Source organism: Roseateles sp. P5_E4, assembly GCF_054049255.1.
The window spans coordinates 902868-960538 of the sequence record NZ_JBFUMS010000002.1 but is presented as its reverse complement, the minus strand read 5'-3'; the positions used below and the strand labels follow the sequence as shown (position 1 = coordinate 960538).

Sequence of the window (57671 nt, the reverse complement as noted above, 5' to 3'; positions counted from 1 at the left end):
TGTTGGACGCCGTTCATGCGCCCACCCCTTCACCAGCCAGCGCTGCTGCGTGCGTGTCGATGAGGACATCCAGCCAGTCGTCCAGGGGATCAAACAGCCAGCCCAGCGCCGTCGCGCGACCGGTGTCCAGCGCGTGAAGCGCGGCGTAGTCGAAGGGGCTCGCACCGGCACCGGCTTTCGGCGTCGTCAGGGCTTCACGCCCCAATCTTGTGGCGATACGCGCATGCAGTTGTGGCGCCGTCAGCGTGCCGCGGCTCGCGACGTTGAGCGGGCCGAGAAAGTCCTGGCGGCCAGCCCAGACCAACAGCGCCACCACGCCAGGCACATCGATGAAGGAGGTCGCGCCCGGCACCGCCGCATGCGGCAGCGGTTCGCCACGGAGGACCCGCTCGACATAGCCGCGCAGCCGGCCGGTGAAATCCTCCGCGCCGCCCAGCACGTGGGCCAGCCGAAGCGTCGCGACCGGCAGCTCCCGAGCCCCCAGCAGCTGGACCTCGGCGCGACGCTTGCCGTCGCCATAGGCCGTCGGCGGCCTGTCCACGGACCGCGCCAGGTCGAGATCCTCCTCTCGATAGGCGCGCGCCAACTGGCCATGCCGCGCGTCATAGACCTCGAGCGTCGACGTCATCAGGTAGCGGCCGACCTTGCCGGTGAACAGGCGTGCGGCGAGTGCGGCTTCATCCGGGCCGTAGCACATCTGGTCGTAGACGACGTCAAAGCGCGCATCGCTGAATGCAGCCTGCATCGCCGTCGCGTCGCCACGGTCCACCGCGACGCGGCGCACGCGCACGCCGAAGGGATCGGGCGTGCGGCCTCGCGTCGCGATCGTCACGCGGTTGCCAGCAGCGAGCAGTGCCTCAACAAGAGGAATGCCGAAAAATCGGGTTCCGCCGATGACCAGGATTTCTTGGCTCATGACTCGTCCGTGGAGTGATGGCCAGCAGTCTTCCCTTGCGGGGCGAGAAGCGAAACCGAGATTTGGCTATCCTGAGGATCAGGAAAACTTGCCCTCGCTCCATGCCCAAGCCTTTTGCCAGCCTGTCCGGCCTGCTCGACTTCGAAGCGGCCGCCCGCCACGATGGCTTTCGCGCGGCGGCAGCCGAGCTGCACAAGACGCCGGCAGCGTTGAGCCAGCAGATCAAGCTGTTGGAGCAGTCCCTGGGCCTGGCCCTGTTCGTGCGCCACCCGCGCCATGTCGCCATCACGCCGGCCGGGCGCGCGCTGGCCGCGAGCGTCACGCGCATGGTGGACGAACTGCGCGAGCAGGTGCTGGCGCTGCGCGAGACGCAGGACCCGCACACCGTGCGTGTATCCAGCACGCATTCGCTGACGATGAAGTTCCTGGTTCCGCGGCTGCATGCGTTCACCGCGACCCATCCGGCGGTCGACGTGCGCGTGCAGGCCAGCGACCAGCTCGCCGACCTCGACGGTGGGGGCTGCGACATCGCGCTGCGCTACCAGGCTCTCGACAAGATGGGGGAGCCGCCGCTGTATGCCGAGCAGCAGGTCGTCGTCTACAGCCCTGCCCTCACGCCCAAGCCCGCGCCACTGGCCGAGCTGCTGCGCCAGCCGCTGCTGCACGAGGAAGGGGGGCTGCAGGCCTGGCAGCGCCTGCTGTCGCGCGAGGGGCTGGCCGCGCGGCGGCATCTCGACTTCTCACGCAGCTACAGCCATGGCGGGCTGCTGGTGCAGGCTGCGGTGGCCGGGCTGGGCGTGGGCATTGTGCCGTTCGCGCTTGCGGCCGAGGACCTGGCCCAGGGCCGCCTGGTGCTCGCCAACTGCGCGCCGCTGGCTTCGGCCTATGGCTACCGGTTGCTGCGTGGTGCGGCCCGCGTCGGCGCGCCGGCCGTCGACGCGTTCGAGGCCTGGATTCGCGCCGAGTTCGGGCGACTTACTCCAGCAAGGCCCGCGCGAACTCGCGCGCGCTGAAGGTTTCCAGGTCTTCCAGCTTCTCGCCCACACCGATGAAGTAAACCGGCACCGGCCGCTCGCGAGCAATGGCCGCCAGCACGCCGCCCTTGGCGGTGCCGTCGAGCTTGGTGACGATGAGCCCGGTCAGGCCCAGCGTTTCGTCAAAGGCCTTGACCTGGTTCAGCGCGTTCTGGCCGGTGTTGCCGTCCACCACCAGCAGCACCTCATGAGGCGCACCTTCCTGGGCCTTGTTGATGACGCGCTTGATCTTCTTCAGCTCTTCCATCAGGTGGAGCTGCGTCGGCAGGCGGCCGGCGGTGTCGGCGATGACGACATCGGCACCACGAGCGCGTCCGGCATTGACGGCGTCGAAGGACACGGCAGCGGGGTCGCCGCCCTCCTGGCTGACGATCTCGACCTTGGCGCGGTCGGCCCACACACCCAACTGCTCGCGCGCCGCGGCGCGGAAGGTGTCGGCAGCCGCCAGCAGCACCTTCTGGTCGGCTTCGGCAAGATGGCGGGTCAGCTTGCCGATGCTGGTCGTCTTGCCGGCGCCATTGACGCCCACGACCATCATGACAGTGGGCGTGTGACGGCCGACTTCCAGGCCCCTTTCCAGCGGCGACAGCAACTCGGTGAGCGCGTCGATCAGCAGACCACGCACGGCCTGCGGGTCGCTGGCCCGGGCGTCCTTCACGCGACGCTTCAGGTCATCGAGCAGGAACTGCGTGGCCTTGACGCCGGCATCGGCCATCAACAGGGCTTCTTCCAGTTCCTCGTAAAGCTGGTCGTCGATCTGGGTGCCGGTGAAGACGCCGGCGATGCTGCCGCCCGTCTTGCGCAGGCCGGCACGCAGCCGCTCCATCCAGCTCTGGCGCGGCGCAGCGGCGGGTTCGGGCGCCCTCGGCGGCAGGGCGACGGGCAGCGCGGGAGCCGGCGCGGCGGGAACGGGTGCTTGGGGCGCGGCGACCGGTGGTGCAACTGGCTCGGGAGCGGCGGGCGGAGGTGGCGGGCTGGCGGGCTTGGTGACCCAGCCCTCGGGCAGCAGGGTGGGCGCCTCGTCGGGCACCGGCGCCGGCGCCGTCTTCTTGAAGAAACTGAACATGGGGGCATTCTCGCCGGCCCAGACGAAGGCCCCTTTCTCGCACGCGCTTGATTTTTTGGCGGCGGCGAACCGGGTGACACTGAATCAGGCTCCCCGCACTCCCGGTCCGCTATGCACGCTGCCTTGCCGTTTGCTCCGTCGCCCCGCTCCGCCAGCTGGTGGGCCGCGCTGTTGCTGTGCGGGGCGATCCAGGCGCAGGACCTGCCTGGTCAGTTGCCACCGACGGCCGTCAGCCCAGCGGCGCTGACAACAGCGCCCGTCGCCAAGAGCGAGCGCACCTTCCTGATGTCGGCCTTCATGGCCACCTCGCAGAACAAGCTCAGCCTGTTCTCGTCCACCGACGGCGCCACCTTCACCTCGCTGGGCTCGGAGGTCTACCAACCGCCCAAGGATCTGCTGCGCGACCCGTCCATCATCCGCGCAGCGGACGGGCAGTACTACGTCGCCTACACGACGAACTGGAACGGCTCAACCTTCGGCATCGCCAAGTCGGTGGATCTGAAAAGCTGGACGCATGTGGCCGACGTGCCCGTGAAGCTGCCGGGTGTGTCCAACGTCTGGGCGCCTGAATGGTTCCGCGACAACGATGGCAGCTTCAAGCTCGTCGTGAGCCTGTCCAAGGGCGGCACCCAGGGGCCGTTCGCCGCCTATTTCGTGAAGGCGCTGGACGCCGGCTTCACGAAGTTCTCCGACCCGGTGCCCATGCAGGGGTTGGAGAAGAACTACATCGACACCTTCGTCATCCAGCATGAAGGCCGCTACGTCGCCTTCACGAAGAACGAGACGACCAAGTTCATCGAACTGGCCACGGCCCCGTCGCTGGACGGCCCGTGGACGATTCAGAAAACCGGCGACTGGGCCGGCTGGGGTGGCCCGTCGGAAGGCCAGGCACTGGTACCCATCAAGGGCGGCTGGCGCATCTACTTCGACGACTACACGACCAAGCGGTACTGGTATTCCGATAGCTTCGACGGCCTGCAGACCTGGACGGCCAAGAAGGAGCTGGGCGGCGTGTCGGGCACCGTGCGCCACTTCACGGTCATCTCCGAAGAGACCGCGCAACTGGAGCGTGCAACGGCACCCAAGGCCAAGCCCAAGGCCATCGCCTGGGACCGCCACTCGCTCATCATCGACGGCCATCGCGAAATGATCTTCGCGGGCGAATTCCACCCCTTTCGCCTGCCCTCGCCCAGCCTGTGGCACGACGTACTGCAGAAGATGAAGGCGTCGGGCCTCAACGCCGTGTCGCTCTACTTCAGCTGGGGCTATCACTCGGCCAAGCCGGGCCACTACGACTTCACCGGCGTGCGCAACATCGAGCGCGCCATCCAGATGGCCGAGGAGGAAGGCCTCTACGTCATCGCCCGCATGGGGCCTTATGTGAACGCCGAGCTGACGGCCGGCGGCTTCCCGGGTTGGCTGCTGCGCCAGCGCGCCGAGGCCCGCACCGACGCGGCCGAGTACCAGGCCGCAGCGGATGAATGGATGACGCAGATCAACGCCATCCTGGCCCGCCACCAGATCACCAACGGCGGCGGCACCGTCATCGCCTATCAGTTGGAAAACGAGCTGTTCGCGGTGAACCCCAAGAACATCCGCCACATGCAGCACCTGGCGGACAAGGCGCGCGCCGACGGCATCACCGTGCCGCTGTTCCACAACGCCGCCTCACGGCTGCCGGACTGGACGCCCAAGAACTCGACCGCGCCGTTCGCCAACCCCGGCCCGACCGACCTCTACGCTTTTGACGGCTATCCCGGCGGCGTCTGCGGTGTGGACGCCCAACCCGGCACGCCGGCACCGGCGCCGGACTGGGGCATCTACGGCAAGAACTTCCCCAAGGTCGGCTCGCTGGCCTCCCCCAACACGCCGGGCTTCGTCGCCGAGATCGGCGCAGGCTGGTTCGACTACTGGGGCAGCAACGGCACTTACGAATGCACGGCCCAGCGCCAGGGACCGGGCTACCAGCGCGTGTTCTACGGTAGCAGCCTCATCAACGCGCTGACCATCCATTCCATCTACATGGCCTATGGTGGCACCAGCTGGGGCTGGCAGCCGGGGCCCATCGTCTACACGAGCTACGACTACGGCTCGCCCATCAGCGAGGCCCGCGTCATGCGCGACAAGGCGCTGGTGCTCAAGCAGATGGGCGGCTTCGTGCAGGCGGCCACGCCCGTGCTGGCGCAGATGGACAAGGGCGAGCCTCTTGATTCGGGCAATGCCAAGGTCAGGCTTTATCACAACGTCAATCAGGCGCTGGGCAGCCATGTGCTGCTGGCTCAGCACAACGCGCTGACAGGAACTGAGGCGTTCAGCTTCAAGCTGCAAACGCGTGACGGCAGCTACCAGGTGCCGCAGGCCGGCAAGCTGACGCTGACCGGCCAGGACGCCAAGATGCTGCTGGCCAGCTACGCACTGGAACACCAACACCTGGTCTACAGCACGAGCGAGCTGCAGGCGCAGTTGCAGCAAGGCGCCCGTGATGTGGCGCTGTTCTACGGCCGCAACGGCGACGACGGCGAGGCCGTGCTGCGCTATGCCGCCAGGCCGACCGTGAAGCTGCTGCGCGGCCAGGCCCAGGTGAACTGGGATGCCAAGCGCGGCGACCTGCGGCTGAACTACCAGCACACCGGCCTCATCGAAGTGCTGATCAGCGGCGCCGGGCGTGCCCCCTTGCTGCTGCTGATCGCTGACGAAAAGACGGGCCAGGAGTTCTGGCGCCTGCAAGCCGGTGGTCAGAGCGTACTGGTGCGCAGCCCGGGCCTCGTTCGCACGGCGGCGGTCGACGGCAAGAAGCTGCAACTCCGCGGCGATACGACACAGCCGAGCGCGCTGCGCGCTTGGGTGCCGGACGGCATCAACGCGCTGACGTTCAACGGCCAAGCCGTAGCGACCGCAGCGCAGGACTTCAGCCTCGCCGCCCGCACCGCCCTGCCCGGCCCTGACGCCGTCAAGCTGCCCGACCTGACGCAGCTCACCTGGACGCGCCGCTTCGACTCCCTCGAAGCCGCCCCCGGCTTCGACGACAGTGCCTGGCGCAAGACCGACACCAGCGGGTCGGCCGCCAACGTGTACACCGCGCCCGACAAGGGCCAGCCCGTGCTGGCCATGAGCGACTACGGCTTCCACCATGGCGACGTCTGGTACCGCGGCCGCTTCGCAACGAGCGACACCAAGCCGCTGCAGCTGGAACTCTTCTTCGGCGGCGGTGGCGCCGGCATGATCCAGGTCTGGCTGGACGGCAAGTTCATCGGCCAGCAGGAGCACGACACCGGCCGCCCCTTCCCCGAGACGACCGACACCTTCCGCCACCTGCTGAAAGACCTGCCGCCGGGCGACCACGTGCTGGCCGTCGTCGTGCGCAACAACTCGCACAACTGGGACCTGTTCGCCGACGACGTGCACAAGGAAGCGCGTGGCCTGATCTCCATGTCCCTCACGCCCAAGGGCGGCCAGCGTTTTGCAACGCCCATCGCCTGGAAGATCCAGGGCAACAAGGGCGGCGAGGACATTGCCGACCTCGTGCGCGGTCCGATGAACAGCGGTGGCCTGCACGGCGAGCGCATGGGCTGGCATCTGCCCGTTGACCCGACCAAGCCCCAGCCCGGCTGGGAGGCCACGACCGTGAGCGCCGCGCCGCCAGCGCCGGGCAGCTACTGGCTGCGCACCAACTTCAAGCTGGACCTGCCGGCCGGCCACGATGTGCAGCTCGGGCTGGCCTTTGGCGACACGACCAAGCCACGTTCCGAGGTCGAGAACCGCGCGCTGATCTTCGTCAACGGCTGGAATATGGGCCAGTTCATCGCCCACATCGGCCCGCAGCGCGTTTTCGTGCTGCCGCCCGGCATCCTGAACCCGAACGGCGAGAACACGCTGACGTTGGCCGTCACGACCGATGGCCAGCCGGCCAACGCACTGGAGGCCGTGCGCCTGGTGCAGCTGGCCGTCGCCCGCGGCGGCGTACCGTTGGAGCCGGTGCCCCAACCGCGCAACCTGCAGCGTTGAATACATACCGAGACATGACCATGCCAAATCAAGTCCTCAAACCCGTCGATTCCTCGCGCATCCACCCGCTGCTGGCTCATCACACGGTCGGCCTCGGCGCGGACCGCGACGACATTCGCGGCGCCATCGATCGCCTGATCCACAACCTGGTCAACATCGAGGACAAGGACGGCAAGTTCCTGCTGCGCCTGGACGACGGCCGCGTGCTGGACACCAAGGGCTGGAACGGCTTCGAATGGACGCACGGCGTGGGCCTGTACGGTGTCTACAAGGTCTGGGAGCTGACCGGCGACCCCAAGGCCTGGAGCATCATGACGAGCTGGTTCGAGGCGCGGTTTGCGGAAGGCATGCCCAGCCGCAACATCAACACGGTGGCGCCCTTCCTGACGCTGGCCTACCTGTTCGACCGCACCGGCGAGCGTCGCTTCCTGCCCTACATCGATCGCTGGGCCGAGTGGGTCTACAACGAGCTGCCGCGCACCGAGGAAGGCGGCTTCCAGCACATCGTCTACAACAGCGTCAACAACCAGCAGATGTGGGACGACACGCTGATGATGTCGGTGTTGCCGCTGGCCAAGTTCGGCTTGCTGCTGAACCGGCCGCATTACATCGAGGAGGCCAAGCGCCAGTTCCTCGTCCACATCAAATACCTGGCCGACCGCAAGACGGGGCTGTGGTTCCACGGCTGGACCTTCGAGGGGCGGCACAACTTTGCGAATGCGCTGTGGGCGCGTGGCAATTCGTGGGTCACGATCGTCATCCCAGAGTTCATCGAGCTGTTGAACCTGCCCGAGGGCGACGCCTTCCGCCAGTTCCTGATCACGACGCTCGAAGCGCAGGTCAAGGCCCTGGCCCAGTTCCAGTCACCATCGGGCCTGTGGCCCACGCTGCTGGACGACCCGACGTCCTACGACGAAGCCGCCGCGTCGGCCGGCTTCGCCTACGGCATCCTGAAGGCGGTCCGCAAGGGCTACATCTCCAAGGACTACGAGGCCTTCGGCGTGAAGGCGGCGCTGGCGGTGCGGTCGAAGATCAACGATGCGGGCGAGCTGACTCAGGTGAGCTTCGGCACGCCGGTGTTCAACACGTTGCAGGAATACAAGGACATCCCGCTGACGTCGATGCCGTTTGGGCAGGCGATGGCTTTGTTGGCGATGGGTGAGTTGTTGGTTCGCTTCATCTGATTCGATTGCTATGCGCTGCTTTGGGTTTATGGCTAGGCCCAGCCGGGGGTTCGTCCCGGCGGCCGACCTACTTTTTGCGCCGCCAAAAAGTAGGCAAAAAGCTCTCCCCTGCGAAACCGCCCCTGCGGGGTCCCCTGCGATGCTCGAAGCCCGAGGCTCGCGCAGAACTCACTTCGCTACGCTGCGTTCAGACAACTGCGCTAAGTCAGTTGTCGAAGCGTGCTTCGCACGCGCCTCGGGCTTCTGCGCTTCTCGGCGGTTTAGAAGGGGAGGCTCCGAACAGCCCCAACAGCCAAACCCGAAATCCGGGTGGTGGATGTATTTCTGTCTGCCCCCTTTTAGCCCCGCCGAGGAACGGAAGACCCGAAGCCCGTTCGCGCAGCGAACCTCAAGAACTGACTCGCGACGCCTGTTTGAGCAGAGCGTAGCGACGCGAGTTCGGCGCGGGGCTTCGGGGCTGAGTACCGCAGGGGACCCGCAGCGAAGCGTAGGGCGGGGCGGTCAGGGGGGAGCTCTTTGGTTACTTTCTGGCGGCCCAGAAAGTGACTCGCCTGCGGGGGCGAAATCCCCGCACCACTCGCAGCAGAAAACAAGAGCAGCTGAGACAAGCGCTCAAAGAGCACAGACATGACAACCCGAAACCTCCACCCAGCCGCCAAAGAACCCACCTGGATCAACTACTGGGGTTGGGGCAGCGGCGACATGCTGGGCGCCGGCGCCCAGGCCGTCATCACCGGCTGGCTGTTCTATTTCTTCACCACCTTCTGCGGCCTCAGCGCCGTCGACGCGGGACTGATCCTCGGCCTCCCGAGACTGCTCGAAGCCATCACCTGCCCCCTCATCGGCTACGTCTCCGACAACCTGCGCCACACCTGGGTGGGCCGCAAGATCGGCCGGCGCAAGCTCTTCCTGCTGGTCACCATCCCGCTGCTGCCCAGCTTCGCGCTGATCTTCCGCACCGGGCACACGTTCACCTACTACCTGCTTGCCTTCATCTTCTTCGAGCTGCTGTACACGATGTTTCTCATCCCCTGGGAAACGCTGGCGGCCGAGATGACCAAGGACTACAAGCGCAAGGCCAAGTTCGCCGGCGCCCGCATGATCGTCGCGCAGAGCTCGGCCATCCTGGCCTCCTACCTGCCCACGCTGCTGATCAGCCAGTTCGGCGGCAAGGACTCGCCCGACACCTTCTTCTGGATGGCAGCCATCTTTGGCTGCATCTTCTCGGTCGTCGTGACGATCGTCGTGTTGACGACGTGGGAGCGCCCCTACGGCACGCGCGAGCAGGCGGTCATGTCGCAGACCTATGGCGGCGTGACGCTGAAGGCCGCACTGGCCCTGCCGGTCAAGATGTTCGGCGACCTGTTCTCGACGCTGAAGATCCGCGCCTTCCGCCAGCACCTGTCCATCTACCTGGGCGGCTACCTGTCGCAGGACATCTTCAACACCGCCTTCCCCATCTTCGTGGCGACGGTGCTGATGGGCGCGACCCTCGTCATCTCGCAGCTGATGACGGTCATGTACGTGGCCCAGCTCATCTCGGTGATGGTGGCCATCCAGATCGTCATCCGCACCGGGCCCGTGCTGGCCTACCGCCTCGCTATCTCGCTGTTCGGCGCGGCGCTGTTGCTGTACCTGGGATTTTTCCTGGCCCGGCCAGAGGGTTTCGATGCCGGCTTCAAGGCGCTGGGCACCAACCTCTTCACCGCGCTGAACCCGGCAAGCGGCAGCCTCAGCCTGGTGTTCTGGATCTTCGTGCCGATCGTGCTGGCCGGCCTGGGCCGCGGCACGCTGAACTTCGTGCCCTGGTCGGTCTACAACTACCTGCCCGACATCGACGAGGCCGTCACCGGCCAACGCCGCGAGGGCATCTTTGCCGGCGTGATGACGTTGGTGCGCAAGATGGCCCAGAGCGCGGCCATCATCGCCAGCGGCTGGATCATCGACCTGGGCGGATATATCTCGCCCAAGAGCCGCCCCGGCGAGGTCATCGTGCAAAGCCCCGAGGCCATCCAGACCATCACCGCGCTGATGGTCGGCGGGCCGCTGCTGATGATGGTATTCGGCCTGATCGCCTCCTGGTCCTTCCGCCTCAACGCCAGCACGCATGCCGTCCTCGTCAACGAGGTCGAGCGCCTGCGCAGCGGTGCGACCGAAGCCGAGACCGATGACAGCCGCCGCATCGTCGAAGACCTGACCGGCTGGCCTTACGACCGCCTGTGGGGCCGCGGCAGCGGCCACGCCGCCGACTCCTCGCTGCAACCTCTGCAAGCCCGCCCATGACCGACTTCAGCCGCCGCAACTTCTTCAAGACCGCGTCCCTGCCTCTGGGTCTGACCGGCTTGGCCACCACCGCCGGTGCTGCATCGGCGCCCGCACCGACCGTCGCCACGTCGGACGACCTGCTCGGCTTGCGCTGGCTGGATGGCACCGCCCCCGCGCTGGCGCTCGGCGCCACGTTGGGTCTGCCCTGGCCGCGCGGCCAGCACAGGAAGGATCAGGCCTTCCACGCGCTGGACGCGCAGGGCAAGCCACTGGCCTTGCAGACCTGGCCGCTGGCCTGGTGGCCCGATGGCTCGCTGAAGTGGACGGCGCATGCGCTGCCAGCCGGCGTCGATGCCGGTGCCCAGCCCAGCATCCGCCCGGGCAAGGGTGCTGCCGCCGCAGGTGCCACCGTGAAGGTGCGCGAGGAGGCTGACTTCATCGAGGTCGACAACGGCGTCATCCGCTGCAGGCTGCCACGCCAGGGCGCCAAGCTCATCCAGGGCATCGAGCGCGACGGCCGCGAGGTGCTGGGTTCCTGCACCCTCATCGCCCAGACCGACGACAAGCCCGATGCCGAGCAGGGCGCCGTCACGCAGACCGCCTTCCAGAGCCGCATCGCAAAACTGACCGTCGAGCAGACCGGCCCGGTGCGCGCCGTCATCAAGGTCGACGGCCAACACCGCAGCGCCGCCGGCCGCGAATGGCTGCCCTTCTCGGTGCGCTTCTATTTCTACGCCGGCGCCGAATCGCTGCGCGTCATGCACACCTTCGTCTTCGATGGCGACGATCAGAAGGACTTCCTGCGCGGTATCGGCCTGCGCTTCGACGTGCCGCTGCGCGACGCCCTCTACGACCGTCATGTGCGCTTTGCCGGCGAATCCGGTGGCCTGTGGGCCGAGGGCGTGCGCAACCTGACCGGCCTGCGCCGCGACCCGGGTGCGGCCGTGCGCGAGGCCCAGCTCGCCGGCCGCGCCACGCCGCCGGTGGCGCAATGGGGCACGCAGGTGCGTCAGCTGCAACATCGCATCCCCGCCTGGGGCGACTACTCCTTAAGCCAGCTCAGTGCCGATGGCTTCCAGATCAAGAAGCGCACCAAGGCCGGCCATGGCTGGATCCCGGCCGCCTTTGGCAAGCGGGCGCCGGGCAGCGGCTATATCGGCGGCGCCACCGGCGGCGTGGCCTTCGGCCTGCGCGACTTCTGGCAGCGCCACCCGACGCAGCTGGACATCCGCAATGCCCACACCGACGCCGCGCAGGTGACGCTGTGGATGCACTCGCCCGAGGCGCCGGCCATGGACCTGCGCTTCTATCACGATGGCTTGGGGCAGGAGACCCACGAGCAGGAGCTCGAAGGCCTGGAGATGACCTACGAGGACTACGAGAAGGGCTTCGGCACGCCGGTGGGCATCGCGCGCAGCAGCGAGATCACGCTGTGGGCGCTGGCCGCCACGCCGACCCGCGAGCGCCTGGTGCAGATGGCCGCCGCAGTGCAGGCACCGCCGCAGCTCGCCGCATCACCGCAGCGTTATCTGGCGGCCGGCGTCTTCGGCAAGCTGTGGAGCCTGCCCGACCGCAGCACGCCCACGCGGCAGAAGATCGAGGACAAGCTCGACTTCCTGTTCGGCTTCTATGCCAAGGAGGTCGAGCAGCGCCATTGGTACGGTTTCTGGGACTACGGCGACATCCGCCACACCTACGACAGTGATCGCCACGAGTGGCGCTACGACGTCGGCGGCTTTGCCTGGGACAACTCCGAGCTCTCGCCTGACCTGTGGCTCTGGTACGCCTGGCTGCGCAGCGGCCGCGCCGATATCTTTCGCTTTGCCGAGGCCATGGTGCGCCACACCAGCGAGGTCGACATCTATCACGCCGGCCGCTTCCAGGGCCTGGGCACGCGGCACAACGTGCAGCACTGGGGCTGCAGCGCCAAGCAGGCGCGCATCTCGACGGCGGCCTACCGCCGCTTCTACTACTACCTGACGGCCGACGAACGCATCGGCGACGTCATGCGCGAGGTGCTCAGCGCCGACAGCAACATGGATGAGGTCGACCCCGTGCGCAAGATCGCCGGCCGCGTGGACAAGGGCCCCTGGCCGGCGCGCATCGGCTTTGGCACGGATTGGGGATCGGTCGTCGCGAATGTGCTGACCGAGTGGGAGCGCACCGGCGACGTGCGCTGGCGCAACAAGCTGCTGCGCGGAATGAAGGGCATCGCGGCCATGCCGCACGGCTTTTTCACCGGCAGTGGCGGCTATGAGCCCACGGGGCCGAACGAAGGCGCCTTCCACAACGTCAGCGGCGACAAGCTCAGCGCCAGCCACCTGAGCGCCGTCTTTGGTGCTGTGGAGATGATGGCCGAACTGGTGGAGCTGATCGATGAGCCCGAGTTCAAGCAGGCCTGGCTGCAGTATTGCGAGCTCTACAACGCGCCGCGCGACCAGCAGGTCAAGGCGCTGGGCGCACCGCACGGCGGCGGCACTGTGCTGAGCGTGGGGCATTCGCGCCTGTCCGCCTATGCGGCAAAACAGAAGCAGGACAAGGCGCTGGCCCAGCGCGCCTGGCGCGAGTTCCTGGCCGACGATCCGCGCGGCCACAAGACGCTGAAGACCACGCGCATCGCCGGCCCGCTGGCGCTGAACCCCGTGGACGAGGCGCCCTGGATCAGCACCAATGACGCCGCGCAGTGGGGACTGGCCGCCATCCAGAACCTGGCCCTGATCGGCGACCAGCTCACTGACTGACATGACCACATCGATGAACACAGCCACAGAGACACAGAGGCACAGAGGAAATCTGCCCTTTCTCTCCATGCTCTTCTCTGTGTCTCTGTGCCTCAGTGGCTGTGTTTCCCAGCCACGCGCGGCCGAACCGCTCAGCTTCGACTTCACCACGACGCCCGCGCCCACCTACAGCCGTGACCGCGGCGCCGGCTTCGAGCCCGGCGCCGCGCTCAATGCCGCCGGCCAGCCGAGCTTCTTCACGGTGGACGTGYCCGCGGAAGGCAACTACCGCGTCACCGCGACGCTCGGCGCCGCCGCCGCCAGCAACACGACCATCAAAGCCGAGCTGCGTCGGCTGATGCTGGACAGCGTGGGGGTGGCTGCCGGTGCAACTGAAACGCGCAGCTTCATCGTCAACGTGCGAACGGCCCGCATCGCCGCCGTGCCGGGTGTGGAAGCAGGCGTCGTCAAGCTCAAGGAACCGCGCGAAAGCAAGGATGAGATCTGGGCCTGGGACCAGCGCCTGACGCTGGAGATCAACGGCAGCCAGCCGGCGCTGCGCAGTCTCGTCATTGAGCCCGTCAAGGTGCCCACCGTCTTCCTGCTGGGCGACTCCACGGTGGCCGACCAGGCCCGCGAGCCCTACAGCAGCTGGGGCCAGATGCTGACGGCCCTGTTCAAGCCCACCGTGGCCGTGGCCAACCATGCGCAGTCGGGAGAGACCTTCCGCGACTCGCTGGCGCGGCGGCGCATCGACAAGATCCTGTCGCAGCTGCAACCCGGCGACACGGTGCTGCTGCAGTTCGGCCACAACGACCAGAAGCAGCAGAAGGACGGCAGCGGCAACGCCCAGACCTACAAGGCCGAGCTGCGCACCCACGCCGAGCGCATCCTGGCGCGAGGCGGCGTGCCGGTCGTCGTGTCGTCGATGGAGAGGCGCAACTTCGACCCCGAGGGAAAGCTCAGGCCCAGCCTGACCGAGTACGCCGACGCGGCGCGCGCGGTCGCGCAGGACATGAAGCTGGCCTTCATCGACCTCAACGCGATGAGCCAGCAGTTCTACGCGGCCCTCGGCCCCGAGCGCTCCCAGGCCGCCCATCCGATGAACAACGGCAAGCTCGACAACACCCACCACAACAACTACGGCGCCATGCAGTTGGCGCGTTTGGTGGCCCTGGGTTTGAAGGAAGCCCGCGTGCCGGTGGCCGCACAGCTGCGCGATGATCTTGGCGTTATTGACCCCGCCAGGCCGCTGCCGCCGGAGCAGTTCCACGTTGCAGCGAGCCCGGGCTTCACCCAGCAACGCCCCCTGGGCGATTGAGCCGAATGAGAACCATCCTTGCCGCCCTGGCGCTGGCCTGCGCCGCGCTGGCCCACGCCCCAGCGACCTCGGCCGCACCGCCCAAGGCCGCTGCGGTCACCGCACAAGGCTTCTCGCCGGAACGCCTGCAGCGGCTCGACGCAGCCATCGAGGAGCAGATCGGCAAACAGCAGCTCGCCGGCGGCGTGATGGCCGTGCTGCGCGATGGCAAGCCGGTCGTCTTCAAGGCCTATGGCCAGCGCGACATCGAGAACGCCAGGCCGATGCGCACGGACACGATCTTCCGCATCGCCTCCATGACCAAGGCGCTGACGACCGTGGCGGCCATGATCCTTTACGAGGAAGGCCGCTTCCTGCTGAAGGACCCGGTGGCGCGCTACCTGCCGGCCTTCGCCAACCTGCAGGTCGCCTTGGCCCAAGGCGGCACCGAGAAGCCGCGCCGCGCGTTGACCATCCACGATCTGCTGACGCACACGGCCGGCATGAGCTACGGCAGCGGCCCGGCCCAGGCGGCCTACAGCGCTGCTGGCATGAAGGACTGGTACCTCGTCGGCAACGACGAGACGTTGGCGCAGTGGACCGACCGCTTCGCCGCGCTGCCGCTGCAGAGCCAGCCGGGTGAGCAGTTCATCTACGGCTACGCCACCGACGTGCTGGGCCGCCTCGTCGAGGTCGTTTCCGGCCAGCCGCTGGACCGCTTCATCAAGGAGCGCATCACCGACCCGCTGCGCATGCCGGATACGAGCTTCTTCCTGCCACCGGAGAAGGTTGAGCGCCTGGCCAATGTCTACGGGCTGGAAGGCGGCCAGCTCAAGCTGATGGAAACGTCTGCGAAGAGCGACTTCGTCAATGGCCCGCGCAAGCTGCTGTCGGGCGGCGCCGGCATGCTCTCCACCGCGGGCGACTACACGCGTTTCCTGCAGATGCTGCTGAACCAGGGCGAGCTGGATGGCGTGCGCATCCTCGCACCCCACACCGTGGCGCTGATGACGGCCGACCATCTCGGTTCCAAATCCGGCGGCGACGCCGATGGCTTCGGGCTGGGCTTCTGGGTCAACGTGAAACGCGGCGGCTTCAAGGAACTGGGCAGCGAAGGCGCCTTCGGTTGGGGCAGCGCCTATTTCCCGCAGTACACGGTGGACCCGAAGGAGCGCCTCGTCATCCTCTTCATGACGCAGCTGCGGCCCGCGGGAAATTCGACGCTGCATCTGCGCGTGCGCACGCTGACCTACCAGGCGCTGATGAAGTGAGTTGACGCGCTTTGACACCGTGCGCGATGTCGCAACGGTTATCGCAAACGCAGTGGTAGCGCTCCTCTGAGCGAAGCTTCGAAGACGCGAGAGCGGCGCTGTTCAAACGCTCAACGGGTTGAGTACACGCGGAGTCAGGCGCTGCCTACATTCCGCTCCGGTTTGCGGCCAAGTCCACAGACCGTGAACAACGACACGAAACCAGGAGACTCCATGAACACCACAAGCACGCGCCCGCCCTGGGTGCGCTGGCTGGCCGCAGGCCTGCTCGCCGCGGCGGCACCGGCCGCGATGGCCGCCTTCAGCATCACCACCGTCCACGACAACAACAACGCGGCGCGGCCGCAGTACGTCATCGACACCGATGGCGGCCTGGTGTTCAAGGTGCGTGGCTGGGACAGCAGCAGCACCACGGCCATCGGCGACTTGTCCAGCATGGTCTACAAGGGCGTGGAGTACGCCGACCCCGCCCGCGGCACACAGCTCAACTCCGGGGCCGACTGGCTCTACAACGGCGTAAGCGCCGTGGGCCTGAAGGTGGAGGCCGTCAGCGCCAACGGCACGGTGACGCCGGCTTCCAGCAGCAACGGCGGCGTGGTCAACGCGAGCGACTACATCCGCGTCACCCTCACCAGCACCAGCACCAAGGGCGGCGTGCTGACGCACTACTACGTGGTGAAGAAGGGCGAGTCCAACATCCACATGGGCACGCACTTCACCGAAGAGCCGGACGTACACGGCCTGGTGCGCTTCATCGCCCGCATCCCCATCGCCAAGCTGCCCAACGGCGGCCCGGTCAACGCGGCCGGCGGCCTGCGCACCTACAACGGCGAGAGCTTCTGGGCCGAGGACCTGCGCGGCACCAGCGGCGCCATCGAGGCCAGCGACGTGTTCGGCTTCCCGGCCACCGATGCGCGATACGGCCAGTCGCGCTCCAAGCACTACGCCAACCGCCGGCTGAAGGACTGGGAGTTCGTCGGCGGCTCCGGCCCTGGCGCGGGCATCTGGTTCTGGCGAGACAACAACGAAGGCGGCTCCGGCGGTCCCTTCTACCGCAGCTTGCTGCAGCAGATCACCGACACGACCAACGAGCTGACCTACATCGTCAATTACGGCGAGGCCCAGACGGAAGCCTTCCGCATGGGTGTACTGAACACCTACACGATGATCTTCAACGACGGCACGGCCCCCACGGCCCGCCCCGACACCAGCTGGTACGGCAACGTGGGCCTGCTGGGCTACGTGCCTCCGGTGGGCCGAGGCTCGGTCAGCGGCGCCGGCCTCACGGGCCGCATCGCCGGCCTGCCCTACACGGTGGGCTTCGCCAACGCGCAGGCACAGTACTGGGCCGACGCCGACCCCGTCGACGGCCACTTCACGGCCACGGGCATGCTGCCGGGCGTCTACACGATGACGGTCTACAAGGGCGAGCTGGCCGTGCAGACCGGCTCGGTGACGGTGACCGCCAATGCCACGTACGCGCTGAACCCGGTGGCCATCACGGCCGACCCCGAGGCCACGCCGGCGCTGTGGCGCATCGGCCACTGGGACGGCACGCCGCAGGAGTTCATCAACGGCGACAAGCTGACCTTCATGCACCCGTCCGACGTGCGCATGGCGTCGTGGAATGTCAGTCCCTTCGTCATCGGCCAATCCAATGCCGCAACGCAATGGCCGGCCTATCAATGGAAGGACGTCAACAACGGCCTGCAGGTGCGCTTCACGCTCAAGCGCGGCCAGAACACCGTGCCGCTGCGGCTGCGCCTCGGCACCACGGCCGACTTCGCCGGCGCCCGCCCACAGGTCACGGTCAACAGCTGGACGTCGGCCATTCCCGCCGCACCGCCCAAGGTGTCGCGCAACCTCACCGTGGGCACCTACCGCGGCTTCAACCGCACCTACAGCTTCGACATCCCCGCCGCGCAGCTGGTCGTCGGCACCAACGTGCTGACCATCAACACCGTCAGCGGCACCGCCGGTGCCGCCTTCCTGAGCCCGGCGCTGTCCTTCGATGCCATCGATCTGATTGCCGCGCAATGAACGCTCTTCCCATGAAAACCATCACCCTCCTCGCCTCTGCCTTGCTGGCAGCCCACGTCAGCGCCGCCGTCGTGCAGACCACCGGCGCCGGCAGCGCCACGCCGAGCGCAGCGCACCTGACCTCCGCTGCCGACTTCGAGGCCAACGTCAACCTCGACAGCCCCTGGTCAGAAGGCGGCCTGCTGTTCAGCCACACGGGCTTTGCCAATGACAACGGCGGCTGCGGCTATGCCGGTGGCAACTGCGTGGACCTGGGCGCCGGCGAGACCTACAGCCAGTCCTTCGCGGGCAACTACTTCGCCACCGCAGGCATGAACGCCTACCTGTCCATCCGCAGCGCGGCACGCGACCTCAACGGCATCGAGTTCGCCGTCGATTCGGGCTACGCCAGCATCTACCTGATGTGGCAGACCTGGCTGGACGGCGTGCAGACCGGCAATGGCCGCGTGTCCCTGGGCGCGGCGGGCATTGGCGGCGTACTCGGGCTGAGTGACGCCGTCGGCTTTGACGAAGTGCGGGTCTATGCCTTCGACAGCGCGACCGACACGAGCGGCTACAGCGTGCCGGCCATCGACAGCGTGCGCGCCTTCACTCTTCCCGAGCCGGGCTCGCTGGCCCTGGCCTCGCTGGCCGGGCTGGGTGTGGCCGGCATCAGGCGCCGCCGACGCGGCTGACGCCACCGCGACCCCAAGTCAAAGGGCCGGCCTCGCGGGAGGCCGGCCCTTCTTCTTCGTGGCTTGCAGATCAGTGCGCGCCGGTGCTTGTGCGCCAGGCGTCGCGGTAGGCCCGCCATCCCGGCAGGTTCAATGCGGCCACCGACGCGGCTGCCGCCTCGGGCGCGCTGCCCCAGGCGTCCAGCAGCCAGGCGCCGCAGGTCGTGCCACTGCTGTCGTCCGACACGGTCACGTCGCGGCCTTCGGCCAGGCCGGCCAGCAGCGGGCCGAACCAGCGGTTGGCCGTGAATGCGCCTTCGACGACGACACGGCCGGTGGTGCCCAGGGCGGCCAGGCAATGGTCGGCCATCAGCACGACGTAGAGCGTGGCCAGCGCGGCCTGTTCGGCGGGCGTCTGGGGTGCTGGGCCGGTGACACGGCCGGGCTGGCCCGCGAACGGCCCGCCGGTTTCGGCAAAGCAGGGCAAGGCCAGGGTGCGCTGTGCAATGAGTCGCTGCAGTTCGTCCAGACCGAAGCTGGCCGGTTGCGCACCGGCAATGGCACCGAATTCGCGCCCACCCATGAAACGGATACAGGGCACTGCGTCGCCAAAGACATCGCAGTTGGCCAGCATGTCCTGGGCCTCGACGAGAGGCCTGGTTGCCGAGCCCAGGGCCGCCGCGATGACCCAGGTGCCGGTGGACAGCACCGTGCAGGGGCCGCTCTGCTGCAGGGTCAGCAGATGGCGCAGCAGCGAGGCATTGCTGTCGTGGATGCCGCAGACGATCTCGCAGTCGCCGGGCAGGCCGATGTCCGCGGCCAGCTCGGGCCGCAGCTTGCCCAAGCGCGACCAGGCATCGCGGCGCGGCGGGAACAGCTTCTCCCAGCCCAGGCGCTCGACCAGGCTGGACCAGCGGCCCACCCGGGGACGCCACAGGTCGGTATGGCAACCCAAGGAAGTGACCTCGCTCGCAGCCACCCCGCACAGCCGCCAGGCCCAGTACTGCGGGTACATCAGCACATGCCGGGTGCGAGCGAACTCCGCGGGGAATCTCGCCTGCAGCCAGTCCAGTTGGCGGCCGAGGTTGAGGCCGGCCGGCAGCCGCGGCGAACCGCTCTCGTCGAACGGCGGCCGCAGCGTGTCATAGCGAGCGGCATCGACGGCGTCGCCCGGCACATGCTCATAGTCAGGCACCGGCAGCACCAGGCCCGCATCGTCGATCAACGCCGCTGTCGCCCCATGCGTGACCGGCACGATGGCTCGGATCTGGGCCAGCGTCGACAACTCGCGCAGTTGACCCAGCAGCCAGCCCCACAGCCTCTCGGTGTCGTGGTGCGGATAGGGCTCGTCTCGCCGCACGGTATTGGGCGTGCGCGCTTCGGCCAGCGTCTTGCCAGCCGCGTCGATGAGGGTCAGCTTGGCGTTGGTCTTGCCGATGTCGAGGACGACGGTGCCTGAAACGAGATCGCCGGCCGCAGGGCTCAAGACACCAGCCCCGCATGCCGGTGGTAGGAGCCCGACTCCAGCACGGCCGCATAGTCATGCGAGCTCAGCGCCGAAGCCTCCACCACGCGAGGGTCCACGGCTTCAGGCTCCACGGTGATGACGCGCACGCCGTAGTGCTCCAGCAGTTGCACGGCACTGTCGGACGCGCCGGTGTCGGTAATGACGGTGGACACGCGGTTCAAGCCGCACAGCACCAGGCCCGCCTTGCGCTGGAACTTGGAGCTGTCCACCAGCACGATCAGCTCCTCCGCCTGGCTGATGAGGCGCTTCTCCGCCTGGATCAGCAGCGGGTCGGCCTCCATCAGGCCCAGGATGGACAGCCCGTAGACGCCCATGAACATCTTGGCCGCGTAGTGGTGCTGGGCCACGTCGTTCTCGAACGGGCTGAGGATGACGTTCTGCTCGCGGTAAACCTTGCCGCCGGGCAGGATGATCTCGTTGTCGCTGGTGACGAGCAGGCGCTCGGCCATCAGGAAGGAGTTGGTGAGAATCTTCAGCCGCTTCTCGACGAGAAACTCCGCCATCATGAAGGTGGTGGTACCGCCATTGATGATGATGGTTTCTCCGTCATTGCACATCGAGGTGGCATAACGCGCGATGGCGCGCTTGGCGGCGGTATGTTGCTGGGCATTGTTTTGAAAAGTCTCGCTAGACAGCGTGTATGACTTTTTCTTTTGCTCCAGCCTCTGCGCCCCGCCCCGCGTACGCGTCAGCTGGTTTTTTGCGGCCAGCCAGGAAATATCCCGCCGCACCGTCGCGGCTGAGGCCGACAACCAGTCCATCAATTGCTGAACGCTGGCGTGCTCGCGTTCGTCCAGCAGTTTGAGCAGACGCTTGTGACGCTTGTGATTGATCATGGGGATCACCTTTATCGGGCGCCTGGAGAATCGGTGGCGACCGTTGTCTCGTATTTATGGCGCCCAGCCTCTGGAGGGCAGGCGTCGCTTGGCTTGGCGGCCCGGCTGAGGCCGGTTCCTTGATCGCAGCCGGTGAGCGTAGGCGCCGGCTGCAACAGCCCAATCCACTCACGCTCAGAAGCAATCAAAGCCTGGGTGAAACGCTGTTCCAAGTGCAGATTACGTCAGCTGCGTGACAAGGTCAATCAGCAAACGCTCACGGCCATGAGCGTTTCGTGAGCGGAGGTGCCGCGGCCGATGCATTCGCTCATCCTTTTGATTTACTGCGCCGGCGCCGACCGTGGCGCGCTGTTTCGGCCCACACTGCGCTCCGCTAATCCCGCGAATGGCGGGCTCCGGGTCGCAGGCTGCGCTCACGGAGATGAATGACGGACTGAATACAGGCAAGCTGATGACTGCAAATTCCCAAACTCCCGCCAAATTCTCAGATACGGCTCCCATCATCTCCAAGTGGGACGATGCCGTGGCAGCCAGGCTGAGCGAACCCGAACTGCTGCTCTACCGCTCCAATCTGCTGGGCTCCGATTTGCGCGTGACGAATTTCGGCGGCGGCAATACCTCGGCCAAGGTTCTGATGCGCGACCACCTGACCGGCGCGGATGTCGAGGTGCTGTGGGTCAAGGGCTCGGGCGGCGATTTGGGGTCCATCAAGCTGGATGGTTTCTCCACGCTCTATATGGACAAGCTGCAGGCGCTTAAGCAACGTTATCGCGGCCTGGAACATGAAGACGAGATGGTGGATTACCTGCCGCACTGCACCTTCAATCTGAATCCGCGAGCGGCGAGTATCGATACGCCTTTGCACGCCTATATCCCGAAGGCGCATGTCGACCACATGCACCCTGACGCCATCATCGCCATCGCCGCCTGTGCCGATAGCCGCCGCCTGACCGAAGTGATCTTCGGCGGCCAGCTGGGCTGGCTGCCCTGGCAGCGCCCCGGCTACGACCTGGGCCTCAAACTCGAAGCCCTGGCCACGTCGCAGCCGAACCTGAAGGGCATCATCCTGGAAGGCCACGGCCTGTTCACCTGGGGCGACACGGCCAAGAGCTGCTACGAGATCACGCTGGAGATGATCCGCCTGGCCGAGCAGTGGCTGGCCGAGAACATCAAGCAGCCGGTGTTCGGCGGCGTCAAGACCATCACCCTGCCCGCCGAAGAGCGCGCAGCCCTCGCCGCCAAGCTGATGCCCGCGCTGCGCGGCCGCATCAGCGCCAGCGAACGCAAGCTGGGCGACTTCAACGACAGCGCCGCGGTGCTGGAGTTCGTCGGCAGCAAGGACCTGGCCGCCCTGGCCGCTCTGGGCACGTCCTGCCCCGACCACTTCCTGCGCACCAAGATCCGCCCGCTGGTGCTGGACTTCGACCCGGCCAGGCCCGACGTCGACGCGCTGCTGGCCGGCCTGGACAAGGCGCTGGAAGACTACCGCGCCGACTACGTGGCCTATTACGAGCGCTGCAAGCGCGCCAACAGCCCGGCCGTGCGCGATGCCAACCCCATCATCTACCTGATCCCCGGCGTGGGCATGCTGTCCTTCGCCAAGGACAAGGCCACGGCCCGCATCGCCGGCGAGTTCTACGTCAACGCCATCAACGTGATGCGCGGTGCGAACGGCGTCGACAAATACGTCGGCCTGCCCGAGCAGGAAGCCTTTGATATCGAGTACTGGCTGCTTGAAGAAGCCAAGCTGCAGCGCATGCCCAAGCCCAAGAGCCTGGCCGGCCGCGTGGCCCTGGTGACCGGCGGCGCCGGCGGCATCGGCCAGGCGGTGGCACGCCAGCTGCTGCAGGAAGGCGCCTGCGTGATGCTGACCGACATCGACGCCGAGGCGCTGGAAGAAGCCCGCCAGAACCTGCTGAAGGCTGGCGGCAAGGACAACGTGGCCGCCGTGCGCGGTGACATCACGTCCGAGGCCGAAGTGGAAGCGCTGCTGTCAGCCACGGCGCTGCGCTTTGGCGGCCTGGACATCCTCGTTTCCAACGCCGGCATCGCCTCTGCCGCGCCGCTGGAAGACACCACGCTGGAGATCTGGAACCGCAACCAGAACATCCTCGTCACCGGCTACTTCCTGGTCAGCCGCGGTGCCTTCCGCCTGATGAAGCAGCAGAAGATCGGCGGCAGCATGGTGTTCGTGGCCAGCAAGAACGGCCTCGTCGCGTCCGCCGGCGCCTCGGCCTATTGCACGGCCAAGGCGGCCGAGATCCACCTGGCCCGCTGCGTGGCGCTGGAAGGCGCGCCCATCGGCGTGCGCGTCAACGTCGTCAACCCCGACGCCGTCATCCGCGGCTCGCGCATCTGGGACGGCAAGTGGAAGGAAGAGCGCGCCGCGTCCAACAAGATCGAGACCGACAACATCGAAGAGTTCTACCGCCAGCGCAGCATGCTCAAGCTCAGCGTGCTGCCCGAGGACATCGCCGAGGCGGTGTACTTCATGGCAAGCGACAAGTCGGGCAAGAGCACGGGTAACGTCCTCAACGTTGACGCGGGCAACGCCGCCGCATTTACTCGTTGACACGGCGGCCAGGAGACAACCATGACAACCAACATCATCGACACGGCCCAGGTCGAGCAGCACAACGCCAGCCAGCGCACCACGCTGCAGGCCGACTACGACGCGCTGGGCGGCATGCTGTCCCGCCGCGGCGTGGACATCGAGGCGCTGACGGCCACGGCCCAGACCTTCGCTGTCGCCCTGCCCAGCTGGGGCGTGGGCACCGGTGGCACGCGCTTCGCGCGCTTCCCCGGCAAGGGCGAGCCGCGTGACGTGACCGAGAAGCTGGAGGACTGCGCCGTCATCCACCAGCTGACGCGCGCCACGCCCACCGTGTCGCTGCACTTCCCCTGGGACAGGCCGAGCGACCCCAAGGCCCTGCGCCAGCAGGCCGACAGCTTGGGCCTGAGCTTTGACGCGGTGAACTCCAACACCTTCCAGGACCAGCCCGGCCAGGCCCAAAGCTACAAGTACGGCAGCCTGACCGCGCAAAGCCAGGCCGCCCGCGAGCAGGCCGTGGCGCACAACATCGACTGCATCGAGCTGGGCAAGACACTGGGCTCCAAGGGCCTGACGGTGTGGGTCGGCGACGGCGCCAACTTCCCCGGCCAGCACAACCTGCGCGGTTCGCTGGAGCGCTACCTGGACAGCGCCAAGGGCATCTACGCCGCGCTGCCGGACGACTGGCTGATGTACATCGAGCACAAGCTGTTCGAGCCAGCGTTCTACTGCACCGTCATCGCCGACTGGGGCACCAGCTTCGCGGCCGCGCAAACGCTGGGCGACAAGGCCAAGTGCCTGGTGGATCTGGGCCACCACGCGCCCAACACCAACATCGAAATGATCGTGGCGCGCCTGGCCCAGTTCGGCAAGCTCGGCGGCTTCCACTTCAACGACAGCAAGTACGGCGACGACGACCTGGACTCGGGCTCCATCGACCCCTTCCAGCTCTTCCTTGTCTTCAACGAACTGGCCGATGCGGCATCGCGCGACGGCAGCGCCTTCAAGCCCGCCTACATGCTGGACCAGTCGCACAACGTGACCGACCCCATCGAGAGCCTGATGAGCAGCGCGGTGGAAGTGCAGCGCGCCTTCGTGCAGGCCGCGCTGGTGGACCGCAAGGCGCTGGCCGGCTTCCAGGAAGCCAACGATGCGCTGCAGTCCGCACAGGCGCTGAAGAAGGCCTTCCGCACCGACGTCAGCCCCATCCTCGCCATGGCCCGCCTGCGTGCCGGCGGCGCGATCGACCCGGTCGCGGCTTACCGCGCAAGCGGCTACCGCGAGAAGGCTGCGGTCAAGCGCCCGCCCAAGGCGGGCGCTTCGGGCAGCGGCATCGTCTGAGGTGGATGCCAAGGCCTTTGGCGCGCGCGGTGACGGCCTCACGCTCGACACGCGGGCGCTGCAGGCCGCCATTGATGCCGCGGCGCTGCAGCGCACGACGCTGCGAATCCCGCCCGGCACCTACCTGACGGGTTCGCTCTTCCTGAAAAGCGGCATGACGCTGCGGCTGGATCGCGGCGCCACGCTGCTGGGCTCGCGCAACCTGGCCGACTACCCACTGCTGGCCACTCGCGTTTCAGGCATCGAGATGCGCTGGCCGGCGGCGTTGGTCAACATCTACGGCGAGCATGACGTCGGCCTTGTCGGCGAAGGCTGCATCGACGGCGATGGCCAGGTCTTCTGGGACAGCTACTGGGCCTTACGCGCGCTCTACGAGCCGCGCGGCCTGCGCTGGGCGTCGGACTACGACGCACAGCGCCCTCGCCTGATCCAGGTCTTCGAGGCGGCCCGCATCCACATTGGCGACGGCCTGCTGCTGCGCCGTTCGGGCTTCTGGACGCTGCACCTCTGCTATTCGGAGGATGTCAGCGTCGACGCCATCACCATCCGCAACAACGACGGCGACGCACGCGGCCCGTCCACCGACGGCATCGACATCGACTCCTCCCGCCGCGTCACCATCCGCCGCGCCGACATCGCCGTCAACGATGACGCCCTGGTGCTGAAGGCCGGCCGCGACGCCGACGGCCTGCGCGTCGCGCGGCCCTGCGAAGACATCAGCATCAGCGACTGCATCATCCGCGAGGGCGCCGCGGGCTTGACCTTCGGCAGCGAGACCTCGGGCGGTTTTCGGCGCATCACGGCGGGGCGCATCGAGGTCCACGCGCCGGTGCCCGTGGGCCTGCTGTTCAAGTCCGCACCCAGCCGCGGCGGCTTCATCGAGGGCGCGACGATCAGCGATCTCGTTCTGCACGAGGTACCCACCGCGCTGCGCGTGACGATGAACTGGAACCCCGCCTTCAGCTGCGCCCGCATCCCCGCCGCCGAGCGTGCCGGCGCACCCGCGCACTGGCTCAACCTGGCCACGCCGGTGCCCGCCGAGCAGGGCCGTGTGCAGGTGAACGGTGTGCGCATCGAGCGCCTCAAGGCGCGCGGCGCGGCAGTCGCCTTCGAGGTCGACGCCTATGCCGAGACGCCGCTGCGGGGCTTCCACTTCACGGGGCTGGACATCGAGGCGCAACGCGGCGGCCATGTGCTGGACGCCGTGGACTGGCGCTTTGCGGACAGCCGCATGTCGCTGGGCGAGCCCATCGCCGTCGGCGCGGGTATCGAACTCACCGGCTTGGGCAGCGCCTGCTGGAGACATGATCCCGCCCTGCGCCGCCGCGACGTGTCGGCCCTGCCGATGGCGGAGCAGGACGTTCAATAAGAAGGAGACAAGCGATGAGCGACGAGACCCTGGCCTTCAAGATGCAGCTCAAGCCCGGCGTCGTGCCGGAGTACAAGCGCCGCCACGACGAGCTCTGGCCCGACCTGGCCGCGGCCCTGCGCGAAGCCGGCATCCACGACTACTGGATCTTTCTCGACGAAGCCACGCTGTCCCTCTTTGCCGTGCTCAAGCGCAAGCCAGGCACCGCCTTCGACGCCCTGCCCCAGCAGCCCGTCATGCGCCGCTGGTGGGACTACATGGCCGACCTGATGGAGGTCGAGCCCGACAACAAGCCGCGCCAGTGGCCGCTGCAGCCCCTCTTCCACTTCAATTGAAGGCGGGTCGTCATGCGCACCTGGATCACCCTCGCCCTGGCCTGGGCCCTCGCCCTACCGACGCTCGCCGCCGACTCGCTGCGCCCATCCCTGCTGCTGACGGCCCGCGCCGCCGACCAGGATCTGTCGGGCCGCTGGACCTATTCCAAGGACCTCTACCGCACTGGTTTCACCGACATCAACGGCTGGCCCGCCAAGCCGCGCATGCAGCGCTTTCGTGACGTTGACGTGGCCGCGGCCGAGGCCAAAGGCGGCGCGGGCTTCTTCGAATACGACCTCGACCGCGCGCCGACGATGGAGCTCCCAGGCGCCTGGAACTCGGCGGTTCCCGAGCTACGCTATTTCGACGGGCTGATGTGGTTCCAGCGCCGCTTTGATGCGCCCATCCAGGCCGGCCGGCGCAGCTTCCTGCGCTTCGAGGCCGTCAACTACCGCAGCACCATCTTCCTGAACGGCCAAGAGGTCGGCAAGCATGAAGGCGGCTTCACGCCCTTTGTCGTCGAGGTTACTCAGGCCCTGCGCGAGACGGGCAACCGCCTGGTCGTCGGCGTCGATTCCAAGCACGACGCCCAGACCATTCCGGCCGAGATCACCGACTGGGATCTGTATGGCGGCATCACGCGGCCGGTCAAGCTGTTCCAGACGCCAGCCACCTTCATCGACGACGCCACGCTGCGCCTGACCGAGGCCGGCCGCATCGTCGGCAGCCTGCAGCTCAACGGCCCGCAGCCGGCCAACCAGGCCGTGAGCCTGCGCATAGGCGCGTTGAACCTCACGCTGCGGGCCCGCACAGACGCGAACGGCGAAGCCCGCTTCGACACTGCCGCGCCGGCGGGGCTCAAGCGCTGGTCGCCCGAGTCGCCGACGCTTTACGACGTCGAGTTCGAGGCCGGCGGTGACCACGTGCGCGACCGCATGGGCTTTCGGACCATCGCCGTGCGCGGCAGCGACATCCTTTTGAACGGCCAGCCCATCACGCTGCGCGGCATCTCCATCCACGAGGAGGAGATCGGCCCCAACCCGGCTCGCCGCATTGACGAAGCCGCCGCGCGCCGCCTGCTCGGCGAGGTGAAGAATGGCCTGCACGGCAACTACGTGCGCCTGTCCCACTACCCCCACAACGAGACCATGCTGCGCGTGGCCGACGAGATCGGCCTGCTGGTCTGGAGCGAGATCCCCGTCTACTGGAGCATCGACTGGGACACGCCCGCCGTGCTGGACAAGGCCCGCCGCATGCAGGCCGAGACCATCTACCGCGACCGCAACCGCGCGGCGTTGATCCTGTGGAGCATTGGCAACGAGACGCCGGTGGCCGAGAACCGCACGCGCTTCCACACCGCCCTGGCCGAGACCGTGCGCGCTCTGGACGCCAGCCGCCTTGTCAGCGCGGCCCTGCTCGTCGAGCGCAAAGGTGACACCATCCATATCGCCGACCCGCTGCTGTCGCAACTCGACGTCATCGCCGTCAACACCTATGCCGGTTGGTATGGCGACGACACGCTGGACGCAGTGCGCAAGCTGCGCTGGGATGTGCCTGCGACCAAGCCGCTGCTGTTCTCCGAGTTCGGCGCCGACGCCTTCGCGGGCTTCCGCGACCCAGCCTTGAGACCGAAGTTCTCCGAGGACTACCAGGCCGACTACTACCGCGCCACGCTGGCGATGGCCGCCAAGGTGCCCACGCTGCGTGGCCTGTCACCTTGGGTGTTGAAGGACTTCCGCTCGCCGCGCCGCGAGCACCCGGTCTACCAGAACGGCTGGAACCGCAAGGGCCTGATCTCCGAGACCGGGCAGCGCAAGCTAGCGTTTGAGGTCCTGGCCGAGCATTACAAGGCGCAGGCGAAATGAAGCGATGGCTGGCCGCTCTCGCCTTGGCAGCGGCGGCACTGTCGGCCCAAGCCGCCCGCGAAACCTACAACTTCAACCCCGGCTGGCGCTTGCATGTCGGCGACGCGCCGGGCGCCGAAAGCACGACATTCGACGACGCCAGCTGGAAGCCCGTCACCCTGCCCCGCGCCTGGAATGAAGACGACGCCTTCGCCAAGGACATCGTCGACCACAGCACCGGCATCGCCTGGTACCGCAAGCGCTTCACGCTGCCCGCCGACGTCGCCACCCGCAAGGTCTTCATCGAGTTCGAAGGCGCCCGCCAGGCCGCCGAGGTCTGGGTCAACGGCCAGCGCATCGGCCTGCATGAGAACGGCGTCACCGCCTTCGGCTTCGACCTGAGTCAGGCCGTGAAACCCGGCGACAACCTCATCGCCGTGCGCACCGACAACCGCTGGGACTACCGCGAGCAGGCGACCAACCAGCGCTATCAGTGGGCTGACCGCAACTTCAACGCCAACTACGGTGGCCTGCCCAAGAACCTGCGGCTGCACCTCACCGACAGGCTCTACCAGACGCTGCCACTGCTCTCCAACCTCGGCACGACCGGCGTCTACATCTATGCCAAGGATTTCGACCAGAAGGCGGCCCGCGCCACCATCACTGCTGAAGCCCAGGTACGCAACGAGCACGCCCGGCCGCGTCGCTTTAGCTATGAGGTGACGCTGCGCGAGCCGGGCGGCCGCGTCATCGCGACGTTCAAGGCGCCCACTCAAACCATTCCTGCCGGCACCACCACCACCGTCGGCGCCAAGGCGCCGGTGGCCGGCCTGCAGTTCTGGAGCTGGGGCCATGGCGCCCTCTACGACGTGGAGACCACGCTGAGTGTGGACGGCAAGCCGGTCGACAAGGTCGTCACGCGCACGGGCTTCCGCCAGACCGAGTTTGCCCGCGGCATGGTCAAGCTCAACGGCCGCGTCATCCAGCTCAAGGGCTATGCCCAGCGCACGAGCAACGAGTGGCCGGCCATCGGCCTGTCGGTACCACCCTGGCTCAGCGACTACAGCAACGGCCAGATGCTGGCCAGCAATGCCAACTTCGTGCGCTGGATGCACACCGCGCCGTGGAAGCAGGACGTCGAATCGCTGGACCGCGTAGGCCTGATGCAGGCCATGCCCGCGGGCGACTCCGAGGCCGACGTGACCGGCCGGCGCTGGGAGCAGCGCATGGAGGCCATGCGCGACGCCATCGTCTACTTCCGCAACAGCCCCAGCATCCTCATGTACGAGTCGGGCAACCGCGGCGTCAGCGCCGAGCACATGCGCGAGATGGCCGCGCTGCGCGATCGCTTCGACCCGAACGGTGGCCGCGCCGCTGGCAGCCGCGAGATGCTGTCCCAAGCGCTGCAGGACGTGGCCGAGTACGGCGGCGAAATGCTCTACGTCAACAAGAGCGCGCGGCGGCCGATGTGGGCCATGGAGTACTCGCGCGACGAGGGCGCCCGCAAGTTCTGGGACGAGCTCTCGCCGCCTTTTCACCGCGACGGCGACGGCCCCGAGCACAAGGGCCAGAGCGCTGCGGCCTACAACCGCAACCAGGATTCCCACGCACTGGAAGACGTGCGCCGCTGGGTGGACTTCTGGCGCGAGCGGCCGGGCACCGGCATGCGCGTGTCGTCGGGCGGCGTCAACATCATCTTCAGCGACAGCAACACCCACCACCGCGGCGCCGAGAACTATCGCCGCAGCGGCGAGGTGGATGCGATGCGCATTCCCAAGGATGGCTTCTTCGCGCACCAGGTGGTTTGGGACGGCTGGGTCGATATCGAGCAGCCGCGAGCCCATCTGCTCGGCCACTGGAACTACACGGCCGGCACGCTCAAGACGGTCATCGTCATCTCCAGCGCGCGACGCGTGCAGCTGACGCTGAATGGCAGGGCTTTCAGTGAAGGCGAGGCGAGCGAGCCCTTCATCTTCCGGTTCGATGGTGTGCACTTCGAGCCCGGAGAGCTGCGTGCGGTGGGCTTGGACAAGGACGGCAACAAGGTCTGCGAAGACGTGCGCATCACAGCCGGCGCGCCCGCTGCGCTGAAGCTGGCGGCGCGGACGCACCCGCAAGGCCTGCAGGCCGATGGCGCCGACCTGGCGCTGGTGCAGGTCGAAGTGGTGGACGCTGCCGGCCGCCGCAACCCCATCGCGCTGGACACGGTGAAGTTCACGCTGGACGGTCCTGCCGAGTGGCGTGGCGGCATTGCGCAGGGGCCGGGCAACTTCGTGCTGGCGCGCGAGTTGCCGGTGGAAGGCGGCGTCAACCGCGTGCTGGTGCGCAGCACGACGGACGCGGGCGTCATCCGGCTGCGCGCCGAGGCGCCCGGCCTGGCTCCGGCCACGCTGGAACTGCGTTCACAGCCCGTGCCCGTCATCGGCGGCTTGAGCACCCGCTTCCCTGCGGACGGCCTGGCGCCGCAATCCACACGGGGAACGACGCCGGCCACACCTTCCTTTACGGCAAGCCGCCTGGCCGTTGCCGTCGCATCTGTCGAGGCCGACAGCGGCACACCCGGCCAGGCCATTGACGACGACGAGTCGACCTCGTGGACCAGCGAGTCCGGCAAGGGTGCCATCCGCTTCAAGCTGGCCGAGCCGGCCACGCTGACCGAGATCACGCTCAAGCTCGGCGGCTGGCGCGAGCGGCGCTACCCGCTGCGCGTCAGTGTCGACGGCACTGAGGTCTGGCGCGGCCTGACCGAGCGCAGCCTGGGCTATGTGACGCTGCCGCTCAAGCCCCAGCGCGGCCAGACGGTCGGCATCGAGCTGGCCGGTGAGGCCGAAGGCGGCACCGAAACGGCGAATACCGAAGTCGCCAACCAGAAAATCGTCGACACCGGCGCCAGCCGCCTCGGCCGCGGCGTGCTGTCCATCGTCGAGGCCGAGTTCTACCGCCTGCCCTGAACCATGTCTGCTGCAAACCTCACCCGCCGCCAGCTGCTGACCACTGCACTGCTCGCCACGGCCCTGCCCGCCGGCGCCCAGCCCACATCCTGGCCCAACCCGTTGGTCGCCCAGCGCGCCGACCCGCAGATCCTGCGCCGCGGCGATTGGGTCTACCTGATGGCCACGGTGCCCGAATACGACCGGCTGGAGCTGCGCCGCGCGCGCAGCATTGCTGGCCTCGCCACTGCCGAGCCGAAAGTGATCTGGCGCCGGCACGAGCAGGGCCCGATGAGCCACCACATCTGGGCGCCCGAGCTGCACTTCATCGACAACCGCTGGTTCATCTACTTCAGCGCCGGTGAAGCGAAGGAGCCGTGGAAGATCCGCCTGTGGGTACTCGAGAACGCGTCGCCCGACCCCATGCAGGGCGACTGGACCGAGCGCGGGCAGATCAGGACGCAGTGGGAGACGTTCACGCTGGACGCGACCGTCTTCGAGCATCGCGGCCGGCGCTACATGGCCTGGGCCCAGACCGACCCGGCGAAGAAGAACCACAGCACCGACATCTTCATCTCAAGCATGAAGAGCCCGACCGAACTGCAAGGCCCGCAGGTGCGGCTGAGCCAGCCCGACTACGCCTGGGAGAAGGTGCGCCACTTCGTCAACGAGGCGCCGGCTGCGCTCATCCACGGCGGCCGCGTCTTCATGACCTACTCGGCCGCCGGCACCGGCGCCGAGTACTGCCTGGGCCTGCTGTGGGCCGACGAGAACGCTGACCTGTTGGACGCGAAGAACTGGCGCAAGTCGCCCGGCCCGGTGTTCACCAGCAGCCCGGAGAACGGCATTTACGGCCCCGGCCACAACAGCTTCGTCACCGAGCCGGATGGCAGCGTGCTGAACGTCTTCCATGCCCGCAACTACCGCGACGTCGTCGGCGACCCGCTGAAGGACACCGGTCGCGCGACGCGCGTACAGCCGCTGGCGTTCACGGCCGACGGCATGCCGGACTTCGGCCTGCCGCTGCCCGAGAAACGATGAACCTCATTGCTCTGTCGGCCGGCGCGCCGAATGTGTTCGACGGCGAATCGCCCGACCGCATCTGCCGCCGCCCGACGCGGGCCGAGCTGCACGCCTATCCGTCGCCCTCACCGGCGCGCGGCCGTGCCCTCGTCTATGCCGGCGGCGGCTACCTGCAGCTGATGCACAACAAGGAAGGTGTCGAGATCGCGCGATGGCTGAACACGCTGGGGCTGGACGCCCATGTGCTGATGCATCGCCTGCCCGGTCAGGACGGCCAGCCCTTCGACATCGCGCTGCAGGACGGTCTGCTCGCGCTGGATCACCTCGCCACGCTGCCGCCGCTGCCGCTGCTGCACGTGGGCCTCTCCTCCGGCGGCCATCTGGCCGGCGTCATGGCCTGCCAGCGGGAATCGGCGGGCGCCGTCATCGCCTACGCTCCCCTCAACGCCAACCATCGCGACCACAAGTTTCCTGCGGCCAAGCCCGACTTCCTGCCGCCCGAGAAACAGGCCTTCTACGACGCCTGGCCCATCGGCATTGCCAGCCAGCCCCACGGCCTGCCGCGCTGCCCGGTGTTCCTGGCCTATGCGCTGCACGACCCCGTCGTGCCCGTCGCCCATGCACTCAACCTGATCGCCGCGGCCCAGCAACACCGGCTCGACGTCGAGGCCCATGTCTTCCCGCAGGCCGAACACGGCTTCGCGCTGCGGGAACTGGCCGGCACGCAGGATCAATGGCCAGCGCTGGCAGCCCGCTGGATGGGCGAGAAACTGGGCAACCCAAACTTCGCCTAACCTTGCGCGCTTGTCGGGGCAACAAAGCAAGCATGCTGCAAGAGATCAATACCTGGGCTGACTACCGTTCCAAGCTGCGCGAGTTCGACGCCGTGCTCGAACATGGCAAGGCGGTTTCCGCGGCCCTGACCGGCCAGCCCCTCTCGGCTGTGCATGTCAGCTATGGCGAACAGATCTTCGCCAAGCTGCTGTCCCACGGCATCGCCTTGCGCCGGCTGGCGCCTGACCCCACCCAGCAGCCGCCTCTCGATCTGTGGGATCTGCCGTCCATGAGCGCCCTGGCGCGCTGCGTCATCGAGGCCCATGACGCCTTTGAGTACATCGCGGGTCATCAAGTGCCGGACTCGGAACGCAGCTTCCGCATCCGGCTCTGGGAACTGCATGACGCCACACGCCGCTTGAAGATCCTGGGCGGCATCGCTTCGACGGACCCGGCCATCACCGGCATCCTGGCCGACGCGGCGCGGCTCCAGCTGGCGCTGGAAGCGCACGAATACATGGCTTCGCTGCCGGCTGTGCCACAAGCGGAATTGCGCCTGCGACTGCGGCGCAGCGACCCGCCGGACTTTCATCTGAGCCGCCGCCAGCGCTGTGCCATGAGTGGCGTCGACGCCGATTGGCACAAGTCGGTCACGATGCAACTCGCGCAGCACGCGCTCACGCTGCCGTTCTCCGTCCACCAGTTGCACCAGTTCCAGGCGGGTACGCCCCAGGCGCTCCGCCTGATGGCCATGCCGCTGCTCTTCGCCCTGCCCTTCCTGGTTCGCGCCACCCAGGCCATGGACCTGCTCACGCCCGGGCGCGTCCCCAAGCCGCCAAGCCGCACGGCTCGCACCATGACGGTGTGGCGCACCCTGGCCGAGCGAGGCACGAGAGAGATCGGATGAGCCGCTGGCTAAAGGTACTGCTGCTCTGGATGACCCGTCTGCAGCGGCGATAGCGAGCGGGCCATCAATCCCGCAGTACCGCCTGCAGGCGTTCGGCCAACTGGGCACGCTTGGCGTCCGAGCCGGCATTCGCCAGCGCACGCCGGGCCGCGGCCCTGGCCTCGTCGGCGCGGCCGACGGCCAGCAGCGCCTCGGCCTGCGCGGTGTTCAGCAGCCAGTCATCGGGCAGGGCGGCCAGCGACGGCGCCAGCACCTTCAGCGCCCGCCCGGTCTCCGCCAGGCGCAGCAGCCGGTCCGCCAAAAAGTAGCGCGCCACCTTCACGCTGGGCTGCGAGTCCCCTTGCCCCAGCGCCAGTTCTGCCGCCAGCGCCAGTTCGGATTGGGCGACGGCATCGGCCAGACGGCCGGCACCGTCCATCACGGCCGCCAGCTGGCCGTGCAGGTCGGCGACACCCGCCTGCCCGCCGGCTGCGGCGATGGCTCGGACAAAGCAGGCCTCGGCCGCGTCGAGGCGCCCGGCCTCCCAATGCTCGCGGGCCTGCCGCGCCAGCGCGTTGATCGATTCATCAGTGTTCATCGCTCCCCCTCAGCGCTTCGCGGCGCGCTGCGGGAAGTCGCCCACGCCTTGCTCCGTGCGCTCCACCTTGCGGATCGTGCCGTCGTCATTGAAGTGCAGGTACTCCGCCGCCACGTGCCGCTGCTTCTTTGCACAGGCCGCACCGGAGACGTCCAGCCAGCGGTGATAGAACAGCAGCCACTGGCCTTTGTACTGGACGATGGAGTGGTGGTTGTTGCCGCCCTCGGCGTCCATGATGACGCCGCGGTAGGTCCACGGGCCTTTGGGCGAGGTGCCCGTGTAGTAGGTCAGGATGCGGTTGTGCTCGGGCATGGTGAAGTAGTACAGGCCGTTGCGCTTGAACACCCACGGGCCTTCCATCGGCGGCTCGTAGCCGCCCATGTCCATCTTCTGCAGTTCGCCCTTGATGCTGCGCATGTCGTCAGCCATCTCCGCCACCAGGTAGTTGACACCTGATGTGCGGCTGTAGAGGTAGGCGCGGCCGTCGTCGTCGACGAACAGCACCGGGTCATTGGCGTAGGGCTTGCGCCACAACGGCGCGCCGATCATGTCCTTGAAGGGGCCGGCGGGCGAGTCGCTCTCGGCGATGCCGATGCCCATCCACTTGGTGCTGTTCTTCGGGTTCTGGCGGTCCTTGACGCCGGTGCCGGCGGGGAAGACGAGGTAGTACCTGCCGTTCTTGTAGGCCGCGTCGGGCGCCCAGGCGTAGTCGTCAGCCCACTTCAGGTCCTTGACCGACAGCACCGCGCCGTGGTTCGTCCAGTTGACGAGGTCGGTGGACGAGAAGGCGGTCCAGTCCTTCATGTGGAAGTCGGCCTGGCATTCCTCGTCGTGCGAGGTGTAGAGCCACAGGCGGCCGTCGGGCCAGACATGGCCGGAGGGGTCGGCGGTGCGCAGGTCCTTGCCGAGGGCCAGCGGGTTCTGGGCTTGTGCGATCGGTGCGGCAAGCAGGGCGGCGAGCGCGAAGGATGCGAGTTTCATGGATTGCCTTTGCAGGCGCCGGGCAGCAGCTCCGCGCCATCGAACATCAGGTCGCGCTGGCCAGCCCTGAGCTGCAGGCGCAGCGGGCTGGTGCGCTCGGGCAGCGTCAACGACGCGGTGATGCGGTTGGCCAGCACGCCCTGGCCCCAGGCGACGTCTTGTAGGCCACGCGGCCAGCGCAGCGCGTGGATCTGGCCGTCGAAAAGTACATCGGCCTGCCAGGGCTCCCCGGTGGCGAGCGGATAGGTCGGCAGCAAGTGGACGCGCAGGCAGGCCGCGTCGCTCGCCGTCGCCTGCAGCGTCAACACCGCGCCGGGCTGTCGCGCGACGAGCACGCCGTCGCCGCGGCCCAGGCCGGGTACGCGGCGCCAGCCTTCGGCGGCGGTGACGCGCAGCAGCGGCGCGATGGGCTCGATGAGAGGCAACGGGGCGAGGTCGGCCGATGCGCGGGCCAGGTCCCGCAGTGCGTCGGGCGCGCTACCGCCCAGGCCCGCCGCCGGCAGCAACGGCGCCTGCTGGCGGCAGCTGGTCCACAAGCCGTCGGCCGGTTCCTCGGCCAGGATGCCCGCCCAGCGGCCAGTGTTGTAGCGGGCGGTCAGGGCCTTGAGGCGCTGGTCGGCGCGCACGGCCTGCGCAGCGATGGTCCGGGCGCCGGCCGGATCGCGCTCCATCGTCGCGGCGTAGCGCTCCAGCGCGAAGAAGCGCTCATTGGCCAGCGCCGAGGCGCGCAGCGGGTACTCGACGAGCTGGAAGAAGCCGTCGCGCTGCGCGGCGGCGATGCGCGGGCGCACGGCGTCGAGCGCGGCCAGCAGTTGGGCGAAGCGCGTCAGACGCTCGTTGACGGCTGCCGCCGTGAGGCCGCTGCGCTTCACGCGTTCGCCCGGCAGATGGAACTGCAGATGCTCGGGCCGGCGCTCGAAGTTGACGCGGTAGTAGCCGTCCCAGATGTCGGCAATCTCGGCGATGCCGAACAGCCGCTGGGCCAGATCGCGCAGGTAGCCGCCTTGCCCCTGCGCGCGCACGGTAGCCGGGTTCCAGGCCAGGTCGAACCAGTGGCTGAGGTTGACCTCGTGCGGCTTGATGTCGCCGGCGTTGGCGATCCACAGCCGCTGCGCGCCGGCATCGAAGGCGCGGCCCATTTCTTCGGCGACGAGTGCGGGCGGCGTGGTGGACAGCCACAGATAGGACAGCGGCGCGCCGAGATAACTCAGGTGGTAGTACACGCCCGAGCCGCCTGAGCGCTTGGTCTGCTCCGCGTCGGGGAACTGGCGGATGTAGCCGAAGTTGTCGTCGGGCCAGACCAGCGTCACGTCGTCGGGCAGGGCCAGCCCGGGCAGCAAAGGCAGCACTTCCTTGTAGGGCACGAAGACCTGGGGCAGCGTCACCGGGTCGCCTACGTGCTTTGCCAGCAGCTCTCGTTGGTCGGCCAGCAAGCGGTTCAGCAGCGCCTGCTTCTCGGCCACCGTGCCGCCGCCCTGCATGCCGGAGTCGTGGATGCCGCGCATGCCCAGCGTGTAGAGGTTGTCGAAGCGGCCATTCGTCTTCAGCCGCTCGGCCCAGTAGTCGCGCACCTGTTCGGGATGAGTTGCGTAGTTGTACTGCTCGGCCGGCGCCTTCCACTCGGCGACGTTGTTGCGCAGCATCGGCTCCGCGTGGGATGAGCCCATGACGATGCCATAGCGCTGCGCGAGCTCGGCATTGCGCGGATCGGCGTTGAAGGCGCCCGAGACTTGGTGCATGGCCGGCCACAGCGTGTTGGCCTTCAGGCGCAGCAGCAGGCGGAAGACCTGCTCGTAGGTGCGCGGGCCAATCGTGCGGGCCTCGGGCTCGAAGGTGCGAGAGGCCCAGGGGAAGAGGCCCCAGTCCTCGTCGTTGATGAAGAGGCCGCGGTATTTCACGGCGGGACCGTCGTGCAGCAGCAGCTCGGTCAGGCTGACATGCAATGGCCCGCGCTTGAGCGGCGCGACGTCGGCCCACCAGTGCCAGGGCGACACGCCCAGCGCCTGGCTCAGCGTGTAGACCCCGTAGGCCGTGCCGCGGCGGTCGGCGCCAGCGATGACGAGGGCGGCCTTCACACCAGGCTTCGGGTTGCGCAGCAGTGCGATCTGGAAACACTCCCAGCAGCCCTTGAGCTTGCTGAGGTCCAGACCGGCGGCGTCAATGGCTGCATGGCCGCCCACGGTGCCGACCCAGATCTGCACGGCGCCCTTGCCGCCGACGCTGGCTTGCAGGCCCACGCGCTTCAGGTCATCCGCGAGGTCTCGGGCGACGAAGGCTTCGAGCGGATCGGCATCCGGCGCGGCGATGATGACGGCGCCGTCGAGCGGCACGCTGCCCGGCGTGGCCTTGGTTGCAACGTTGAGCCCGGCTTGCGCAGCGCCAGCCAGACTGATCCACAGACCCAGCAGCAGCGCGCGCATCAGCGGGCCTTGAATGCAGACCGCAGATCGGGCGGCGGCGCGTTGCGGTCCAAAGTCAGCCAGCCGTCTTGCAGCTTCATCTCCGCGACCTGGATGACGGTGCGCTGGTGCCAGCGGTCGTCCGCCTTCGCTTCGGGCTCGCCGCTCTGGTGCGTGAAGTAGAAGAGGTAAGCCCGGCCGTCGACAACGGTGACGCCCGGGTGCTGGCCCTTCGCGCGGTCGGTGGGATGCTCGCCGATGCCGGCCAGCAGTCGCGTGGGCTGCTCCTGCCAGTGCTCGGCGTCGTCGGAGCGCAGCACCAGCAGGCCCTTCCACAGGTCGGCCACCAGCCACCATTTGCCGGCGAACTGGAACACCGTCGGCCCCTCACCGGGCAGCGGGCTGACCGGGCCGCGCACGGTCCACGTCTTCATGTCGGGGCTGTCAGCCACCGTGAGCTTGCTGCCGGCCTGCTCGTCCTTGAACCACATGCGCCAGCCGCCCTGCGGCGCGCGGATGACGGACGCGTCGATGACCTTGGGCGAGCCCAGCTCCACGCGGCCGGCGCAGGTCCAGCTGCGCAGGTCGGTGCTGGTCAGGTGCTCGATGCGCCGCTCGCCCGTCCAGCTCTTGTGCACGCCGGGCACGATGGTGAGCCACAGGTGGTACACGCCGTCGAAGTCCTGGATCTCGGGCGCCCACAGCGTGGCGCCGGTGCACTCGGCAGGGAACTTCGCCTCGCCCGACGCGCGCCAGCGGTTGCCGTCGTCCGTCGTCGCGATGCCGATGGGCGTGGCGTGCACCCAGGTCACGTCCTTGGGGTCGTCCAGCCGCAGCGTCGCGCGGCGGTTGGTGTAGAACATCTCCCAGCGCTTCAGGCCGCGGTTGAAGACGAGCGACACGTCGGCCGCGCCGTCCAGCACCGGGTCGCGGTAGAGCGGCCGCGGCGCAGGTTCCATGCTGACGCAGCCGGCCAGCGCAACAAGCAACAGCGCGACCAGCCTCATGGCGTGGTGATGGGCAGGTAGCGCGGCGGCTTCATCCCGTGGCCGAGGTGGAAGCTGGTGTGCGGCGGCTGGTTGTAGCCGGCGTTCTGCGCGGCCACCTGCACGCGGTATTGCGGGTCGTGCATCAGCGTGACGAGGCGGTGCTCAGTCGGCACGGCCGTCGAGAAGACCAGCAGGGCCGTGCTGTCCTCGTTGCGCCAGACGACTTCCTCGCGCCAGTCGCCGAACAGGTCGGCCGACAACACCGGGTTGCCCTTGGTGCCGTTGTTGGACGCCGCACCAAACTTCTTGCCGTTCAGCACGTTCTCGAACTTGAAGCTGGCAGGGTTCCACTTGTCGATGGCGACGTGGTCCAGTGACTCGCGCAGCAGATCGCCGTCCCACCAGATGGCGAAGTTGTAGCGGTTGGGGTGCTGCTCGCTGATGAGCTTGCCGCCAGCGCTCATCAGGCCGCCGACAGAGCCCCAGCATTCGGCGCCGGGGTAGGCCGGGTCGATGTCGAAGCAGACACCGCGGCCTACGTCGGTGTTCTTGCCGGACATGCTCCACAGCAGCTTGCCGGTGGCGGCGTCGTGCATCTCCAGCCCATGCTCGCCGTAGCAGCGCGGAGTCTCGTGGACCATGAAAACTTGCTGGCCCTCGCGCGCCGGGTCGAAGGCGCTGACGTGCAGCGCGTCGCCGTGGCACAGGCCGGTGCTGTAGAGCAGCTTGCCGGTGCCGGAGATGGTGGCAGCGCCGTAGATGATGTCGTCCAGGCCGTCGCCGTTGACGTCGGCCACCGAGAACCAATGCGCGCCCTGGCCCGCAGCGGGCTTGCTCGCAGCATCCGCGTCGCTGTCGAACACCCACCGCTGAGTCAGCTTGCCATCGCGCCAGTCCCAGGCGGCCAGCACGGCGCGGGTGTAGTAGCCGCGCGAGAACACCGCGCTGGGGCGCTGGCCATCCAGGTAGGCCACGCCGGCCAGGAAGCGGTCGACGCGATTGCCGTAGGCATCGCCCCAGGCGGCCACGTCACCGCGTGGCGGTGTGTAGTCCGCAGTGGCCATGGCAGCGCCGGTCAAGCCGTTGAACACGGTCAGGAACTCGGGGCCGGCCAGCACATAGCCCGCCTCGTTGCGGTAATCGGCCTTGGCGTCGCCAATCACCTTGCCCGCACCATCCACCGTGCCATCGGCCGTCTTCATCATGAGCTCGGCCTTGCCGTCACCATCGAAGTCGTAGGCGAGGAAGCTGGTGTAGTGGGCGCCGGCGCGGATGTTCTGGCCAAGGTCGATGCGCCACAGCCGCGTGCCGTCGAGCTTGTAGGCGTCCAGCAGCGTGTGCCCTGTGTGGCCCTTGTGCGAGTTGTCATGCGCGTTGGTAGGCTGCCATTTCACGACGAGTTCGTATTGGCCGTCGCCGTCGAGGTCGGCCGCTGCGCCGTCGTTGGCCTCGTAGCGGTAGGCCACGCCGTCGGGCGTCACGCCGCCTTCGGGCTTTTGCAGCGGCACACGCAGATAGGGCTGGCTCCACGGGGCCACCGCCGCGCTGGCCGGCAATTCGTGACCGTCGACGACGGCACGCACGCTGTAGAGGCTGTCGCTGCGGCCTTGCGCGTCCACCAGGTTGGTCAGCGCCTGCGGCTCGTGGTTGATGCGCTTGCCATCGCGGTAGACATTGAAACGCACCCCGGCTGGCTCGGTGCCCAACAGGCGCCAGCTGATGAAGACCCCGGACGAAGTCGTCAACGCAACGACGCCGCGATCAAGCCTCTCCATCTGCCTGGGCTGTGCTTGAGCTGCGCCGGCCAACAACAGGCAGCAGACGAGGAGATGGCGCAGAAGACTCATGGTGGCGGTCAAAAAAAGCGGCCCCAGCGGAGGCGGGGGCCGGTGCGCGATCAGCGCAACACAGAGGCCATGCCGGCCCGGGAGTCCAATTCAGGTCAGAGCTTGTAGCCCAGTGTGACGTAGTAGCGGCGGCCCGACCAGGCCAGCTCGTTGGGCCGGCCCAGGTCGCCGGCATAGGTCAGCTCGGCCTGGTTGGTCAGGTTCTTGGCTTCCAGAGCCAGCGTGAAGTTCTTCGTTGCCTTCCACTGGATCTTGGCGTCCAGGTAGCCGGTCTTGTCGCTGAAGTTGGGATTGCCCGACACGTCGTTGCCGCCGGTGTAGTACTTGTCGCGATAAGCGTAGGCCAGGCGCGCGTTGAAGTTGCCGTCGTCGTACCACAGGCCCAGGTTGTAGGAATTCTTCGACATGCCTGGGTAAGGAAGAACCGAGTTGTCCAGCGGGCTGATGAGTTCGTTGCCCTTGGCGTAGCTGAACGCCATGCGCGTGTAGTTGGCATCCACGCCGAAGTTGCCCAGCCAGCCCGGCAGGAAGGACAAGGCCGTGCGGCCCGCCAGCTCGATGCCCTGCGTCTTGGCACCCTCGCCGTTGACGGCCTGGGTCACGTCGAACAGCCGACCGTCGCCGTAGAAGTTCACGCTCGGCCGGTAGACGCCGGTACGCACATAGGTGCCGATCTCGGTGCGGAAGGTGGCCAGGCTGACCTGCGTGTCGCGGCTGGGGTAGTACTCCACGCTCAGGTCGTACTTGGTGGCGCGGTAGGGCTTGAGTTCCGGGTTGCCGGCCGTGCAGTCGTCGGTGCCGTCACCGCCGCGCGCCGGGTCGCCGCTGCCGGTCGTGCAGGTGACGTTGGGCGCCAGCAGATTGATCGCCGGACGGGCCATCACCTTGGCCGCACCACCGCGGACCAGCAGCTTGCCGTTGATCAGCTGCAACGTGGCGTTCAGGCTGGGCAGCACGTCGCTGTAGCTGTTGCTGATGGACACCACCTTGTTCGTGTTCACGAGCGGCGAGCAGGTCGACACCGTGGCCGGGTTGCAGGTACGGTCCGTCTGCAGGCCGGTCGAGGTCACGTCGGTGCGGGTGTAGCGCACACCGACATTGCCATCCAGCGGCAGGCCGAGGATCTCGGTGCCCCAGTCCAGCCGCACGTAACCCGCCTTGACCTTCTCGGTGATGTCGAAGGCCGGGATCTGCGGATAGGTCTTGCCGTCGTTGCCAGGCGTCGAGTACAGGTATTTGTGGCTGAAGTCGCTGGTGTCGAAGATGCCCGAGGCCACCGTGGCGGCATAGTTCGGCGCCGTCCAGTTGGCGGGTACGCCGGAGACGTCGCCATAGCCGCCCATGAAGGTGCCGGGCGACTTGGTGCGGATCGCGTTGACGATCTCCTGCATGCGCGCGCCGGTCACGTACGCCGTCTTGTAGCCGCTGTTGATGTAGGTCTGCGCGTCGTTGGGGCGTTGCGCCGTGCCGGTGTAGAGCGGGTCCCAGATGAAGGTCTGGTTGACGTTGGCCGTGCGGGCATTGATGTCCACCGCCTCGTCGGTGGCGGTCAGGCTGCCGTTGTTCTGCACCAGGTAGCCGCCACCGTTGTACTGGCGCGAACTGGACTCGCGCGCCTGGCCGCCGAACCACAGGCTCTGGAAGAGGTTGTGGTCGAAGTTGTACTGGAAGTCCAGCTTGCCCTGGCGCTCGGCGTTCTTCGTGGCCGACGGCCGGTACTGCAGCTGCGCCTGCACATAGGACGACGCGTTGTCCGGGCTGTAGGCCGTCGGGAACGTGAACTGCGGCAGGTGGCTGCCGTCGAGCTTGACGACCAGGCCCGGCGCGTTCTGCGTCAGCACGATGTTGTTGCTCTCGCTCTTGTAGTCCGACTTGGAGTCGCCCAGCAGCCCTTCGACGCGCCAGCTGTTGTTCTTGAACTTGAAGCCGGCGGTGGTGTACTTGGACTCGATGTCCAGCGCGAAGTCGCGCGCCGACGTGCTGAACGCGCCCTGGCCGCCCTGGCCCGCCACGTTCAGGCAGTTGCCCACGGTGAACTGCGTGACGTGGTGGTTCTCCACCACCATGCCGGCCGGCGTGGTGGCGGTGGGCGCCGCGACGCAGGTGCCGGCAGTCTGCACCGTGGCGTCGGCGCGGTAGACCGGCGCATTGCCCGGCGAAGCCAGCCGCGTCACCGCCGAGAAGTCGGTGCCGTAGTTCATGTCGTTGAGCCGCTGGGCCTGCGTGTTGGCCTGGTAGCTCACGTAGGCGTCCAGCTCCCTGGTGAACTGGTATTGCGCCGTCACCTCGGCGGAGCTGCGCTTGTGGTCGCGGGTCCAGATGCCGTAGCGCGAGATGCGCGGCGAGTAGTCGAACCACTGGCTGCGGCAAGGCGCCTGGTCAGCGGCAGCCAGGCTGCTGCAGCCGGCCGACGTGGTGACAGCCGCCGCATTGGCGTTCAGGCTGGTGATGGTCTTGTCGGCCGAGAAGTCCCAGTCGCGCAGGAAGGCCCAGGAGGTGTTGCGGGAGAAGTCACCGCGCGTGTAGATCTTGTCGTAGACCAGGTTGGCCATGAGGCCGAGCTTGCCGTCCAGGAATTTGTCGGCCAGCAGCAGCGTGCCGCGCGGCTGCATGCCGCCGCGCAGACTGCCCTGCTCGGCCGCCAACGTACCAGCGATGGTGCGCTTGGTGAAGTCGAGCGGCTTGCGCGTCGTGATGCGCACGGTGCCGCCGATGCCGCCTTCGGTCAGGTCGGCCGTGGAGCCCTTGATGACGTCGATGGAGGAAATCAGCTCCGACGCCAGCTCGCGCAACTCGGCCCCGCGGCCCGCGCCGCCGTTGGTACCGAGCACCGACATGCCGTTGATCTCGACGCGGTTCAGGTCGGGCTCGACACCGCGGATGGACACCTGCGAGCCTTCGCCGAACTGGCGCGACAGCTGCACGCCGGTGATGCGCGACAACGCCTCGCCGACGTTCTTGTCCGGGAACTGGTCGATGTCTTCCGCAACGATGCTGTCGCTGACGGTCGACGCATTCTTCTTGCGGTCGATGGCGCTCTGGATGGAGCGGCGGATGCCGGTGACGGTGACCGTGTCGAGCTGCTGGGCCTTGGCGGCAGCCGCTGGCGCGGATGCGGCTTCGGCCGGCGCGGCGGGTTGCTGGGCGTGTGCCTGGCCCGCCAGCGTTGCCGAGATTGCCAGGGCGAGCGGCGTCCAACGCAAAACCGGTGTGCCGCCGTGAATCTTCTTCAGCATTTTGTCTGTCTCCGAAAATATCAACCGGGGAGAACTCGAAAAGGCTCTCTTTATTGCCCCGAAGACAGTCTAGGGGCCGGTTTTGCGCTGTGTTCACACGCCGGCAAAGAATCACGACCGTGATTGCTTTGACTCCGCGAAAACCCTTGAAAAGTGCAGGCTTCGCTCAAAATTTTGATTATCCGGCCTGCCTGTTGAGCGCGCGACGGCCCAATGGTGAGCGATGCGCTCGCGGCGACAGCCGCCTGTCCGGCGGTTTGAGCGTTAGGCAATATGGCGCCTGATTTTCAATATCAACAAACCCGCCAGCGGCAGGCTCGTTCGAATTTGTCGAATATCAGTATTTGAATATTGGCGTCAAACCCATCACCGCACAATCTCAGGGCTTGCGCTCCAGCCAAGCCTGGGGCACCGGCACGATGCAGATATTCATCTCGCGTCCGTCGGCGGCGAGCATGGCGGACTGGATCTCGATCTTCCTGCCATCCGGGCTGAAGGTCGGATGCGGGTGGTCACGCGCCGTCGTCTTGTGGCCGGTGGTCAGCAGAATCATTTCGCGCGTCTTGCGATCGATCAGGTAGAGGCTGCGGCTGAAGTCATCGCCGACCGCAAAGCGCCCATCGGGTGAACCATGCACATGCCACAGGCCACTGCCCGAGGGCGTCTGCCCAGCAATCGTCATCTCCCGCGTGCGCAGGTTGACGATGGCCAGGCCGGTCGGCTTCTCACGCGTGCCGGCGTCGCCCCAGGCGGCGTCCTGCCCGGGGTTGGCGCCGCCCACGTCAGTGGCGGCCGGACGGTTCGGATCAACGACGCCGGGAATGGCGCGGTGGCCCATGATGGCCAGCGCCACCTCGTCCTTGCCGATGAAGGCTTCGTGCGTGACCCATTCATAAGGCGCTTCCGGGTAGAGGGGGCGCAGGCCGGTGCCGTCGCCCTTGACCGTCCAGGTCCGCTGCGGCGACTTGCCGCCCGTCTCCCAGCTGAACACCAGCTCACTCGGGTTCCAGCTGTTGCTCTGGATGTGGCCGATCTGGAAGGGCACCGAGACGACGTGGCGGATCTCGCCCGTCTGCACATTGATCTTGCCGATGGCATGCGGGCCGGCGCCCATGCCGCGTGGGCCGAAGGGCGGCTCGATCTTGATGCCGGCGGGCAGCCGCGCCCCAGCGTAGGCCTTGCCCTGGATGCGGAAGTAGAACCACTGGCCGTCGGCGTCGAGCGCGTTGTCGCCGAACGCCTCCAGTTCAGCCGGCAGCGTACCGATGACGCGCTGGTAGCTGCTGGCCGGCTTGATCATGCCGGCGCGGCTGTCGGCGAAGACGCGGTCCAGGTCCACCTTGATGGCCTGCATGGCCTTGGGGGCACCCTTCCTGTCGGGCCGCAGGAAATAGAGCTTGTTGCCGCCCGACTGCGCGAGGTTGAGCATGCCGTCATAGCCGCCCTCGGTGACCTGCACCATCTCGCCACTGGCCTCGTTGACGGCGATGGCCTCGCCTTTGACACGAGCCGAGCGGAACACCAGCCACTGGCCGTCGGCCGTCCACTGCGGATGGCTGGGGTAGATCTTCGAGTCGCCCCGCGGCTGTGTGGTCAGGAAGGTCAGCGGCACGCCGGTGACGGGGTCGGGCACGATGCGCTTCTCGGAGGGAAAGCGCTGGCCGATCTGGGCCCAGGTGGACGCCGTGGCCAACAGCAGGCACAGCAGCAGGAAAGTCTTGCGAAGCGACATGAGGGAGGCCCGGTAGAAGTGGCGCGACTCTAGGACCGGCTCTGTTGCGCGATGTTGCTGCGCCTCAATCGCTCAAGAACTTGCGCCGTCCTGGCCCGGCCTGCTCCTAGCATGCGCGCCATGATCCGCACGCTCATCGCCTTGCTCTCACTGTTCGCCTTGCCCCTGACACAGGCCCAGACCTTCACCGCCAGCACCGACCCCGCCCGCGCCCAGGTCAAGCTGCCCGAGCCAACCAAGCCCGAACTGCCGTCGCTGATCCTCATCGGCGATTCGACAGTGCGCAACGGTCAGGACGACGGCCAGGGCAAGGGAGCCGAAGGTCAGTGGGGCTGGGGCAACCCGATCGCCGCCTACTTCGACACGAACAAGATCAACGTCGTCAACCGCGCTGTGGGCGGCCTCTCCAGCCGCACCTACCGCAGCAGCGGCCATTGGGACCGCACCAAGCCTTTCATCAAGCGCGGCGATTGGGTCGTCATGCAGTTCGGCCATAACGATGCCAGCCCGGTCAATGACAACAGCCGCGCCCGCGGCGTGTTGCGCGGCACCGGACCGGAGAAGGAAGACATCGACAACCAGCTGACCGGCAAGCCGGAAACCGTCTACACCTACGGCGCCTACCTGCGTGGCTACATCGCCGAGATCCGCGCGGCCGGCGCCACACCCGTCATCTGCTCCCCAGTGATCCGCAAGCGCTGGGAGGCGGATGGTGTGAGGGTGACGCGCGCCGGCGGTAATTTCGCGGCTTGGGCCGCCGAGGTCGCCAGGCAGGAGGGCGTGGCCTTCATCGACCTCAACGAATGGGGCGCGTTGCGCTATGAGGCGCTCGGCAAGGCCACGGTCGAGAAGCTCTTCCCTGTCGACACGCCGCAGGAGACCGTACACACCAACTGGCTTGGCGCGGCGGTCAATGCGCAGCTCGTCATCGCCGGGCTGATCCAGAACAAGGTGCTGCCGGACGCCGTCTACACCCGCCGCTTCGCGCCCGACGGCTCGGACGACCGGCCCGTCGTCGACGCCCGCAAGGTCAAGGTCGAAGCACCTCGCGATCCCAAGCTGCCCAGCCTCGTGCTGATTGGCGACTCCACCGTGCGCAGCGGCGGCCAGAACGGCGCCTATGGCTGGGGTGAGCGACTCGCACCCTTCTTCGACACCCAGCGCATCAACATCGTCAACAACGCCATCGGCGGCCGCAGCAGCCGCACCTTCTTCACCGAAGGCCGCTGGGCCTCGGTGCTGGAGCAACTTAAGGCGGGCGACACGCTGCTGATCCAGTTCGGCCACAACGACGGCGCCCGCATCGGCGACCCGGCTGGCAAGAACCGCGGCTCGGTGCCCGGCATCGGCCCGGAGGCGGTCGAGGACACGCGGCCTGACGGCAGCAAGGAGATGGTGCAGAGCTTCGGCTGGTACCTGGCCCGCTACATCAACGATGCGAAGGCCAAGGGAGCCCATGTCGTCGTGCTGTCGCCCATCCCGCACAAGGACCGCTGGCAGACGGGCCAGCCGCGCGACTTCGAGAACTACGCCGCCTGGGGCGAGCAAGTGGCACACGAGAACGGCGCCCAGTTCATCGACCTGACGATGCTGGTGACCGAGGCCTATCGCGTCATCGGCGCCGAGCGCGTCGACGCCTATTTTTCCGACGCCCGCACCCATACCAATGACGCCGGCGCCGTGTTCAACGCCACGCGCGTCGTCGAGGGCCTGAAGCGCCTGCCGGGCAAGCCGCTGCAGGCCTATCTGCGCGAGCCCACGCTGTGATCTTTCGCGACTGCTTGCCAGCCTCAAAAAACTTCGCTTAGAATAGCGGGCTCAGGCGCTTTAGCTCAGTTGGTTAGAGCGATGGAATCATAATCCACAGGTCCGGGGTTCGAGTCCCTGAAGCGCCACCAAATACCAAGCCCGCACAGCTCACGCTGTGCGGGCTTTTCGTTTGGTCGGGTCCAGATCTACCAGTGTTGGGGATGCATGTGTGAGCGCGCGCGCAGACGCCGCTCCATGCGACTGCTGTACCACCGCACGCTCGCATGGTGCGGGCGATCCAACAAGGAGTTCGCATGATGCTCAACCCCAGCAAGTCGCGGTTTCCAATCCTGCACGACGCCTCGGTCGCCATCGCGCTGATGACGGTCTGTGCCGCCGCTTCCGCGGCCCTACCTTCGTTCACCCTCGACCCTGCTGCGGTCGGGCTGAACGGCGCGTCGCTCATGGCCGACAACATCCTGATCTCGGACTATTCCACCGTCACCATCGACGCACTGGGCAACTTCACCGAGACCGGCTATCTGCCCGTCACCGGCTTCCAGCTCGGCGGCAACGCCCTCACACCCACCGGCCTGAACACCGACTACGGGCTGTATCTCGCCTTCACCGGTACCGGCACGACGACGAACGATCCGACCACGACGTTCAATTTCGGCAACTTCACGACCTTGACCTACACGCTGTACGGCTACAACGGCACAGCGACCTTCGGCTTCAGCGGCAACACGCCCACCGAAACAGCCAGCGGTGAAATGGCACTGGCCAGCGGCACCTTGATCTCGGGCAGCGTGCTGACGGTGCCGACTGGCGGCGGCACCTTCAGCCCCTCGGCCAACGCCATGCTGACGGTGGCGCTGAACCAGCCGACGTTCTTCTCACCCGATCCCTTCTATTCGGTCGCGCTGACGGCCTTCTCCAACACGCCGTCACAGGTCGAGCCGTTCGCGGGCGGCTTCCGCATTCGCCAGGGCGGCGGATCGCTGAACTTTGCGCCGGTGCCCGAGCCGAGCAGCACCGCCATGCTGTTGGGCGGTCTGGCTGCCGCAGGCTTCCTCGGCTACCGTCGCCAGCGCAAGCAGGGCTGACGCAAGGGACGCCGGGGCCGGCCCCGGCGTCAGTAGACCGGGCGGGGCCGCAGCAAGCGCTCAAACTCGCGGTGGATGGTGTGATAGCAGTCGCAGGTGCGCGTCTCTAGTCCGCTGCGATTCAGTACCGTGATATGGCCCCGTGCATAGCGGATATAGCCCCCCTGCTGCAGCCGAGCTGCGGCCAGCGTGACGCTCTCGCGCCGCACACCCAGCATGCCGGCCATGGACTCCTGGGTCATGGTCAGCTCATCGGACTGCTGGCGGTCCATCCGCAGCAGGATGAGGCGCGCGAGCTGCTGCTCCAGGCCATGATGCCGGCTGCATAAGGCGGTCTGCATGATCTCGGCGACCAGGGCCTGCGAATAGGCCAGCAGCAGCCGGCGTACCGTGGCGTGGCGCGCGAACTCCTCGGCCACGGCAGAGGCACGCAGGCGCAGCGCCTTGCCCGGCATGTGCACCACGGCGCGGCTGCGCGTGTAGTTGCCATCGATCAGCGGCAGACCCACGACACCTTCGCGGCCAACGGTCGCCACTTCGGCGCAGGCGCCGGCGCGATCCGGCACCGAGAGCGACGCCAGCGCGGTGATCGGAAAGTACACCCACTGGATGAAGGCAGACGCTTCGTGAAGCATCTGGCCGGGGCGCAGGTAGACCCATTCCGCTTGCGCCAGCCACCTCTGGCGGTGCTCCGGCAGCAACGCTGCCAACAGTCGGTTGTATCGCCAGTCGCCCGCGTACGCCGCTCCGCGCCGGATACCTTCCTCCACGTCGTCCTGCAGCCAGGCTCGGGCGTGAACTCCCGCGGTCGAGCTCTCATCGGCGGCATGGAGGGTGGGTAAATCTTTCATGTTCAAGCCGTGTATGCGCTCTGGGCGCGGTGGACAGGCGGCTGCCAACATAATTGGCAAAGACCGTTCCCGCCTCAGGCAGCGGCAAGGATTTCCTGCCCGTCTTTGCACCGAAGGGGTGCCGACGCGGCCAGCTTGAAAAATTTGCGGAATCCTTTCCATGCCGGGGACTGCCGCGCATGAGCCGCAACCAAGCTCAACCGGTCCCGTCGCTACAATGCCGGGCGCTTGGCTCGTCTTGCCGAGCACGACGGCTCGGGGCACTCCCGGGTCGTTTTCATTTCCAACCGCAGCCACTGGACACATACCATGTACCGCTGTGCACTCTCGCTGGCGCTGGCCGTCAGCTGTCTGGCCGTACAGGCCCAGACGCACCGTTCCTTCACACCCCAGACCCTGCGCGGCGAACTCGTCGTCACGCAGCACCCCGACGTGCTGTTGAACGGCAAGTACGCGCGCCTGGCACCCGGCAGCCGCATCAAGGGCGACACCAATCTGCTGGTGCAACCGGGCGCCATCACCGGCCAGAAGTTCATCGTGCACTACACGGTCGAGAGCAGCGGCTTGATCATGGACGTCTGGCTGCTGAACCCGGCCGAGATTGCCAACAAACCCTGGCCGACGACGCCGGCCGAGTCGGCAACCTGGCAGTTCAACCCGGGCAACCAGACCTGGAGCAAGCCATGAGCGCGGCCATGACAAAAAAGGTCTTCATCAAGACCTTCGGCTGCCAGATGAACGAGTACGACTCGGACAAGATGGCCGACGTGCTGGGCGCCGCCCAAGGCTACGAACCGACGACCGATGTCGAGCAGGCCGACCTCATCCTCTTCAACACCTGCTCGGTGCGTGAGAAGGCGCAGGAGAAGGTCTTCAGCGACCTCGGCCGCGTGAAGCACCTGAAGGCCAAGGGCGTCATGATCGGCGTCGGCGGCTGCGTCGCCTCGCAGGAAGGCGCGGCCATCATCGAGCGCGCGCCCTACGTGGACATCGTGTTCGGCCCGCAGACCCTGCACCGCCTGCCCGCCATGCTGGATGCCCGCCGCGAACAGCGCCGCCCGCAGGTGGACATCTCCTTCCCCGAGATCGAGAAGTTCGACCACCTGCCGCCGGCCAAGGTCGAGGGTGCCTCGGCCTTCGTCTCCATCATGGAAGGCTGCTCCAAGTACTGCAGCTACTGCGTGGTGCCCTACACCCGCGGCGAGGAGGTCTCGCGCCCGTTTGACGACGTGCTGACCGAGATCGCCGGCCTGGCTGACCAGGGCGTCATGGAGATCAACCTGCTGGGGCAGAACGTCAACGCCTACCGCGGCAAGATGGGCGAAACAGCCGAGTTCGCCGACCTGGCCCTGCTGCTGGAATACGCCGCCGAGATCCCCGGCATCCGCCGCCTGCGCTTCACGACCAGCCACCCTAACGAGTTCAGCCCCCGCCTCATCGAGGCCTACGGCAAGATCCCGCAACTCGTGAACCACCTGCACCTGCCCGTCCAGCATGGCAGCGACCGCATCCTGATGGCGATGAAGCGCGGCTACACGGCGCTGGAGTTCAAGAGCATCGTGCGCAAGCTGCGCGCCATCCGCCCGGACCTGCGCCTGGCCAGCGACTTCATCGTCGGCTTCCCCGGCGAGACGGACGAAGACCACGCCAAGCTGATGAAGCTGGTGCACGACGTCGGCTTCGACGCCTCGTTCAGCTTCATCTTCAGCCCCCGCCCCGGCACGCCGGCCGCGGCGCTGGAGGACACGACGCCCTATGAGGTCAAGGTCAAACGCCTGCAGGAGCTGCAGGCCGCCATCGAGGCCCACGCGTTGACCATCTCGCAAGGTATGGTGGGCCGGGTCGAGAAGGTGCTCGTCACCGGCAATGCGCGCAAGGACGCCTCAGAGCTGATGGGGCGCACCGAGTGCAACCGCATCGTCAACTTCCCCGGCTCGCCGCGGCTGATGAACCAGCTGGTCGATGTGCGCATCACGACGGCCTTCGCGCATTCGCTGCGCGGCGAGGTCGTGACGACGGAAGACGTGCTTAGCGCTTGAAACTCAGCAGCCACCATTGCGGCAAGGCCACGCCGAGCACCAGCAAGGCATAGCCCGCCATGCGGCCATCTCGGCCCAGCAGGATCAGCGTGGCGATGGTGGCCGCCGTGCCGCCCGCCGCACCCCAGGCCCACAACCGTTGCCACGCCAGAGGCTTCGCCACCCGCCGCCACAGGCCCTTGATCGCCAACGCCAGTAGCGCCGCCAGCCCCCAGGCTGGGGCAAAGAGATTCGCGATGTGCCAAAAGGCGTCAAGTGGGCTCATTCGGGCTTGACCGATGTCAGATGCGGAAAAGCCGCGAATCCTACAATTCACGCCCATGTCCGTCTTTGCTCTCGGCCTGAACCACAACACCGCCCCGCTCGATCTGCGCGGGCGGTTTGCATTCACGCTCGAGCAGCTCGCCCCTTCACTGACCGGCCTGCGCCAGAAGCTGTCCGGCACGCCCGAGGCGGCCATCCTGTCGACCTGCAACCGCACCGAGGTCTATGTGGCCGCACCGTCAGCCCTGGTGCAACCCGCCATCGCCTGGCTGGCCGATGCCGGCGGCGTGCAGGCCGGCGCCTTGCGCGAGCATGCCTATGTGATGCAGGGCAGCGATGCCGCTCGCCATGCTTTCCGCGTCGCGGCTGGCCTGGACTCCATGGTGCTGGGCGAGCCACAGATCCTGGGCCAGATGAAGCAGGCCGTGCGTGAAGCCGAGAACGCCGGCGCCCTGGGCACGACGCTGCACCAGCTCTTCCAGCGCAGCTTCTCGGTGGCCAAGGAAGTGCGCAGCTCCACCGAGATCGGCGCCCACTCCATCAGCATGGCCGCCGCCGCCGTGCGCCTGGCCGGCCAGCTGTTCGAGGATCTGGCCAAGACCCGCGTGCTCTTCGTCGGTGCCGGCGAGATGATCGAGCTGACCGCGACTCACTTCGCGGCCAAGACACCGCGCCAGATGGCCGTGGCCAACCGGACTCTTGAGCGCGGCGAGAAGCTCGCCACCCATTTCGGCGCCGAGGCCATGCGCCTGGCCGACTTGCCGGAGCGCCTGCATGAGTTCGACATCGTCGTCTCCTGCACGGCCTCCAGCCTGCCGCTGATCGGCCTGGGCGCCGTCGAGCGGGCGCTGAAGAAACGCAAGCACCGCCCGATGTTCATGGTCGACCTGGCCGTGCCGCGCGACATCGAGCCCGAGGTCGCCCAGCTGGACGACGTCTATCTCTATACGGTCGACGAGCTCGCCGCCCAGGTGCAGACCGCCGGCGAGAAACGCCAGGCCGCCGTGGCCCAGGCCGAGGCCATCGTCGAGACCGGCGTGCAGAGCTTCATGCACTGGCTGGACCAGCGCCACACCGTGCCTCTGATCCAGGCTCTGCATGCCCAGGCCGACGACTGGCGGGCGCTGGAGATCGCCCGCGCCCGCAAGCTGCTGGCCAAGGGCGCGGACGTGGACGAGGTGCTGGATGCGCTGTCCAAGGGCATCACGCAGAAGCTGCTTCACGGCACGCTGGCCGAACTGCACGCCAGCGACGGCGAGCAACGCCTGCAGTTGGCCCAGACGGTGTCGCGCCTCTTCCTGCGCGGCAAGCAGTCTTAGCGGCGCTCTCAAGCCGCCGCTCGGTGCATCGCTTGCGCCGCCCCTGACCGCATTCCCGTTCCGTGCCCATGAAAGACTCCCTGCGCCAGCAGTTCGACCGCCTCGGCTTCCGCCTCGCCGAGCTCGACACCATCCTTGCCGACGGCAGCGTCGCCTCGGACATGAAGCGCTACCGCGCGCTGACCAAGGAGCAGGCCGAGGTGTCTGGCCTGGTCGAGCGCTACCGGCGCTATCTGCAACACGAGGCCGATCTCGCCGCGGCACGCGACATGCTGGCGGACGCTGAGATGGCGGAGATGGCCCGCGAGGAAATTGCGTCCAACGAGACGGCACTGACGTCGCTCGACGCAGAGTTGCAACTCGCGCTGATCCCCAAGGATCCGGACGACGAGCGCAACGCCTTCCTCGAAATCCGCGCCGGCGCCGGTGGCGACGAGGCGGCCCTGTTCGCCGGCGACCTGGCGCGCATGTATCTGCGCTTCGCCGAAGGCCAGGGCTGGCGCACCGAAATCCTGTCCGAGAACATCTCCGACCTCGGCGGCTACAAGGAGCTGGTCGTGCGCGTCGAGGGCGATGCCGTCTACGGTCGTCTCAAGTTCGAATCCGGCGGCCACCGCGTGCAGCGCGTGCCGGCGACCGAAACCCAGGGCCGCATTCACACCAGCGCCTGCACGATCGCCGTGATGCCCGAGCCCGACGAGGCCGAGGTCATCACGCTGAACCCGGCCGACCTGCGCATCGACACTTTCCGTGCCAGCGGCGCCGGTGGCCAGCACATCAACAAGACCGATTCCGCTGTACGCGTCGTCCATCTGCCCACCGGCATCGTGGCCGAATGCCAGGACGGCCGCAGCCAGCACAGCAACAAGGCCAAGGCGCTGCAGGTGCTGCAGGCACGCATCCAGGAGAAGGAACGCAGCGAGCGCGCCGCCAAGGAGGCCGCCACGCGCAAGGGGCTGATCGGCAGCGGCGACCGCAGCGACCGCATTCGCACCTACAACTTCCCCCAGGGCCGCCTGACCGACCACCGCATCAACCTGACCCTCTACAAGCTGGGCCAGATCATGGACGGCGACCTCGGCGACGTCATCCAGGGCCTGCAGGCGGCGCAGGCGGCCGAGCAGTTGGCTCAGCTCGAAGAAGGCCGGGCGTGACAGTCGATGAGGCGCTCGCCCTCGCCCGCCAGCTCGGCGTCGAGCGCGGCGATGTGCAGACGCTGCTCGGCCACCTGACCGGCCAGGGCCGCGCCTGGCTTGTCACCCATGGCGACGCACTCGCACCCGGCGCCGAAGCCGCGCTGCAAAGGCTGGCCGCTGGTGAACCGCTGGCCCACCTGACCGGCTGGCAGCCCTTCCACGGTCTGATGCTGCAGGTCACGCCGGCCACGCTGATCCCTCGGCCGGACACCGAAACCCTGGTCGACTGGGCGCTGGAACTGCTCGCCGCCCTGCCGGGCCAATCCAGCGTCGCCGACCTCGGCACCGGCAGTGGCGCCATCGCGCTGGCCATCAAGGCCGCCTGCCCGCACGCCCAGGTCACGGCCGTTGACTTCAGCGCCGACGCCTTGGCTGTTGCTCGCGCCAATGGTGAACGCCTGGGTCTGGCCGTTGACTGGCGGCACGGCAACTGGTTCGCGCCGCTGGCCGACCGGCGCTTCGACCTCGTCGTCAGCAACCCGCCCTATATCGCCGGCGACGACCCGCATCTGCCAGCCCTGCGCCATGAGCCGATCACGGCCCTGACGCCTGGAGGTGACGGACTGGCCGACCTGCAAACCCTGATTGATGCTGCACCGCAACACATCAACGATGGCGGCTGGCTGCTGATGGAACACGGCTGGGACCAGGCCGAAGCGGTCGCCGCCCGCCTGGCCGCACGGGGGTTTGCCCAGGCCACGCTGAGGCGCGACCTGGGCGGTCGGCCGCGGGCCAGTGGCGGCTGCTGGCGTGCAACCAGCTGAAAGCTCCCCGAAATGTGTGATGTATTGCTGCCAGTTCTTCATTCCCGTAACTGACTGGCCGGCGTAGTATCAAATCCCGGTGCCACTCGATGCACCGCGCAGGAGACGATCATGGCCCGCCTCGCCAGCGCTGCAGTACTGAGCCTCTCTGTCCTTTGTGCTATCCATGCCGTCTCGGCCCAGGCCGACGACAACGCCAATCCGCGCTGGCAGGCGCGATTGCAGCTGAACAGCATCGACAGCGGCAGCGAGGCGCAGCAGCCCCATCTCGGCGGATCCCGTGTGCTCAGCGCCAACCTGCTTGGCGACTACTACCTCACCAGCTCAGGCTTCTCCAGCCTGCGCGGCGGCCTTCGTGCCACCGGCGGCCTGTTGCTCGGACCGCTGTCCATGTCGCAAAGCAGTGGCGGCCTGGCCCTGGGCAGCGGCCCGGTCTCCGCGGGGCGGCGCAGCCTGTCGCTGAACGGCCCTGACGGTTATTCGCTGGACAACGCCAATCTCTCCTATGTCGGCATCGGCTACACCGGCCGCGTGCACAAGAGCGGCCTGGCCTTCAGCGCCGACTTCGGCCTGATGTCAGGCTCCTATGGCAGCAGCCTGCGCCTGGGCCGCAGCAGCGCCCAGGGCTTCGAGGACGCCATGCGCGATTTGCGCTTCAAGCCCTTGCTGCAATTGGGCTTGGCGTACAGCTACTGACGCTCAACCGGGCGCGTCCCGGATAATTGCCGTTTTGCCTTTTGACGAGAACAGCAATGAGTGACGTTCAGCAACGCATCGACGACCTGGTCAAGTCCAATCGCGTCGTGCTCTTCATGAAGGGCACCGCCCAGTTTCCGATGTGCGGTTTCTCCGGCCGCGCCATCCAGATCCTGAAGGCCGCCGGCGTGACCGATCTCAAGACCTTCAACGTGCTCGAGGACGAGGAAGTGCGCCAGGGCATCAAGGACTACGCCAACTGGCCCACCATCCCCCAGCTCTACGTCAACGGCGAATTCCTCGGCGGCTCGGACATCATGATGGAGATGTACGAGTCGGGTGAGCTGCAGCAGGCATTGACGGCCGCCTGATGAGCCCGCAGCGGCTCGTCGTCGGGCTGACCGGGGCGACGGGCGCCGCCTACGCGCTGCGGCTGCTGCGCCGCTCGCGCGAGCTGGGCGTCGAGACCCATCTGATCGCCACGCCCGCCGGCATCCTCAACGTCCATCACGAACTCGGCCTGGACCGCTCTGCGCTGGAAGCCGAGGCGGACCATGCCTACGCGCCAGGAGACATCGGCGCCTGCATCGCCAGCGGCAGCTTCGCGACCGCCGCCATGATCGTGGCGCCCTGTTCGATGAAGTCGCTCGCGGCGATTGCTCACGGGCTTGGCGACAACCTGCTGACCCGCGCCGCCGACGTCACCTTGAAGGAGCGCCGCCGGCTGATCCTGATGGTGCGCGAGACACCGCTCAACCTGGCCCATTTGCGCAATATGGTCGCGGTGACCGAAATGGGCGGCATCTGCTTCCCGCCGCTGCCGGCCTTCTATCACCGCCCCAAGACGATCGAGGAGATGGTCAACGAGACCGCCGAGCGGGTACTGGAGCTGGCCGGCGTCGCGGCAGCGCAGCCCAAGTCCTGGGCGGGGCTCTAGGGAAACGCTAAACCAGTCACTCGCGCGCAGCGCATCCCTGCTTTGGGCGGCCTGCGGCGTTGCAAATCCTCGCCATAGCCCGCTATGGCTGTGGTTTGCGCCTTGCAGTCCATCCCAAACCAGGGCGCGCTGCATCACGGGACCGATTCAGCGTTCCCCTGGCCCGCTCAGGGCTTCTGCACCACCAACCCACGCCGCTCCAGCAGCGGCTTGATGTCGGGCTCGTGGCCCACGAGGTTGCGGAACAGCACCATCGCATCCTCGCTGCCACCGCGCGACAGCAGCTTGGCGCGCAGCGCATCACCGTTGGCGCGCTTGAGGCCACCGTTGGCCTTCAGCCATTCGACGGTGTCTGCGTCCAGCACCTCGCTCCAGATGTAGGCGTAGTAACCGGCCGAGTAGCCGCCCATGATGTGGCTGAAGTAAGGCAGGCGGTAGCGCGGCGGCACGGGGCCGAAGTCAATGCCTTCGTCCTTCAGCACCTTGGCCTCGAAGGCCATGATGCCGTCGGCTGCGGGCACTTCGCCGGCCTTGAGCTGGTGCAGGCGCTGGTCGACGATGGCCGCACCGAGATAGGACAGTGTCGTGTAGCCCTGGTTGAAGCGCTTGGCACGCGCCACCTTGTCGAGCAGTTCGCGCGGCATGGGCGCACCGGTCTGGTAGTGCTTGGCGTAATTGGCCAGCACGCTGGGCCAGTCGGCCCAGACCTCGTTGACCTGCGAGGGATATTCAACAAAGTCGCGCGGCACGCGGCCCAGGCCCGGGTATTGGCCCTTGTTGAACATGCCATGCAGCGCGTGGCCGAACTCGTGGAACAAGGTGTTGACCTCATCCCAGGTCAGCAGCGTCGGCTCGCCGGCCGGTGGCTTGGGGATGTTGAGGTGGTTGGCAACGACCGGCTGCGTGCCCTCCAGCGCGTTCTGGCTGACGTAGGCGTTCATCCATGCACCGCCGCGCTTGCTGGGCCGGGCGTAGAGGTCGGCGATGAAGATGGCGAGCTGCTTGCCGTCGGTGTCGAAGACGTCGTAGGTGCGCACGTCGTCGCGGTAAACGGGCAGGTCGGTGCGGCGTTTGAAGCTGATGCCATAGAGCTGGTTGGCCGCAAAGAACACGCCGC

Annotated in this window: 43 protein-coding genes and 1 tRNA gene (2 of these 44 cut by a window edge); 29 read left to right on the top strand and 15 right to left on the bottom strand. The window is 67.4% G+C overall.

Features of this window, described 5'->3' with window-relative positions:
• A protein-coding gene (locus ACXJLH_RS07020; RefSeq protein WP_457443139.1) for a LysE family translocator crosses the window boundary here: on the bottom strand, window positions 1–17 show its beginning. It extends 595 nt beyond the left edge of the window; 17 of the gene's 612 nt are visible here — the first part of the coding sequence; the start codon lies at window positions 15–17; the stop codon falls past the left edge of the window.
• On the bottom strand, window positions 14–916 hold the full coding sequence (locus ACXJLH_RS07015) for an NAD-dependent epimerase/dehydratase family protein (protein ID WP_457443137.1): 903 nt from the start codon (window positions 914–916) through the stop codon (window positions 14–16). Before ACXJLH_RS07015 ends, ACXJLH_RS07020 begins: the two co-directional genes overlap by 4 nt.
• A 101-nt stretch (window positions 917–1017) precedes the next feature.
• On the opposite strand from ACXJLH_RS07015, the gene ACXJLH_RS07010 reads away from it, so the two are divergent.
• Window positions 1018–1929 carry a LysR substrate-binding domain-containing protein gene (locus ACXJLH_RS07010; RefSeq protein WP_457443135.1) on the top strand — a complete coding sequence of 304 codons (912 nt, stop codon included), beginning with the start codon at window positions 1018–1020 and terminating at the stop codon, window positions 1927–1929.
• On the opposite strand, the gene ftsY is transcribed toward ACXJLH_RS07010, so the two are convergent.
• Window positions 1892–3016: a signal recognition particle-docking protein FtsY gene (gene ftsY, locus ACXJLH_RS07005; RefSeq protein WP_457389045.1), complete on the bottom strand. Its 1125-nt coding sequence runs from the start codon at window positions 3014–3016 to the stop codon at window positions 1892–1894. The two genes, ACXJLH_RS07010 and ftsY, sit on opposite strands and share 38 nt — an antisense overlap.
• A 111-nt stretch (window positions 3017–3127) precedes the next feature.
• Here ftsY and ACXJLH_RS07000 point away from each other — a divergent pair, with 111 nt between their 5' ends.
• The 8 genes from ACXJLH_RS07000 to ACXJLH_RS06965 all read left to right on the top strand — a co-directional run bounded on the left by ACXJLH_RS07000 (window position 3128) and on the right by ACXJLH_RS06965 (window position 18475).
• A complete protein-coding gene (locus tag ACXJLH_RS07000) occupies window positions 3128–7021 on the top strand; it encodes a beta-galactosidase (RefSeq protein WP_457443133.1) in 3894 nt (1297 codons plus the stop codon).
• Window positions 7022–7041: 20 nt separating this feature from the next.
• Window positions 7042–8205, top strand: a complete 1164-nt coding sequence (bglB, locus tag ACXJLH_RS06995; protein WP_457443132.1) for a beta-galactosidase BglB — start codon at window positions 7042–7044, stop codon at window positions 8203–8205.
• Window positions 8206–8832: 627 nt separating this feature from the next.
• Window positions 8833–10488: an MFS transporter gene (locus ACXJLH_RS06990; RefSeq protein WP_457443130.1), complete on the top strand. Its 1656-nt coding sequence runs from the start codon at window positions 8833–8835 to the stop codon at window positions 10486–10488.
• Window positions 10485–13211, top strand: a complete 2727-nt coding sequence (locus tag ACXJLH_RS06985; protein ID WP_457443128.1) for an exo-rhamnogalacturonan lyase family protein — start codon at window positions 10485–10487, stop codon at window positions 13209–13211. Before ACXJLH_RS06990 ends, ACXJLH_RS06985 begins: the two co-directional genes overlap by 4 nt.
• A 79-nt stretch (window positions 13212–13290) precedes the next feature.
• Entirely contained in the window at window positions 13291–14511 is a 1221-nt protein-coding gene (locus tag ACXJLH_RS06980; protein WP_457443125.1) for a rhamnogalacturonan acetylesterase, read from the top strand.
• Between the two features lie 5 nt (window positions 14512–14516).
• Window positions 14517–15761 carry a serine hydrolase domain-containing protein gene (locus ACXJLH_RS06975; RefSeq protein ID WP_457443124.1) on the top strand — a complete coding sequence of 415 codons (1245 nt, stop codon included), beginning with the start codon at window positions 14517–14519 and terminating at the stop codon, window positions 15759–15761.
• A 213-nt stretch (window positions 15762–15974) separates the two neighbouring features.
• Window positions 15975–17801: a rhamnogalacturonan lyase B N-terminal domain-containing protein gene (locus ACXJLH_RS06970; RefSeq protein WP_457443122.1), complete on the top strand. Its 1827-nt coding sequence runs from the start codon at window positions 15975–15977 to the stop codon at window positions 17799–17801.
• An 11-nt stretch (window positions 17802–17812) separates the two neighbouring features.
• Window positions 17813–18475, top strand: a complete 663-nt coding sequence (locus tag ACXJLH_RS06965) for a PEP-CTERM sorting domain-containing protein (protein ID WP_457443120.1) — start codon at window positions 17813–17815, stop codon at window positions 18473–18475.
• Window positions 18476–18545: 70 nt separating this feature from the next.
• Here ACXJLH_RS06965 and ACXJLH_RS06960 read toward each other — a convergent pair whose 3' ends face one another.
• Both ACXJLH_RS06960 and ACXJLH_RS06955 read right to left on the bottom strand, forming a co-directional pair.
• Complete coding sequence (locus ACXJLH_RS06960; RefSeq protein ID WP_457443119.1) at window positions 18546–19940, bottom strand: FGGY-family carbohydrate kinase; 1395 nt, start codon at window positions 19938–19940, stop codon at window positions 18546–18548.
• Window positions 19937–20818 carry a DeoR/GlpR family DNA-binding transcription regulator gene (locus ACXJLH_RS06955; protein WP_457389055.1) on the bottom strand — a complete coding sequence of 294 codons (882 nt, stop codon included), beginning with the start codon at window positions 20816–20818 and terminating at the stop codon, window positions 19937–19939. The genes ACXJLH_RS06960 and ACXJLH_RS06955 overlap by 4 nt, the downstream gene beginning before the upstream one ends.
• A 451-nt stretch (window positions 20819–21269) precedes the next feature.
• On the opposite strand from ACXJLH_RS06955, the gene ACXJLH_RS06950 reads away from it, so the two are divergent.
• From ACXJLH_RS06950 to ACXJLH_RS06910, 9 genes are read left to right on the top strand one after another with little or no spacing between them, the layout of a single operon-like run.
• Window positions 21270–23390, top strand: coding sequence for a bifunctional rhamnulose-1-phosphate aldolase/short-chain dehydrogenase (locus ACXJLH_RS06950; protein WP_457443117.1), 2121 nt, complete (start codon window positions 21270–21272; stop codon window positions 23388–23390).
• Window positions 23391–23411: 21 nt separating this feature from the next.
• Window positions 23412–24710: an L-rhamnose catabolism isomerase gene (rhaI, locus tag ACXJLH_RS06945; protein WP_457443115.1), complete on the top strand. Its 1299-nt coding sequence runs from the start codon at window positions 23412–23414 to the stop codon at window positions 24708–24710.
• A 1-nt stretch (window position 24711) separates the two neighbouring features.
• Window positions 24712–26079 carry a glycoside hydrolase family 28 protein gene (locus ACXJLH_RS06940; RefSeq protein WP_457443113.1) on the top strand — a complete coding sequence of 456 codons (1368 nt, stop codon included), beginning with the start codon at window positions 24712–24714 and terminating at the stop codon, window positions 26077–26079.
• 14 nt (window positions 26080–26093) lie between these two features.
• The gene (locus ACXJLH_RS06935) at window positions 26094–26414 is read left to right on the top strand and encodes an L-rhamnose mutarotase (protein WP_457323298.1); all 321 of its coding nucleotides are present in this window, start codon (window positions 26094–26096) and stop codon (window positions 26412–26414) included.
• A 12-nt stretch (window positions 26415–26426) separates the two neighbouring features.
• A complete protein-coding gene (locus ACXJLH_RS06930; RefSeq protein WP_457443111.1) occupies window positions 26427–28259 on the top strand; it encodes a glycoside hydrolase family 2 protein in 1833 nt (610 codons plus the stop codon).
• Window positions 28256–31189 (top strand): glycoside hydrolase family 2 protein, encoded by a 2934-nt coding sequence (locus ACXJLH_RS06925; RefSeq protein WP_457443109.1) that lies wholly within the window; start codon window positions 28256–28258, stop codon window positions 31187–31189. The genes ACXJLH_RS06930 and ACXJLH_RS06925 overlap by 4 nt, the downstream gene beginning before the upstream one ends.
• Window positions 31190–31192: 3 nt before the next feature.
• Window positions 31193–32209 (top strand): glycoside hydrolase family 43 protein, encoded by a 1017-nt coding sequence (locus ACXJLH_RS06920; RefSeq protein ID WP_457443108.1) that lies wholly within the window; start codon window positions 31193–31195, stop codon window positions 32207–32209.
• A complete protein-coding gene (locus ACXJLH_RS06915) occupies window positions 32206–32985 on the top strand; it encodes an alpha/beta hydrolase (protein ID WP_457443106.1) in 780 nt (259 codons plus the stop codon). Before ACXJLH_RS06920 ends, ACXJLH_RS06915 begins: the two co-directional genes overlap by 4 nt.
• Before the next feature lie 32 nt (window positions 32986–33017).
• Window positions 33018–33872 (top strand): hypothetical protein, encoded by an 855-nt coding sequence (locus tag ACXJLH_RS06910; RefSeq protein ID WP_457443104.1) that lies wholly within the window; start codon window positions 33018–33020, stop codon window positions 33870–33872.
• Window positions 33873–33936: 64 nt separating this feature from the next.
• Here the strand turns inward: ACXJLH_RS06910 and ACXJLH_RS06905 are convergent, their stop codons facing one another.
• The 7 genes from ACXJLH_RS06905 to ACXJLH_RS06875 form a co-directional block, all read right to left on the bottom strand.
• Window positions 33937–34449: a hypothetical protein gene (locus tag ACXJLH_RS06905; RefSeq protein WP_457443102.1), complete on the bottom strand. Its 513-nt coding sequence runs from the start codon at window positions 34447–34449 to the stop codon at window positions 33937–33939.
• 9 nt (window positions 34450–34458) lie between these two features.
• Window positions 34459–35430, bottom strand: coding sequence for a family 43 glycosylhydrolase (locus tag ACXJLH_RS06900; RefSeq protein WP_457443100.1), 972 nt, complete (start codon window positions 35428–35430; stop codon window positions 34459–34461).
• Window positions 35427–37850: a glycosyl hydrolase 115 family protein gene (locus ACXJLH_RS06895; protein ID WP_457443098.1), complete on the bottom strand. Its 2424-nt coding sequence runs from the start codon at window positions 37848–37850 to the stop codon at window positions 35427–35429. The genes ACXJLH_RS06900 and ACXJLH_RS06895 overlap by 4 nt, the downstream gene beginning before the upstream one ends.
• Window positions 37850–38836 (bottom strand): hypothetical protein, encoded by a 987-nt coding sequence (locus ACXJLH_RS06890; RefSeq protein WP_457443096.1) that lies wholly within the window; start codon window positions 38834–38836, stop codon window positions 37850–37852. The genes ACXJLH_RS06895 and ACXJLH_RS06890 overlap by 1 nt, the downstream gene beginning before the upstream one ends.
• Window positions 38833–40665: a rhamnogalacturonan lyase gene (locus ACXJLH_RS06885; protein WP_457443094.1), complete on the bottom strand. Its 1833-nt coding sequence runs from the start codon at window positions 40663–40665 to the stop codon at window positions 38833–38835. Before ACXJLH_RS06885 ends, ACXJLH_RS06890 begins: the two co-directional genes overlap by 4 nt.
• Window positions 40666–40760: 95 nt before the next feature.
• A complete protein-coding gene (locus ACXJLH_RS06880) occupies window positions 40761–43901 on the bottom strand; it encodes a TonB-dependent receptor (protein ID WP_457443092.1) in 3141 nt (1046 codons plus the stop codon).
• 379 nt (window positions 43902–44280) lie between these two features.
• Window positions 44281–45633, bottom strand: coding sequence for a hypothetical protein (locus ACXJLH_RS06875; RefSeq protein WP_457443090.1), 1353 nt, complete (start codon window positions 45631–45633; stop codon window positions 44281–44283).
• A 120-nt stretch (window positions 45634–45753) separates the two neighbouring features.
• On the opposite strand from ACXJLH_RS06875, the gene ACXJLH_RS06870 reads away from it, so the two are divergent.
• The 3 genes from ACXJLH_RS06870 (at window position 45754) to pepA (ending at window position 48488) form a co-directional block, all read left to right on the top strand.
• Window positions 45754–47400: a rhamnogalacturonan acetylesterase gene (locus ACXJLH_RS06870; RefSeq protein WP_457443088.1), complete on the top strand. Its 1647-nt coding sequence runs from the start codon at window positions 45754–45756 to the stop codon at window positions 47398–47400.
• Between the two features lie 54 nt (window positions 47401–47454).
• Window positions 47455–47531 (top strand) — tRNA-Met (locus ACXJLH_RS06865).
• 165 nt (window positions 47532–47696) lie between these two features.
• Complete coding sequence (pepA, locus tag ACXJLH_RS06860; RefSeq protein ID WP_457443086.1) at window positions 47697–48488, top strand: flocculation-associated PEP-CTERM protein PepA; 792 nt, start codon at window positions 47697–47699, stop codon at window positions 48486–48488.
• A 29-nt stretch (window positions 48489–48517) separates the two neighbouring features.
• Here the strand turns inward: pepA and ACXJLH_RS06855 are convergent, their stop codons facing one another.
• Window positions 48518–49339, bottom strand: a complete 822-nt coding sequence (locus tag ACXJLH_RS06855; RefSeq protein ID WP_200955330.1) for a Crp/Fnr family transcriptional regulator — start codon at window positions 49337–49339, stop codon at window positions 48518–48520.
• A 309-nt stretch (window positions 49340–49648) separates the two neighbouring features.
• Here ACXJLH_RS06855 and ACXJLH_RS06850 point away from each other — a divergent pair, with 309 nt between their 5' ends.
• Both ACXJLH_RS06850 and miaB read left to right on the top strand, forming a co-directional pair.
• Window positions 49649–50026, top strand: coding sequence for a hypothetical protein (locus ACXJLH_RS06850; RefSeq protein ID WP_457443084.1), 378 nt, complete (start codon window positions 49649–49651; stop codon window positions 50024–50026).
• Window positions 50027–50034: 8 nt separating this feature from the next.
• Window positions 50035–51378 (top strand): tRNA (N6-isopentenyl adenosine(37)-C2)-methylthiotransferase MiaB, encoded by a 1344-nt coding sequence (gene miaB / locus ACXJLH_RS06845; RefSeq protein WP_457443164.1) that lies wholly within the window; start codon window positions 50035–50037, stop codon window positions 51376–51378.
• On the opposite strand, the gene ACXJLH_RS06840 is transcribed toward miaB, so the two are convergent.
• Window positions 51368–51643: a hypothetical protein gene (locus ACXJLH_RS06840; RefSeq protein ID WP_457322674.1), complete on the bottom strand. Its 276-nt coding sequence runs from the start codon at window positions 51641–51643 to the stop codon at window positions 51368–51370. The genes miaB and ACXJLH_RS06840 overlap by 11 nt on opposite strands.
• A gap of 55 nt (window positions 51644–51698) precedes the next feature.
• On the opposite strand from ACXJLH_RS06840, the gene hemA reads away from it, so the two are divergent.
• The 6 genes from hemA to ACXJLH_RS06810 all read left to right on the top strand — a co-directional run bounded on the left by hemA (window position 51699) and on the right by ACXJLH_RS06810 (window position 56554).
• Window positions 51699–52961, top strand: a complete 1263-nt coding sequence (hemA, locus tag ACXJLH_RS06835) for a glutamyl-tRNA reductase (RefSeq protein ID WP_056203417.1) — start codon at window positions 51699–51701, stop codon at window positions 52959–52961.
• A 68-nt stretch (window positions 52962–53029) separates the two neighbouring features.
• Window positions 53030–54115 (top strand): peptide chain release factor 1, encoded by a 1086-nt coding sequence (gene prfA, locus ACXJLH_RS06830; protein WP_457323378.1) that lies wholly within the window; start codon window positions 53030–53032, stop codon window positions 54113–54115.
• Window positions 54112–54921 carry a peptide chain release factor N(5)-glutamine methyltransferase gene (gene prmC / locus ACXJLH_RS06825; protein ID WP_056203410.1) on the top strand — a complete coding sequence of 270 codons (810 nt, stop codon included), beginning with the start codon at window positions 54112–54114 and terminating at the stop codon, window positions 54919–54921. The genes prfA and prmC overlap by 4 nt, the downstream gene beginning before the upstream one ends.
• Before the next feature lie 111 nt (window positions 54922–55032).
• Complete coding sequence (locus tag ACXJLH_RS06820; protein ID WP_056203407.1) at window positions 55033–55617, top strand: hypothetical protein; 585 nt, start codon at window positions 55033–55035, stop codon at window positions 55615–55617.
• 56 nt (window positions 55618–55673) lie between these two features.
• Complete coding sequence (gene grxD, locus ACXJLH_RS06815; protein WP_056203405.1) at window positions 55674–55988, top strand: Grx4 family monothiol glutaredoxin; 315 nt, start codon at window positions 55674–55676, stop codon at window positions 55986–55988.
• Window positions 55988–56554, top strand: a complete 567-nt coding sequence (locus tag ACXJLH_RS06810; protein WP_457443082.1) for a UbiX family flavin prenyltransferase — start codon at window positions 55988–55990, stop codon at window positions 56552–56554. Before grxD ends, ACXJLH_RS06810 begins: the two co-directional genes overlap by 1 nt.
• Window positions 56555–56721: 167 nt before the next feature.
• Here the strand turns inward: ACXJLH_RS06810 and ACXJLH_RS06805 are convergent, their stop codons facing one another.
• On the bottom strand, window positions 56722–57671 hold the 3' end of the coding sequence (locus tag ACXJLH_RS06805) for a M3 family metallopeptidase (RefSeq protein ID WP_457443080.1). 1189 nt of this gene lie beyond the right edge of the window; only the last 950 of its 2139 coding nucleotides appear in the window; its start codon lies beyond the right edge, outside the window — the gene reads right to left on this strand; the stop codon is at window positions 56722–56724.

What these genes read in the sequence shown, in the direction of transcription:
- ACXJLH_RS07015 (WP_457443137.1), bottom strand. Translation starts at nt 916, where the DNA reads ATGAGCCAAGAAATCCTGGTCATCGGCGGAACCCGATTTTTCGGCATT.
- ACXJLH_RS07010 (WP_457443135.1), top strand. Translation starts at nt 1,018, where the DNA reads ATGCCCAAGCCTTTTGCCAGCCTGTCCGGCCTGCTCGACTTCGAAGCG.
- ftsY (WP_457389045.1), bottom strand. Translation starts at nt 3,016, where the DNA reads ATGTTCAGTTTCTTCAAGAAGACGGCGCCGGCGCCGGTGCCCGACGAG.
- ACXJLH_RS07000 (WP_457443133.1), top strand. Translation starts at nt 3,128, where the DNA reads ATGCACGCTGCCTTGCCGTTTGCTCCGTCGCCCCGCTCCGCCAGCTGG.
- bglB (WP_457443132.1), top strand. Translation starts at nt 7,042, where the DNA reads ATGCCAAATCAAGTCCTCAAACCCGTCGATTCCTCGCGCATCCACCCG.
- ACXJLH_RS06990 (WP_457443130.1), top strand. Translation starts at nt 8,833, where the DNA reads ATGACAACCCGAAACCTCCACCCAGCCGCCAAAGAACCCACCTGGATC.
- ACXJLH_RS06985 (WP_457443128.1), top strand. Translation starts at nt 10,485, where the DNA reads ATGACCGACTTCAGCCGCCGCAACTTCTTCAAGACCGCGTCCCTGCCT.
- ACXJLH_RS06975 (WP_457443124.1), top strand. Translation starts at nt 14,517, where the DNA reads ATGAGAACCATCCTTGCCGCCCTGGCGCTGGCCTGCGCCGCGCTGGCC.
- ACXJLH_RS06970 (WP_457443122.1), top strand. Translation starts at nt 15,975, where the DNA reads ATGAACACCACAAGCACGCGCCCGCCCTGGGTGCGCTGGCTGGCCGCA.
- ACXJLH_RS06965 (WP_457443120.1), top strand. Translation starts at nt 17,813, where the DNA reads ATGAAAACCATCACCCTCCTCGCCTCTGCCTTGCTGGCAGCCCACGTC.
- ACXJLH_RS06955 (WP_457389055.1), bottom strand. Translation starts at nt 20,818, where the DNA reads ATGATCAATCACAAGCGTCACAAGCGTCTGCTCAAACTGCTGGACGAA.
- ACXJLH_RS06950 (WP_457443117.1), top strand. Translation starts at nt 21,270, where the DNA reads ATGACTGCAAATTCCCAAACTCCCGCCAAATTCTCAGATACGGCTCCC.
- rhaI (WP_457443115.1), top strand. Translation starts at nt 23,412, where the DNA reads ATGACAACCAACATCATCGACACGGCCCAGGTCGAGCAGCACAACGCC.
- ACXJLH_RS06935 (WP_457323298.1), top strand. Translation starts at nt 26,094, where the DNA reads ATGAGCGACGAGACCCTGGCCTTCAAGATGCAGCTCAAGCCCGGCGTC.
- ACXJLH_RS06930 (WP_457443111.1), top strand. Translation starts at nt 26,427, where the DNA reads ATGCGCACCTGGATCACCCTCGCCCTGGCCTGGGCCCTCGCCCTACCG.
- ACXJLH_RS06925 (WP_457443109.1), top strand. Translation starts at nt 28,256, where the DNA reads ATGAAGCGATGGCTGGCCGCTCTCGCCTTGGCAGCGGCGGCACTGTCG.
- ACXJLH_RS06920 (WP_457443108.1), top strand. Translation starts at nt 31,193, where the DNA reads ATGTCTGCTGCAAACCTCACCCGCCGCCAGCTGCTGACCACTGCACTG.
- ACXJLH_RS06915 (WP_457443106.1), top strand. Translation starts at nt 32,206, where the DNA reads ATGAACCTCATTGCTCTGTCGGCCGGCGCGCCGAATGTGTTCGACGGC.
- ACXJLH_RS06910 (WP_457443104.1), top strand. Translation starts at nt 33,018, where the DNA reads ATGCTGCAAGAGATCAATACCTGGGCTGACTACCGTTCCAAGCTGCGC.
- ACXJLH_RS06905 (WP_457443102.1), bottom strand. Translation starts at nt 34,449, where the DNA reads ATGAACACTGATGAATCGATCAACGCGCTGGCGCGGCAGGCCCGCGAG.
- ACXJLH_RS06900 (WP_457443100.1), bottom strand. Translation starts at nt 35,430, where the DNA reads ATGAAACTCGCATCCTTCGCGCTCGCCGCCCTGCTTGCCGCACCGATC.
- ACXJLH_RS06895 (WP_457443098.1), bottom strand. Translation starts at nt 37,850, where the DNA reads ATGCGCGCGCTGCTGCTGGGTCTGTGGATCAGTCTGGCTGGCGCTGCG.
- ACXJLH_RS06890 (WP_457443096.1), bottom strand. Translation starts at nt 38,836, where the DNA reads ATGAGGCTGGTCGCGCTGTTGCTTGTTGCGCTGGCCGGCTGCGTCAGC.
- ACXJLH_RS06885 (WP_457443094.1), bottom strand. Translation starts at nt 40,665, where the DNA reads ATGAGTCTTCTGCGCCATCTCCTCGTCTGCTGCCTGTTGTTGGCCGGC.
- ACXJLH_RS06880 (WP_457443092.1), bottom strand. Translation starts at nt 43,901, where the DNA reads ATGCTGAAGAAGATTCACGGCGGCACACCGGTTTTGCGTTGGACGCCG.
- ACXJLH_RS06875 (WP_457443090.1), bottom strand. Translation starts at nt 45,633, where the DNA reads ATGTCGCTTCGCAAGACTTTCCTGCTGCTGTGCCTGCTGTTGGCCACG.
- ACXJLH_RS06870 (WP_457443088.1), top strand. Translation starts at nt 45,754, where the DNA reads ATGATCCGCACGCTCATCGCCTTGCTCTCACTGTTCGCCTTGCCCCTG.
- pepA (WP_457443086.1), top strand. Translation starts at nt 47,697, where the DNA reads ATGATGCTCAACCCCAGCAAGTCGCGGTTTCCAATCCTGCACGACGCC.
- ACXJLH_RS06855 (WP_200955330.1), bottom strand. Translation starts at nt 49,339, where the DNA reads ATGAAAGATTTACCCACCCTCCATGCCGCCGATGAGAGCTCGACCGCG.
- ACXJLH_RS06850 (WP_457443084.1), top strand. Translation starts at nt 49,649, where the DNA reads ATGTACCGCTGTGCACTCTCGCTGGCGCTGGCCGTCAGCTGTCTGGCC.
- miaB (WP_457443164.1), top strand. Translation starts at nt 50,035, where the DNA reads ATGACAAAAAAGGTCTTCATCAAGACCTTCGGCTGCCAGATGAACGAG.
- ACXJLH_RS06840 (WP_457322674.1), bottom strand. Translation starts at nt 51,643, where the DNA reads ATGAGCCCACTTGACGCCTTTTGGCACATCGCGAATCTCTTTGCCCCA.
- hemA (WP_056203417.1), top strand. Translation starts at nt 51,699, where the DNA reads ATGTCCGTCTTTGCTCTCGGCCTGAACCACAACACCGCCCCGCTCGAT.
- prfA (WP_457323378.1), top strand. Translation starts at nt 53,030, where the DNA reads ATGAAAGACTCCCTGCGCCAGCAGTTCGACCGCCTCGGCTTCCGCCTC.
- ACXJLH_RS06820 (WP_056203407.1), top strand. Translation starts at nt 55,033, where the DNA reads ATGGCCCGCCTCGCCAGCGCTGCAGTACTGAGCCTCTCTGTCCTTTGT.
- grxD (WP_056203405.1), top strand. Translation starts at nt 55,674, where the DNA reads ATGAGTGACGTTCAGCAACGCATCGACGACCTGGTCAAGTCCAATCGC.
- ACXJLH_RS06810 (WP_457443082.1), top strand. Translation starts at nt 55,988, where the DNA reads ATGAGCCCGCAGCGGCTCGTCGTCGGGCTGACCGGGGCGACGGGCGCC.